Origin of the sequence: Pseudomonas sp. N-137, from assembly GCF_034555295.1 — a bacterium.
Classification (GTDB): domain Bacteria; phylum Pseudomonadota; class Gammaproteobacteria; order Pseudomonadales; family Pseudomonadaceae; genus Aquipseudomonas; species Aquipseudomonas rhizophila.
On record NZ_JAXUDQ010000019.1, the window covers coordinates 110731 to 152178 of the forward strand.

The following is a 41448-nucleotide window of genomic DNA, read 5'->3' on the forward strand; positions in this document are numbered from 1 at the left end:
GATGATCAGCTTGCGTTGAAAATCGTCCATGGCTTCACGCAAGTCCCCCGTGACCCCCTCCAGGGCAGGTGCGGGGCTGGCGGATGAAGGTGGCGGGTGTTCTTCCGGGCTGCGGGGCAAGTCCAGGTCCTGAGCGCTGAGGCTGAGGATCTTTGGCCGCACCGGACACCGGCCCAAGGCTTTTAAGGCGCTTCGGCCGATCAGGTGCTCCAGTTCACGTACGTTCCCCGGCCAGTCATACGCCAGCAATGCGGCCTGGGCGTCACTGGTCAGGCGCAGGCTGCCCAGGCCCATGCGCGAACGGTTCTGCTCCAGGAAAAACCCGCTGAGCAGCAGCACATCGCGCCCACGATCCCGTAGTGCCGGCACCAGCAACGGGTACACGCTCAGGCGATGATAGAAGTCGGCCCGATATCGCCCGTTGCGCACTTCTTCGGCCAGATCGCGATTGGTGGCCGCAATCAGGCGTACATCGACCCGATGTTCCTTGTCCGAGCCCAGCCGTTGCAACTGGCCGCTCTGCAACACTCGCAGTAGCTTGGCCTGCACGGTCAAGGACAACTCGCCCACTTCATCGAGGAACAACGTGCCGCCATCGGCCAGTTCGAATTTGCCGCGCCGGTCGTTCGTGGCCCCTGTGAAGGCGCCGCGTACGTGGCCGAAGAGTTCGCTTTCCACCAGGGTATCCGGCAGTGCGGCGCAATTTAGGCTGATAAGCGGCTGCTCGGCGCGCTTGGAGGCCGCGTGTATGGCTTGGGCGACCAGCTCCTTGCCAACCCCGGTTTCACCAGTGATCAGCACCGTCAGGTCGCTGCCCCCCACCAGGTTGATTTCTTCCACTAATCGCTTGTGGGCCTTGCTCTGGCCGACCATGTCGCGAGGTAGCTGGCCGCTGGCCTGGCGGTAGACCTCGGCGCGGCGATGTTCGTCTTCGGCTTTCAAGGCCAGCCGATCAATGCGTTCGGCTGCGCTGACGGTGGCGGCGGCCAGGCTGGCAAAGGCCTGCAAGGCGCTCAGGTCGATGGGCTCGAAGCGTTCGGGGTTCAGCGCGTCGAGGGTCAGCAGGCCCCACGGTTGCTCGTCGACGAACAGTGGGCAGCCCATGCAGTCGTGGACCTCCAAGTGCTCCTCCAGACCTTCGACCAATCCGTCGTACGGGTCGGGCAGGTCACTGTCGGCGGCAAAGCGAGTGGGCTGCGGGCTGGCCAGCAGTGCCTGGAAGCGGGGGTGTTCGCTAATCCGGAAGCGTCTGCCCAGGGTATCGGTACTCAAGCCATCCACCGCCAGCGGCACCAGACAGTCTCCGTCCAGGCGCAACAGCGCGGCGGCGTCGCAGGGCAACAGGGCTCGCAGCGCGCCAAGCAGGCGTCGGTAGCGCTCGCCTTCCGGCAACTCGCGGGAGAGGTCGGCCACCAGCGGAAGCAGTGAGGTCAGCAGGGAGGTTGCGGTCATAATGACTCCATATGGTCCTAATGACTATAAGATGCCATATGTCTTTATGACTACTTAATTCGTAAGCAATTGAAAATGTTCAATAAATTTTATGGCATGAAACCTGATAGGCATAGGTATCAGTTTTTCGTAATACGCCAGGAGTCACCTTATGCTCAGCCGAGAAGAACGCGCCATCATCCGCTCCACCGTGCCCTTGCTTGAAAGCGGTGGTGAAGCGCTCATTACTCACTTTTATCGCATGATGCTGTCCGAATACCCGCAAGTGCGCCCGTTGTTCAACCAGGCTCACCAGGCCAGCGGTGATCAGCCCCGTGCCCTGGCCAACGGCGTATTGATGTACGCCCGGCACATTGACCAGCTCGATCAGTTGGGCGACCTGGTGGCCAAAATCGTCAACAAGCACGTCGCCCTGCAAATCCTGCCGGAACATTACCCCATTGTGGGGGCCTGCCTGTTGCGGGCGATCGCCGAGGTGCTGGGTGAAGAGATCGCCACGCCGCAAGTGATTGCCGCGTGGGGCGCTGCCTATAACCAGTTGGCCGATATCCTGATCGGTGCCGAAACCGGCATGTACGAGCAGAAAGCCGCAGCGCCGGGCGGCTGGCGGGGCGAGCGTGAGTTCATCCTGGCAGCCAGGGTGCAGGAGAGCTCGGAAATCACTTCGTTCTACTTCGAACCGGCGGACAAAGGCGCGATCCTGGTGGCGGAACCAGGCCAGTACATCGGCATGAAGCTGGTGTTGGATGGCGAGGAGATGCGCCGCAATTATTCTCTGTCGGCCCTGGCGGACAACGGTCAGTATCGCATCAGCGTCAAGCGCGAGCCGGGCGGGCGCGTGTCCAACTATCTGCACCATCATTTCCCGATTGGCAGCAGCCTCCAGTTGTTTCCACCGTCAGGGGACTTCTTCCTGACCCAGAGCGATAAACCGCTGGTGTTGATCAGCGGCGGCGTCGGCATCACCCCGACCCTGGCGATGTTGCAGGCGGCGCTGCAAACCGAGCGGCCGGTGCATTTTATCCACTGCGCACGTAACGGCGGCGTGCATGCCTTCCGTGACTGGATCGATGACCTGGCCCAGCGGCATCCACAACTCAAGCGCTTCTATTGCTACGACGAAGATGACGGCTTGAGCCCGGCGGCTGACAAGGTCGGCTTGTTGAGCCAGGAACAACTGGCGCAATGGTTGCCGCAGCAGCGTGACCTGGATGCCTACTTCCTTGGGCCCAAGGGCTTCATGGCCGCCGTCAAGCGCCACCTCAAGGCACTGGGTGTGCCGGACGGGCAAAGCCGCTACGAATTCTTCGGCCCGGCGGCGGCGCTGGAGTAACGGCGGGGCGAGCCGGGGTGATCCGGTTCGTCTGCATCGCGAGCAGGCTCGCTCCCACAATGGATTTGCGGCGGGCACGATTGGGTGATCAACGCAAAGACAACTGTGGGAGCGAGCCTGCTCGCGATAGCGGCGCCATGTTCACCCCATCCCGCCTGACTTCTCCAAGCAAAATTAATCCGTACTTAACCTCCCTCCTGTTTATTCCCCTCAATGTGGGCGGCAGCCGCTCGTTCTCTGTCATGGTCAGCGTGTAGACTTTGGCCATCCGACAGTGCGCCGGGTTTCTCCAGGCTGCGCGTCGATCCAATGCATACAAAGGGAAACGCAATGAATGAGCAAATGCTGCGCTTAGGCCGTGAACGGCGCTATCTGGTGCTGTTGGGGCTGATCTGTCTGGCGCTGATCGGCGGTGCGCTGTACATGCAGGTGGCGCTCGGCGAGGCGCCGTGCCCGCTATGCATCCTGCAGCGGTATGCATTGTTGCTGATCGCTATTTTCGCCTTCATTGGCGCGGCCATGCGTACCCGTCGCAGCCTGACGGTTTTCGAAGGCCTGGTGGTGCTCAGTGCCCTGGCCGGTGCGGCGGTAGCGGGGCATCACGTGTACACCCAGTTCTTCCCGGCGGTCAGCTGTGGCGTCGACGTGCTGCAACCGATTGTCGATGACCTCCCGCTGGCGAAGATCTTCCCGTTGGGCTTCCAGGTCGACGGCTTTTGCTCCACCCCGTATCCGCCGATCCTGGGTTTGTCCCTGGCACAATGGGCACTGGTGGCGTTCGTCCTCACGGCGATCCTGGTGCCGTTGCTGGTGTCGCGCAATCGCAAACAACTGCCCTAAAGCGCCTCAATCAGACGCCCCGGTTTTCTGTAGGAAGCCGGGGCGTTTTGCGTTTCAGTCTTGCTGCGTGCCAGCCTTGATCCGAGACAATAATGAGCCGCGACAGCGTGCGACACGTTGTCACACATTTGCTGTCATCCGGCCACTTGCTGCGCGAATAAGCACCTCGTTCTGCAATGAAAAATCAGCCGTTGCAGGCTCCATCCGGCTAACTGCCTCCCCCCGTAGCAGGCATTTCTAACAATCGGGCGTCTTGCCGCTCAGCCCCCGAATGACGGGGGCTCTACGGGCGTAAAAACTCTCTTTAATCAGCGCAAGCTGTCTAAATCGGGCGTAGTAGACCTACGTTTTCTGGGGTTCTTGTTGAGAATGAATTTCGATAAGATGCCGGCTTGTTTCGAATTCTGCGAAAGATTGTTGCTCGATTTGATGAAAATTATTTCAGGATAAGACATGGTCTCCGGCGCCTCAGCTCACTACAATCGCCCGCACCGAATTTCCGACCCGGCTCAAGCTTGAGCCCGTGAGGTGGTCGAAGGGCTCAAGGCCCCATGCGACCCCAGGTGTCGGTGCCTTCCAACTACCCGCACCAAATGGAATTGGGCTGTAACAAGGCCTTTGACCTACGAATTCGAATAAGAACTCACTGCTGGCCCGGGATGTGTCGAACAGCGTCTGACGCTGCGACGGTCAGCCCTTATTCAATCCAAGAAAAATGCCAACCCTTGGCAGGGTGAAGTGTTGGCGATCAAAACCCAACTGCATTGCGCAAGCTGCTTTAGAGGTCGTGAGATGAGTAAAAACAGGTACCCCCGATTACTAGGCTTGTTGCCTTTGCTCGGCACGTTGTTGCTGGGAGGCTGCAACATGACCTTGCTCGATCCCAAGGGTCAGGTCGGCCTGGATGAACGTAATCTGATCATCACCGCTACGCTGTTGATGTTGCTGGTCGTCGTGCCGGTTATCGTCATGACCTTCCTGTTCGCCTGGAAATACCGCGCGTCCAACACCAGTGCCACGTACACGCCCAAGTGGTCGCACTCGACCAAAATCGAAGTGGCGGTGTGGACTATTCCGGTACTGATCATCATTGCTCTGGGTTACATCACCTACAAGTCCACCCATGCCCTTGACCCGTATCGTCCGCTGGACTCCGACGTCAAGCCGATCACCATTGAAGTGGTCTCCATGGACTGGAAGTGGCTGTTCATCTATCCGGAACAAGGCATCGCCACGGTCAACAAGATCGTGTTCCCGGCCCACACGCCGATCAATTTCAAAGTCACCTCCGACACCGTGATGAACTCGTTCTTCATCCCGGGCCTGGGCGGCCAGATCTACGCGATGGCGGGCATGCAGACCAAGTTGCACCTGATCGCCAACCAGAACGCCGAACTCGACGGTATCTCCGCCAACTACAGCGGCGCAGGTTTCACCGGCATGAAGTTCAAAGCAATCGCCACGACCCAGGAAGAATTCGACGCCTGGGTCAACGATGTGAAGAAGGCACCTAAACAGCTTGAAAAAGCTGAATACGAAGCCCTTTCCAAACCGAGCCAGAACAACCCAGTCGAGCTCTACTCTTCGGTCACGCCGAACCTGTTCCAGACCATCATCGACAAGTATGAAGGGATGAACCCGGGCAAGCCGATGCACCACGAGAAGAACGAAAAGGAAGTGGCCCACAACATGGAAGGGATGGACATGAGTTCGCATTCAGCTGCCGGGGCAGAGGAGTAAACGATGTTTGGTAAATTAAGTTGGGAAGCGATCCCGTTCCACGAGCCGATTGTCATGGTGACCCTCGCCATCATCGCGCTCGGTGGTCTGGCGTTGTTCGCGGGGATTACCTACTTCAAGAAGTGGACCTACCTGTGGACCGAGTGGCTGACGTCGGTCGACCACAAGAAAATCGGCGTGATGTACATCATCGTCGCCATGATCATGCTGCTGCGCGGTTTTGCCGACGCCATCATGATGCGTACCCAGTTGGCCATGGCCACCGAGGGTTCGCCTGGCTACCTTCCGCCTGAACACTATGACCAGATCTTCACCGCCCACGGCGTGATCATGATCATCTTCATGGCGATGCCATTCTTCACCGGCCTGATGAACCTTGCAGTGCCGCTGCAGATCGGCGCGCGTGACGTGGCCTATCCGTTCCTGAACTCCTTGAGCTTCTGGCTGCTGGTTTCCGGTGTGGTACTGATCAACCTGTCCCTGGGCGTTGGCGAGTTTGCCAAGACCGGTTGGGTTGCCTATCCACCGTTGTCGGGACTGCAATACAGTCCGGGCGTGGGGATGGATTACTACATCTGGGCGCTACAGCTATCGGGACTTGGGACAACGCTAACGGGGGTCAACTTCCTGGCCACCGTGCTGAAGATGCGTACCCCGGGCATGAAGCTGATGGACATGCCGATCTTCACCTGGACCTGCACCTGGGCCAACGTCCTGATCGTCGCTTCGTTCCCGATCCTGACCGCTACCCTCGCTTTGCTGACGCTTGACCGCTACATGGATTTCCACATTTTCACCAATGAACTGGGTGGAAATCCGATGATGTACGTCAACCTGTTCTGGGCCTGGGGTCACCCCGAGGTGTACATCCTGATTCTGCCGGCGTTCGGGATTTTCTCCGAAGTCATCTCGACGTTCTCCGGCAAGAAGCTGTTCGGCCACCACTCGATGATCTACGCCAGCGGCGCGATCTCGGTGCTGGGTTTCATGGTCTGGCTGCACCACTTCTTCACCATGGGTTCGGGTGCCAGCGTCAACGCCTTCTTCGGTCTGGCGACGATGCTGATTTCGATCCCGACGGGTGTGAAGCTGTTCAACTGGCTGTTCACCATCTACCAGGGCCGTCTGCGTTTCACCAGCCACGTGCTGTGGACCCTGGGCTTCATGGTGACCTTCGCCATCGGCGGCATGACCGGCGTACTGCTGGCCATCCCGGGTGCGGACTTCGTGCTGCACAACAGCCTGTTCGTGATCGCGCATTTCCATAACGTGATCATCGGCGGCGCTGTATTCGGCTACATCGCCGGCTTCGCCTTCTACTTCCCGAAAGCGTTCGGCTTCAAGCTGCACGAGGGCTGGGGCAAGGCTGCATTCTGGTTCTGGATCTCGGGCTTCTTCGTCGCGTTCATGCCGCTCTATGCACTGGGCTTCATGGGCATGACCCGTCGTCTGAACGCCACCACCAACCCTGAGTGGGTGCCGTACCTGTACGTCGCCATGTTCGGCGCGGTGATGATCGCCGTGGGTATCGCCTGCCAGCTGATCCAGTTGTACGTCAGCGTGCGTGACCGCAAGAAGCCAGAGAACATGTGCGAGCACGGTGACCCGTGGAATGCCCATACCCTGGAATGGTCGACCTCGTCGCCTCCACCGTTCTACAACTTTGCCGTGCTGCCAAAAGCCGACGTCATCGACCCGTTCACCGAAGCCAAGGAAAACGGTACCGCGTACCAGACTCCGGCCAAGTACGCGCCGATCCACATGCCCAACAACACCGCGACCGGTGTGGTCATGGGTGCGCTGTTGACCGTGTTCGGTTTCGCGATGATCTGGCACATCTGGTGGCTGGCCATCGCCAGTCTGGTCGGCACCGTGGTGTATTTCACCATTCATGCCGCCCGTGACGATCAGGGCTACATGGTGCCGGTGGATGTCATCGAGCGCATCGAAGCCGAGCAGCACAAACGTCTGGTCGCGGCAGGGAAAGTCCCAGCCACCGCCACCCGTGTTGAAACCTCGTTGGAACAGGCTTAAACCATGTCGAACTTAGTGACCAATGTTGGACACGCCCATGGTCATGACCATGGGCACGATGACCATCACCACGACTCGGGCGAGATGACCGTATTCGGTTTCTGGCTCTACCTGATGACCGACTGCATTTTGTTTGCGTCGATCTTCGCGGTGTACGCGGTGCTGGTTAACAACGTCGCCGGTGGCCCGTCGGGCCACGACATCTTCGAGCTGCCGTATGTGCTGGGCGAAACCGCACTGCTGTTGTTCAGCTCGATCACCTACGGCTTCGCCATGCTGGCGTTGTTCAAGGGCAAGAAAACCCAGGTACTGGGCTGGCTGGCGATGACCTTCCTGCTGGGCGCCGGCTTTATCGCCATGGAGATCAACGAGTTCCACATCCTGATCGCCGAAGGCTACGGCCCTAGCCGCAGCGGCTTCCTGTCCGGGTTCTTCACCCTGGTCGGCACCCACGGTCTGCACGTGACCAGCGGCCTGATCTGGATGGCGATCATGATGTACCAGGTCCACAAAAACGGCCTGACCGCCACCAACAAGACGCGCCTGAGCTGCCTGAGCCTGTTCTGGCACTTCCTGGACGTGGTGTGGATCTGCGTATTCACCGTTGTTTATCTGATGGGGACCCTGTAAATGGCTAACGCACATTCCCACGATGGCCACGACGCCGGCCACGGCAGCGTCAAGTCCTACGCCATCGGTTTCATTCTGTCGGTGATCCTGACGGTTATTCCGTTTGGCCTGGTGATGTACCCGACGCTGCCGAAAAGTCTGACCCTGTGGATCATCCTGATCTTCGCCGTGGTCCAGGTACTGGTGCACCTGGTGTACTTCCTGCACCTGGACCGCTCCGCTGCACAGCGTAACAACGTGGTCGCGTTTGTCTTTGCCGCGATCGTCATTGTCCTGCTGGTCGGCCTGTCGTTGTGGATCATGTTCAGCATCCACACCAACATGATGGCGCACTGAGGAAAGTCCGGATGTCCTTAAAGCACTTTATCCAAATCACCAAGCCGGGGATCATTTTCGGTAACGTGCTTTCTGTGGCAGGCGGGTTTTTCCTGGCCTCGAAAGGGCATGTCGATCTGGCCATCTTTCTGGCGGCGATGATCGGCACTTCCCTGGTGGTGGCGTCCGGTTGTGTATTCAACAACTGCATCGACCGCGACATCGACATCAAGATGGAGCGCACCAAGAACCGCGCCCTGGTCCAGGGCCTGATCCCGGTGCAACTGGCCCTGGCGTTCGCCACGGTGCTGGGTGTCGCCGGTGTGGCGCTGCTGTACTGGGTGGCCAACCCGTTGGCGGCGCTGTTCGCGGTGATCGGGTTTGTCATCTATGTCGGTTTCTACAGCCTGTACCTCAAGCGCAAGTCGGTCCACGGCACGCTGGTGGGCAGTCTGTCGGGGGCGATGCCGCCAGTGATCGGTTACGTGGCGGTGAGCAACAGCTTCGACATGGCGGCGCTGACGCTACTGGTGATGTTCAGCCTGTGGCAGATGCCGCATTCCTATGCCATTGCGATCTTCCGCTTCAACGATTACCTGGCCGCCTCGATTCCGGTGCTGCCGGTCAAGCGCGGCATCCAGGTGGCCAAGAAGCACATCCTGCTCTACATCCTGGCCTTCCTCGTGGCGACCTTGATGCTGACCTTCAGCGGCTACGCCGGCATGAGCTACCTCGCCGTCGCCGCCGCCATGGGCATGTACTGGTTGTACATGGCCTGGACCGGCTACAAGGCGGTGGATGACACGGTCTGGGCACGCAAGCTGTTCGTGTTCTCGATCTTCACCATCACCGCCCTGAGCGTCATGATGTCCCTGGACTTCAAAGTGCCGAGTGAGTTGTTGCTGACTTACGCGCCTTAAGCTTCAGACGCCACACAAAAAGCCCCGCCTTCGAGAGAAGCGCGGGGCTTTTTTTCTAAATGGGCCTGGATCGACTGTCATTCGTCGCAATAGATTATGGTTTGTTGAACTATGCGCAATTTGCCTATAGTTTCCACCATGCGTACCCTATTTTTTGAAACGACTACATTCACCGCCACGGTTGGCCATTACCTGACTGATGATGAGTATCGCCTGCTTCAGTCCTATATGCTGGAGCATCCAGAGGTCGGTGACGTCATGCCACGTACCGGCGGCTTTCGTAAGCTGCGCTGGTTTGATGGCCGTCGTGGCAAAGGGAAGCGCGGTGGGTTGCGAGTTATTTATTATTGGCTCATGAATGATCGTCAGTTTTGGATGTTCGCGATTTATGACAAGGACGAGTTGGTAAACCTGACCTCCGAGCAAGAGAAGACGCTCAAGCGCGCCATAGAAGCTGAGTTGAAAGTACGAGGTACCTTATGAAAAAGCGCGATCTGTTTGCCGAGATGATGCAAGGCGTGGAGGAGATGGCCGCTCACCGCGAGGGCAAGATTACCCTTCGCCACATATCGATCGAAGACAAACCGGTTCCCGAGGTGTCGGCCCAGGAAATCGTGGCTTTGCGCGACAAGCTCCACATGTCCCAAGCCGTTTTCGCCAAGAGCATCAGGACCAGTCCAGGTACCCTTAGAAATTGGGAGCAGGAAAAATCCAAGCCTAACGCCCAGGCGGCTTTGTTGATCAAACTGGTCGAGAAGTTTCCAGACATGGTTGAACGGCTTGGCGCTGTTTGAACAACGGACGCCCATGAAAAAGCCCCGCCTTCGAGAGAAGCGCGGGGCTTTTTCATGGGTGTTGCCTGGGCTGATGATGTCCAGTGGGAGCGGGCTTGCTCGCGAAAGCGGTGGGTCAGCTGAGGTGATGTTGACTGACAGGGCGCATTCGCGAGCAGGCTCGCTCCCACAGGTGCTATGGCGAGCACATAATCTGCGAACGCCGCTGATCCATTGTGGGAGCGAGCCTGCTCGCGATGACGCCGGCCCATTCAACATCGATGCAAGCTGACCCACCGCTTTCGCGAGCAAGCCCGCTCCCACAGGTTCTGGCGGCGGACTGACAACCGCCGAACAAGAAGGCTTATTGCTGGGCGATGCTGTAGCCGTCGAACGCTTTCTGCTGTTGCAGGGCGGTGACGATGCTTTTGCGGGTGACCGGTTGTTCGGTGCCGTCGTTGTCCAGGAAGATGTCATTTTCCAGCTCGGCCTGGTCGCCTTCGCCGACGAAACTGAAGCCCAGGAATTCAAAGGCCTCGCGGTCGACGTTCGGCTTGGAGCGTGGGGTGCGCAAGGGCAGGGTGACGCTGATGCCGTCCTTGCTGATGACAAACACTTCGGCCTCTTTCTTGGGCCGCGAAGCCTTGCCTTTGCTGCCGCTCGGATTGCTGATGGCCTGGTGGGTCTGGTTCAGCACTTTCAGGGCCAGGCCATAAACCAGTTCCTGGAAGGTCGGGTCGTCCTTGTAGCTGGACAGGATACGGCTGATGGGGAAGCGGCTGCTCAGGTCTTCCAGTGCCGCGAAATCGGCGGCTTCGGCGTCCTTGAGCTGCTTGAGCTGGCCCATCAGTTCGTAGGCCTTGTCATCGTCGAACGCGTCATGGGCCTGGCGGATGGCGTTGCGCAGCTCGCGAATCTGATCGCTTTCGCGGTTCGACTGGAACGCATCGAGAACCATCTCACTGATGCTTTTGGCCTGAGGCAGATGCTGTGAAAGATTGATGGAGTTTTCGTATTCCGCTTTGGACGACAGGGTGACTACGGATTCAGCGGTATTGGAATCGGACATTGAAATTTCACTACTTCTGTTAGCTGGATGAGGCGAGAAAGGCGTTGAGCTTTTTTCCGGTCGCCTAATCTATTGGACCCGGGCGGCGTTGTCACGGTTGAACCGGTGGCAGGTCGGCATTTGTTGTTCAGATACGCATCATTGGCAGATCACATTCTTGCCGGCCACCTTGGAGCGATACAGCGCCTGGTCCGCCCGGTCCAGCAGCATCGTGTGCTGCTCATCCCCACGCCGCTGCACCACGCCAAAACTCATGGTGACCTGGAAATCGCCCACCGGCAGCAGATCGGACAGGCTACGGCGAATGGTTTCAGCCATCAGGCAGGCGTCGGCCAGGGAGGTATTGGGCAAAATCATGATGAATTCATCACCCCCCCAACGTGCGAGCAAGTCGCCGTCGCGTTCGCAGCGTTTAACGGCTTGCACCACTTGTACCAGCGCTGCGTCGCCGAAAGCATGACCGTAACGATCATTGATGTCCTTGAAGTCATCGACGTCCATGGCGATCAGTGACAACGGCTCGCGAAAACGCTGGGCACGCTCGCAGGCCAGCGGCAGGGCCTGTTCGAGACGATAGCGGTTGGCAACCCGCGTCAGGGCGTCGGTTTCGGCAAGCCTGCGGTTTTCGTCGAGCTGGATCTGCAACTGATGGTTGACCCGGGACAGTTCCAGGGTGCGCTCCTGGATAACGGCTTCCAGCGATTTGTTGCGCCGTTCCAGTTGTTCGAACAGACGCTTCTTGTCGTCAATGCTGCGATGGGCGCCGATCATCCGCGCCACCGTGCCGTCGGGGTTACGGGCGATCACATAACCACGGTCCTCGATCCACATCCAGGAGCCGTCGCGCGTGCGACAGCGGTATTCGGCCTGGTAGTGATGGGAGCGTTGTTGCAGGTGGTCGTCGAACAAAGCCATCACCTGCGGGTAATCATCGGGATGGATCACGCTTTCCCATGTCAGCACGGTGTTATCGAGTGAGTGAGGCGGATACCCCAGCATCGTGTACCAGCCAGGGTTGCGGTAGACGAAACCGGTGTTGGCGTTCCAGTCCCAGATGCCATCGCTGACCAGCTCAAGGATGGTGTGCAGCACACCTTCGTCCAGACCGGACAGGTCGAGGCGCAGCATATCGATGTTCGAGGCGTCGCCCATCGTCGTTTCCTCAATCAGCCTTGATATCAAAATGCTCGTCCAAGGAAGAAGAGTAGCCGATGGGGCGGGGTGGCACTAGCGGGGTTACGCTCTGTTGGGGCGCTGACGAGGGCCGGGGATGGACGGTCTGTGTGGGACTCAAGCGCTGGGGGGAAGATCGCAGCCTCGTTGCACGCGTCAGCTCCTACTTTGTCATTCGGGTTGGGTTTGGGGTTTGCCCCATTGCTGCATCGCAAATTCGACAAAGCTGCGCAGTTTGGGCAGCCGATAGCGATCCTGGGCATACATCAGGCTCATTGGCCGGTGGGGAAGTTGATAGTCCTGCAGCAGCGCGACCAGATGGCCTTCCTCCAGGTCTTGCGCCACCAGTGCATCGGGCAGCATCACCACGCCCATGCCGGCCAGGGCCGCGCGATGCAGTCCTGAGGAGCTGTTGATCAGCATCGGCCCAGTCACCGGTATTTTGATTTCACCTTCCGGCCCGTTGATGGGCCAGTGATCCTGGGCGAAGCGCCACTCGTCGCCGGCGGAATAGGCGAAGGACAGGCAGTCGTGCTGCTCCAGGTCAGCGGGTTTTTGCGGTGTGCCGCGGCGCGCCAGGTAGGCCCTGGATGCGCAGATGGTCAGGGTGTAGTCCATCAACGGTCGGGCGATCAGCTTAGGGTCGGTGGGGCCGAGACGGATGGCGACGTCGAAACCATGATCCAGCAGGTCCAGGCGTTGGTTGGTCAGCACCACGTCGAGTTTAAGCTGGGGATGGAGCCGGCTGAATTCGGCCAGCGCCGGGGCAAGGCGCTCGGTGCCAAAGGTCAGTGGCGCGGTGATGCGCAAGGTGCCGGTGGGCTCGCCTTGCGTCTGCTCGGCCAGTCGTTCGGAGTCGGCCACCAGCCCGAGTACTTCCAGGCAGCGCTGGTAATAGGAAGAGCCGAATTCCGTCAGGCGCTGGCGCCGCGTCGTACGGTTGATCAGGCGCACGCCAAGACGTTCTTCCAGTGCGCGAAGGTGATTACCCACCATGGTGGTGGACATTTCGCACGCCTGGGCCGCCGCTGTCAGGCTCCCGGTTTCCACCACTTTGACGTAAACCGTCATTGCCTGAAAAAGATCCATTATCAAGCCTGGCTTTAAAATGATTGAAGGAATGTAGCGTTTATCCAGCAAGGGTGGCTAACCATACTGGAAAAAACCACCTGATGGAGCTTGAAGCCATGACCGCCGCCTGCCTGATGACCACCTACCAACCCCTGGCGCTGAATTTTACCCATGGGTTGGGTACGCGCCTGTGGGATCAGGACGGTCGCGAGTACCTGGATGCGGTGGCGGGCGTGGCTGTGACCAACGTCGGCCATTCCCACCCTCGACTGGTGGAGGCTATCAGCGAGCAGGCTGGCCTGCTGCTGCACACCTCCAACCTGTACGGCATCGACTGGCAGCAACGGTTGGCGAAAAAACTCACTCAGCTCTCAGCCATGGATCGGGTGTTTTTTAACAACTCTGGTGCCGAGGCCAACGAAACCGCACTGAAACTGGCGCGCCTTTATGGCTGGCACAAAGGTATCGAGCAGCCACTGGTGGTGGTCATGGAGAATGCGTTTCACGGACGCACATTGGGCACCTTGTCCGCCAGTGATGGCCCGGCGGTGCGCTTGGGCTTCAATCGGTTGCCGGGGGATTTCATCAAGGTGCCATTCGGTGATCTGGCGGCGCTGGAAAATATTCAGCAGGTTCATGGCGAGCGCATCGTTGCGGTACTGGTGGAACCGATCCAGGGCGAAAGCGGTGTGCAACTGGCGCCGCCCGGCTATCTCAAGGCCTTGCGTCAACTGTGCACCCGGCGCGCCTGGTTGCTGATGCTCGACGAGATCCAGACCGGTATCGGCCGCACCGGCCAATGGTTTGCCTTCCAGCACGAAGGCATCGTGCCGGACGTCATGACCCTGGCCAAGGGGTTGGGCAATGGCGTGCCCATCGGCGCCTGCGTGGCCCGGGGCAAAGCGGCCGAACTGTTTACCCCTGGCAGCCACGGCAGCACCTTCGGCGGTAATCCGCTGGCCTGCCGGGTGGGCTGCACGGTGCTGGACATCATCCAGGAGCAAGGTTTGCTGGACAACGCCAGGCATCAGGGTGAACAGTTGCTCAACCGGCTGACGGCCGAACTGGCGGACAACCCGAACGTGCTGGCGATTCGCGGCCAGGGCTTGATGATCGGCGTCGAACTCAAGCAACCGGTCCGCGACCTGAGCCTTTGTGCCGCACGTGACCACGCTCTGCTGATCAATGTCACTCGCGGCAAGACCATCCGCCTGCTGCCCCCGTTGACCATTGATGGGCGGGAAGTGGAGATGATCGTCAGGGGGGTGAGCCGGTGCCTGGCGCAGGATTAAGGCAAGTGCGACACGGCTGGACGGAATTTTTGCCAATTGCCGTGTTCCAACGCCAGCCAGAGTCGATACTGGCACTTCAGAATTAAAATACCAGGAGCACCTTCATGTTCACCTCGCGTCGCTTGATTGTTGTCGCAACCGCTGTGGCCCTGCTGTCCGGCTGCGCGTCGCCTAATCCTTATGACAACCAGGGGCAGGCCTCCACAGAGTCCTCCGGCATGAGCAAGACTGCCAAGTACGGCGGCCTCGGTGCCCTGGCCGGTGCGTTGGCCGGTGCGGCCATCGGTCACGATAACCGTGGCAAGGGTGCATTGATCGGCGCTGCGGTCGTGGGGGCTTCCGCGGCCGGCTACGGTTACTACGCCGACCAGCAGGAAAAGAAACTGCGTGCCAGCATGGCCAATACTGGCGTTGAAGTGCAGCGTCAGGGTGACCAGATCAAACTGATCATGCCGGGCAACATCACCTTCGCCACCGACTCGGCGAACATCGCGTCCAGTTTCTACCAGCCGCTGAACAACCTGGCCAACTCCCTCAAGGAGTTCAACCAGAACCAGATCGAAATCGTGGGTTATACCGACAGCACCGGCAGCCGCCAGCACAACATGGATCTGTCGCAACGTCGTGCACAGAGCGTGGCGACCTACCTGACGTCCCAAGGTGTCAGTGGCGCCAACCTGACGGCCCGCGGTGCCGGCCCGGACAATCCGGTGGCCAGCAACGCCGACGTCAATGGCCGCGCGCAAAACCGCCGTGTCGAAGTCAACCTCAAGGCCATTCCGGGCCAGCAATACCAGACAGCGCCGCAGCAGGGGCAGACTTACCAGCAGTACCCATAACTGCTGGGCGGTAAATGAAAGGGGGCCCCTGAAAACAGGGGCCCCCTTTTTTGCGGTTAGCGTTTGGACCTTTGTGGCGAGGGAGCAAGCTCCCTCGCCACAACAGTGTTCACTTTAGTAGATAGGTTCAGTTAGCCTCTTTCACCGCACTCAAGAACGCGCACGTGCGCTCCTGCTGCGGGTTTTCGAAGATCTGCGCCGGAGTGCCCTGTTCGTGGATCTGCCCTTTGTAGAAGAAGCACACCCGATCGGCGAATTCCCGGGCGAAGCCCATCTGGTGGGTCACCATCAGCATGGTCAGGTTGTGCTCGGCCCCCAGTTTGCGGATCACATTCAGCACTTCGCCACACAGTTCCGGATCGAGTGCCGAGGTCACTTCGTCAAACAGCATCACCTTGGGTCGCATCGCCAGCGCCCGGGCAATCGCCACCCGTTGTTGCTGGCCGCCGGACAACTGCGAAGGGTAATGGTCGAGCTTGCTGCCCAGTCCTACCAGCTCCAGTAAATCGGCGGCGCGCTCCCGGGCTTCCTTCGGATTCATGCCCAGCACCTGCACCGGCGCCTCGATCACGTTTTGCAGCGCGGTCATGTGGGGAAACAGATTGAAGCTCTGGAACACCATGCCGATCTTGCCGCGCACACGGCGGATGTGCCGGTCGTTGGCCGGCACCAGCACGCCGTTGCGGTTGGGCATGTGGGTCAGGGAGTCATCTTCGATGCGGATCTGGCCCTGGTCGATGCCTTCCAGGGTCATCAACACCCGCAACAATGTGGACTTGCCCGAGCCGCTGGGGCCGATGATCGCGACTTTTTCACCGGGCGCGACATCCAGGTTCAGATGGTCGAGCACCGTAAAGCTGCCATAGCTTTTGGTCACGTCCTGGAAACTCACGATCGGCCGGGACGGTGTCTGATCTTGCATGGCCGGGGCCTCCTGCTGCGACGCCAGCGTGCTGCGCCGGGACAAATCGGTGGGCGAGGACAGGGGTAAAGTCATTAGCGTAGCTCCATGCGCGTTTCAAGGCGCCGTACCAGATAGGCCAAGGCGAGGCTCAGGGCGAGGAAGAACAGGCCGACCATGGTGATCGGCTCCAGGTAACGGAAATGCTCGGAGCCGATGTTCTTGGCCTGCTGCATGATTTCCACCACGGTGATCGCCGACAGCACCGGCGTGTCCTTGAGCATCGCCACCAGGTAATTGCCCAGCGGCGGTATGATCGGCCGCAGCGCCTGGGGCAGGATGATGTTGCGGTAAGCGTTGTACGGAGCGATGTTCAGTGCCGTCACCGCTTCCCACTGCGCCCGCGGCACCGCGTCGAGGCCGCTGCGATAGACCTCGGCGATGTAGCAGGCGTAGTGCAGGCCGATACCCAGGATCCCCACTTGCATGGCCGTCAGGCTCAAGCCGTAATTAGGCAGCACGTAGTAGAGGAAATACACCTGGATCAGCAGCGGCGTACTGCGGATGAACTCGATCACGGCGGTGGCCGGCCATGACAGCCAGACTTTTCGGCTGCGCCGACCAATTGCCAGGAACAGCCCCAGGACAATCGCGATCAGAAAGCCGATCAGGGTGATGCCCACCGTATTGAGCGAGGCGCGCAGCAAGTCCGGCAGGATCTGTGCGGCGTAGGACCAGTCGAACAGGGTCATGACAGACCTCCACGCATCCGGCCCCGGCTCAGTCGTCGCTCGACATGGCGCATGCCCAGGTTGATGGCCTGGGCGAGGATGAAATACATCACCAGCGCCAGGCTGAAGATCTCCAGGGTCTGGAAGGTTGCCTGATCCAGCTGCCGCGCGCGGAAGCTCAGGTCGGACAACGTGATCAGCGACACCAGTGACGTGTTCTTGAGCAATTCGATCAGCAGGTTGGTGCCCGGTGGGATCGCCGCCAGCAGGGCCTGGGGCAGGATGATCCGCTTGAAGCGCTTGAAGCCGCTGAAATTCAGCGCCGTGCACGCTTCGTATTGCCCCTTGGCCACCGAGCTGATGGCGCCGCGCATGACTTCGGCACCATAAGCGCCGATGTGCAGGCCCAGGCCGACAATCGCCACAGCATAGGGGCTCAACTCAACGTTGAACGGCGGCAGTGGCAGCACGAAGAACAACCAGAACAACTGCACCAGCAGCGACGTGCCACGAAACACTTCGATGTAGGTGATGGAAAACCAGCGCAGCGCTCGCCACGGTGACAGTCGCCCCAAGGCCGCCAGGACCGCGGCGACGATCGCCAGCAGCGAGCCGAGAAAGGTCACCTGAAGCGTGACCCAGGCCCCTTGAATCAATAACGGAAGTAATTCGCCCATGGTTCAACCCGATATCCGATGAAGCAGGGAACAGGCATCACGCACTGCGCGTCATGCCCGTTTCGGCTATGGCTGAGCGCAGAGCTCGGCCGCGGTTTTGCTGGTCACGTTGGACTTGTCGAAACCGAACGGCGCAACGGCCTTGAGGTGTTCTTCAGAGCCTAGCCATTTCTTCAGCTCGGCATTGACGGCATCGCGCAGGTCTTTGTCTTCGGGGCGGAAGGCGAGGGCGCCGTAGCCGATGTGCGACGGGTCGTCCTTGAACTCGGTCATCGCCTCAACCTTGTCACCGCCCTTGCTGGCCAGGCCCTTCATGGTCAGTTGCGTGCCGACGGCAGCGTCCGCGCGACCGGCGCGCACCGCTTGCAACTGCGCGGTGGTGTCGGGGACCTGAAGGATCTGCTCATCCTTGACCCCGGAATCCCGGGCGTACGCCAGGTTCACCGTACCGGCCATGATTGCCAGCTTCACGTCCGGTTGTTTGGCGATGTCTTCATAGCTGTGCAGTTGCTTGGGATTGCCCTTGGCCACGAGCAGGGCATCGGGCAACTGGTATTGCGGATCGGTGAACAATACCTGCTTGCAGCGCGCCGGCGTGATGTACATCCCGGCGGCAATCACATCGAATCGGCCGGCGCGCAGGCCGGGAATCAGCGAGCCCCATTCGGTGAGCACGCCGTTGACCTGCTTGATGCCCATCTTGGCGAAGATGATCTTGGCGATTTCCGGTGATTCACCGGTAACGGTGCCGTCGGTTTCGGTAAAGGCGAACGGCGTTTCGTTGGCGTAGCCGATCCGGATGCTGCTGTTGCTTTTGACGGTATCGAGGGTGGCAGCGTGAACGCTGCCAGCCAGGCCAAGTACGGCACAAGTCATTAAGAGCCGACGCAGGGGCGCGCATGTGGCGGGAAGGAAATTGCTCATCGGTAAAATCTCCTGTTTCTTGTGGATCCGTCGTTTGACGGCTCTGTGGTAGGAGGCAGTGTTACAAGAGCAAAGCGTACAGCGGCTGATCCGGCCTTGGCCTGGAATCGGGAGCGGCGCCGGTACAGGTCGATCCGGCTTTTTTGTCGGGGTGGTGAACCCGCCTGGATGACAACCTTGGACCGAGCATACAAAAGCCCCGGCACCGATTGTATTGCACTAGGACAATTGCTTTGTCGCCGTTGCCGCGGGATGCTGTGCGCACCAGAACACACGCGGGTTGCAGCGTCATGGAAAAGTGGAAATCAGCCTTGGACGCGGCCCGTAGCGGTGAGTCCAAATACAAGATTCTGGTACAGGCCATTGCTGACGATATCGAGCAGGGCGCCCTGGCCAATGACCAACGCCTGCCGCCGCAACGGCAAGTGGCCGACGCCATGGGCATCAGCGTGCAGACCGTTACTAATGCCTACAAGGAGCTGGAGCGCCAGGGGCTGGTGCGCTGTGAAGTGGGGCGCGGCAGCTTCGTTTCGCGACGTATGAGTGATCGGGTCGCGACCTACATCCTCGACAGCCCCGAGCGAGCGCTGGTGGACTTTTCCATCACGCGAATCATGCACACCCGCGAGCACGACCAGTTCTGGCGCGACACCTGCCTTCAATTGAGCACCGAAGAAGATCAGCCGTGGATTCATGCTTTTCGTCCGATCGCAGGTTTTGAATCCCATCGCGAAGCGGCCGCCCAATGGATCGGCCGCCAGAGGTTGAAGGTTGATCGCAACGACATATTGATCACCAACGGCGCAGCCCATGGGATCTTCCTGGCCCTCGCTTCCCTGGCCGGCCCCGATGATGTGGTGCTCTGCGAAGGGGTGACCGACCACGGGGTGATCGGCAATTCCCAGGTGCTGGGTTTCACCCTCAAGGGCCTGGAGATGGATCGCTATGGCATCGACCCTGAACACTTCGAGGACATGTGCAGCAACGAGCGCATCACCGCGCTGGTGTGCACGCCGAACCTGAACAACCCCACCACCAGCCTGATGCCCGACACCCGCCGGCGGGAAATCGCCGAGATTGCCCGGCGCTTTGGTGTGCACATCATCGAAGATGACGTATACGGTCCGCTGCTGGACGAGCGCCGTGCGCCGCCCATCAGCCACTACCTGCCGGAGCTGTCGTTCTATTGCACCAGCATGACCAAGTCGGTGCTCACGGGGCTGCGCATCGGTTATCTGGTGGTGCCCAAGCGCCTGGCGCTACGCACCGAGAGCATCCTGCGGGTCAACAGCTGGATGGCCACGCCCATGGTCTCGGAGATCGCCGCCCGCTGGATTCGCGATGGCCGCGCCGAGTCGCTGGTGCAGCTGCAACGACGGCTGTTGGCCGGGCGCCAGGCGATGGTGACCGAGTACATGGGCGAGCATCTGCTGGGCCAGCATCCTCACGCCTTGAATGCCTGGATAGGCATCCCACCTCGGTGGGAGGTGGACAGCCTGGTGCGGGCGCTGCGGCACAAACACATCGCCGTGACCTCTCCCGACCCGTTCACCGTGCGCGGCACCCCCAAACCTCGTGCGGTGCGAGTATGCGTAGGCGCCGAATGCAGCGATGAGGAAATGCGCCATGCGCTGATCGGCATGCGCGAGATGTTTGACCAGTATCCGCAGGTGCATGATTTTTAACTGTGGGAGCGAGCCTGCTCGCGATAGCGGCGTAACAGCCAACAGAAACTGTGGCTGTACTGTCTCCATCGCGAGCAGGCTCGCTCCCACAGGGGATTTGTAGTGGTCGAGGATTTGGGGCCGGACAATCATTGATTAAATTGCCCTAGTACATTCATCACCACAATCCAGCCCTCTTAGACTGCGCCCAACACATTAGCTCGGGACGCGGTCATGGCAGTGTTGCAGCTACAGGATGTCTACCTCGCTCGCCAGCGCATCGAATCGCTGGTGCGGCGTACGCCCATGGAGCATTCCCCCAGCCTGTCACGGCTGATGGGGGTGGCGGTGTACCTCAAGCTTGAATCCCTGCAAATCACCGGCAGCTTCAAATTGCGTGGTGCGAGCAATGCCGTGGCCCAGCTCAGCCCCGAGCAAAAGGCCCTCGGCGTGGTCACCGCTTCGACCGGCAATCATGGTCGGGCGCTGGCCCATGCCGCTTCGCAACAAGGCGTCAAGGCGATTGTCTGCCTGTCGAACCTGGTGCCGGCCAACAAGGTCCAGGCGATCCGCGACCTCGGCGCGCAGGTGTGCATCGTCGGCCAGTCCCAGGACGATGCCCAGCGCGAAGCCGAACGCATCGCCAGAGAGCAGGGTGCGACCTTTCTGCCGCCCTTCGACCATCCAGCGATCATCGCCGGCCAGGGCACCCTCGGCCTGGAGATCCTCGAACAACAGCCGGATGTGGCCCAGGTGCTGGTGCCGTTGTCCGGTGGCGGCCTGTTCGCCGGCGTGGCGCTGGCGCTCAAAAGTGCGAATCCGGCGATTCAGGTGCATGGCATCAGCATGGCCCGAGGTGCCGCCATGGGCGCCAGCCTCGCCGCCGGGCATCCGGTGGAAGTCGAGGAGTTGCCCACTCTGGCGGACTCCCTCGGCGGCGGCATCGGCCTGGACAACCGCTACACCTTCGACATGACCCGGCAACTGAGCGATGACCTGCACCTGCTTTCAGAAGCTTCCATCGCCAATGCCTTGCGCCACGCCTATCACGAGGAACGCCTGGTGCTTGAGGGCGCTGCCGTGGTGGGTATTGCCGCTTTGCTCGACGGCCTGATCGAACCGCGTGGCCCCATTGTGCTGGTGATCAGCGGGCGCAACGTCGACACCGAACAACATACCCGCGTGATCGCCGGGGACCCTCAATAACCTTCAGCCGCAACGGAGCCAGCCATGAGTGAAGTCACCCTATTGAGCGAAGCGGATCTGCGCAGTTGCGTGGCCATCGACTTGCCCAGCATCGACGCCATCGAGCAGGCCTTTGTGCTGCTGGCAACGGCAGCCGTGGCGATGCCGCCGATCCTGCGGCTGGACATCCCCGAACATAACGGTGAGGTGGATGTGAAGACCGCTTATCTGCCGGGTCTGGAGCGGTTTGCGATCAAGGTCAGCCCAGGCTTTTTCGATAATCCGAAACTCGGCCTGCCCAGCCTCAACGGCATGATGATGCTGTTGTCGGCGCGCACCGGTTTGCTCGAGGCGCTGTTACTCGACAACGGCTACCTCACTGCCGTGCGCACGGCCGCGGCCGGGGCGGTGGCGGCGCGCTGCCTGTCCCGCCCGCAGAGCCGCAGTGTCGCGTTGATCGGCGCTGGCGAGCAGGCCGCGTTGCAGCTTCAGGCGCTGCGTCTGGTGCGGCCCATCGAGGAGGTGCGGGTCTGGGCTCGCGATGCACAAAAGGCCCAGGCCTTCAGTGCCGAACTGGCACGTGAGACGGGGCTTTCGGTGACACCGTGCGCAACGCTCGACGCCGCGCTGGAAGGTGTGGATATCGCCATTACCTGCACACCCAGTCGTGAGCCGCTGATCGAGTCCCGGCATCTGCATCCCGGCCTGCATATCACGGCGATGGGCTCGGACGCGGAGCACAAGAACGAGATTTGTCCGCAAGCCCTGGCGGCAGTCGACTGCTACGTCGCTGATCGCCTGAGCCAGACCCGCGTGCTCGGCGAATTGCATCACGCCCTGGCGGCCGGTGTCGTCGGCGATGAGTCGGCGTTGCTGGAGCTGGGCCAGGTACTGGCGGGGCAGCGGGCCGGACGGACCGATGAGGCGCAAGTCACCTTGTGCGACCTCACCGGCACCGGCGCCCAGGACACCGCCATCGCCAACCTGGCTTTCGAGCGGGCGCGGGCGGCAGGCAAGGGTTTCCCATTCGGTCGTTGACCGATCTTTTATTCGTGCGTCATTGATCAGAGGGCAGGTGGATGTCAGAGATAGTCGTCAATCTTCCGTTCCAGCGGGAGGAATACGCCCAGCGCCTGGCGAAGGTCCGTGTGGCCATGCAGGTTCAGGGCCTGGAGCTGTTGCTGGTCACCGATCCGTCGAACATGGCCTGGCTCACCGGCTACGACGGTTGGTCGTTCTACGTACACCAGTGCGTGCTGCTGGCTCTGGACGGCGAGCCCGTGTGGTTCGGTCGCGGCCAGGATGCCAACGGTGCCAAACGCACGGTGTTCATGCAGGCCGAGAATATCGTCGGCTACCCGGACATCTACGTGCAGTCGCGCGAACGCCATCCCATGGACTACCTGTCCCGGGAAGTGATCAGCGCTCGTGGCTGGGGCGCGCTGACCATCGGCGTGGAGATGGACAACTACTACTTCAGCGCCGCCGCATACCTGTCGCTGCAAAAACATTTGCCGCAGGCCAAACTGGTGGACGCGGTGGGCCTGGTGAACTGGCAGCGGGCGGTCAAGTCCCCCCAGGAAATCGCCTACATGCGCATCGCCGCGCGCATCGTCGAGAACATGCACGGTCGGATTCTGGAGCGGATCGAACCGGGTATGCGCAAGAACGAACTGGTGGCCGAGATCTACAGCAGCGGCATCCTTGGGGCCGATGGTCATGGCGGCGATTACCCGGCCATCGTGCCCTTGCTGCCCACTGGTGCCGACGCCAGCGCGCCGCACCTGACCTGGGACGACTCGCCGTTCGAGAAGGGCGCCGGGACTTTTTTCGAGATTGCCGGTTGCTACAAGCGTTACCACTGCCCGCTGTCACGCACCATCTACCTGGGCAAGCCGCCGCAGCATTTTCTCGACGGCGAAAAAGCCGTGGTCGAGGGCATCGCCGCCGGCCTGGACGCGGCCAAGCCGGGCAACACCACGGGCGACATCGCCGTGGCGTTTTTCAAAGTGCTGGAGAAGTTCGGCATCCACAAGGACAGCCGTTGCGGCTACCCGATCGGTATCAGTTACCCACCGGATTGGGGCGAGCGCACCATGAGCCTGCGCCCCGGCGACACCAGCGTGTTGCAGCCGGGCATGACGTTCCACTTCATGCCCGGATTGTGGATGGACGATTGGGGCCTGGAAATCACTGAAAGCATCCTGATCACCGAAACCGGCGTCGAGACGCTGTGCAACGTGCCTCGTCAATTGTTCGTGAAGGATTGAGCCATGACTGACTTGCCTGCCAATCCCATCAGCGCCACGGTCGATTTCACCCGCGAGGGCGTACAGCACGGTTTCCTCAAACTGCCGTACTCGCGAGACGATTCGGCCTGGGGCGCGGTGATGATTCCTATCACCGTGATCCAGCGCGGCAGCGGCCCGACGGCGTTGCTCAGTGGTGGCAACCACGGCGATGAGTACGAAGGCCCGGTAGCCCTGAGCAAGCTGGCACAACGGTTGACCGCGCAAGAGGTGAGCGGAAGGGTGATTATCGTGCCGTTCATGAACACCCCGGCGTTCCATGCCGCACGCCGGACTTCGCCCATCGACAAGGGCAATCTCAACCGCAGTTTTCCCGGCAAGCCGGACGGTACCGTCACCGAGAAAATCGCCGATTACTTCAACCGTACATTGCTGCCTTTGGCCGACATCGTCCTGGACATCCACTCCGGTGGCCGGACCCTGGACTTCCTGCCGTTCGCCGCCTGCCACGTGTTGCCGGACAAGCAGCAACAGGTCCGTTGCGAGGCGGGGATGCTGGCGTTCAATGCGCCGTATTGCATGCGCATGCTGGAACTGGACGCCGGGGCGATGTACGACACTGCCGCCGAATCCCAGGGCAAGGTGTTTGTCACCACCGAACTGGGCGGTGGCGGCTCATCGACGGCCCGCAGCGTGGCGATTGCCGAGCGCGGCGTACGCAATCTGCTGATCCACGCCGGCATCCTGCGCGGCGAAATCGAGCTACAGCCATCGATGATGCTCGACATGCCCGATGCCAGTTGCTTCATCGCCAGCGAACACGACGGCTTGCTGGAAATGTGCCGCGACCTGGGGGAACACGTGACTCAGGGTGAGGTGGTGGCGCGTATCTACGACGCCACCCGCAGCGGCGTTGCCCCCGTTGAATACCGCGCCGCCCGCAGCGGGCTGCTGGCGGCCCGACACTTTCCGGGGCTGGTGCAGTGTGGCGATACCTTGGCAGTGATTGCGGATGTGTTGGCGTGAGTCGGGTTGGGCACTGAACTTGTGGCGAGGGGATTTATCCCCGCTGGGTTGCGCAGCGACCCTACAACCTGACACTTCGGTATGGCAGACAGATTGAGTCAGTAACTTGGGGGCTGCTTCGCAGCCCAGCGGGGATAAATCCCCTCGCCACAATTGATGTATGCCTTGAGTTTTTAATCACCGGGAGCCCGGCCCATGCACAAGCTCGACCGCTATGACCTCAAGATCCTGCAGATCCTCGCCGAGGATGGACGGATCACCAAGTCGAGTCTGGCCGAGGCGATCAACCTTTCGGTGACGCCGGCCTGGGAGCGGGTGCGCAAGCTGGAAGTGGCAGGGTTGATCACCGGCTATCGGGCGCAGATCGACTGGGGCGCGGTGTTCAAGCGTCAACAGGTGCTAGTGGAAATCACCCTGGCCCGACACACCGCCCAGGACATGCGTCGCTTCGAGCAGCGCATGGCCACCGCCCCGCAAGTCGCGTTCTGTTACGCCACCGGCGGCGGGGTGGATTACCTGGCGATGATCCAGTCTCCGGATATCGATCACTACCAGCGCTTTGTCGATCAACTGCTACTCGAAGACCTCGGCATCGAGCGCTATTTCACCTACATCGTCACCAAAACCATCAAGACCGGCGGCGCCTTGCCGGCGGAGTTGGCACCGTCAACCTGAGCACCGCAGAAATCACTTTTACAGCCCCTTGTTTCAGAAAAAACCAAACAATGGCCCACGGCAAACACCCGATTATCCAAGTGCCGCTGCCCTAGCATGGTTTCACGCACACGGTCTGGAGTGAACGTCATGACTTATCAACATCCGCTGCTGTTCAAAGCGCTTTGCTACATCGACGGCCAGTGGGTCCACAGCGACAGCGGCCAGAGCATTGCCGTGCACAATCCCGCCACCCGCACGGTGATCGGCCATGTGCCGATGCTCGATCAGCCGCAGATTGTCGCGGCGGTGGACGCGGCCCAGCAAGCATTCCCCGCGTGGCGTGAACAGAGCCTGGATGCCCGGGGCGAGATTCTACGACGCTGGGCGGCGTTGATCGTCGAACACAGTGAAGACCTGGCGCGCATCCTCAGCCTGGAGCAGGGCAAATCCCTGGCCGAATCCCGCGGCGAAATCGCCTATGCCGCAAGCTTCATTCCCTGGTTCGCCGAAGAAGCCCGGCGCTTGTACGGGCAGAATATCCCCAGCCACATTCCCAACGCCCACCTGGGCACCCTCAAGGAACCGGTGGGCGTCTGCGCGCTGCTCACGCCGTGGAATTTTCCGTCGGCGATGATCACCCGCAAGGCCGCCGCTGCCCTGGCTGCCGGTTGCACCGTGGTCATCAAACCGGCCCACGAAACGCCGTACTCGGCTTTGGCCTTGGCGCAATTGGCCGAGGAGGCGGGTTTTCCTGCCGGGGTCTTCAACGTGGTGTTGGGTGAGCCGCAGATGACCATGGAAACCCTGGTCAAGGATCGCCGTGTCCGCTCAGTGAGTTTCACCGGCTCGACTCGGGTCGGCAAACTGGTGCTGCAAGCCGCCGCCCATGATGTGAAGAAAGTCGCCTTGGAGTTGGGCGGCAACGCGCCGTTCATTGTCTGCGCCGATGCTGACCTGGCGCTGGCGGTAAAAGTCGCCGTGGAGGCGAAGTTCCAGACCTCGGGCCAGGATTGCTGCGCGGCGAACCGGATCATGGTCCAGCGCCCGGTTTATCAGGCGTTCCTCAGCCGTTTCGCCGCGGCGGTTCGGGCGTTGCGGGTCGGCCCGGCCATGGTCGATCAGCAGGAGCAGGATGTGGATATTGGCCCGTTGATGCACCAGGCGGCATTCGACGTAACTGCCGACCGGGTCGCCGATGCGCTGGCCCTTGGCGCCCAGCGCCTGGTCGGTGGCGAAGCCCATGCCTTGGGCGGGTTGTTCTACCAGCCAACGGTGCTGGCCGATGTCACGCCGCAAATGCGTATCTACCGCGAAGAAAATTTCGCGCCCATCGCCGGGGTGATGCCGTTCGACACCCTGGATGAAGCCATCGAAATGGCCAACGACACCGAATACGGTCTGGCAGCCTATATTTGCTCCAACCGCCTGGACCTCATTTATCCACTGATTCGCCGTCTCGACCACGCCATGGTCGCGGTCAACGGCGTCAAGTTCACCGGCCATCCGATCCCCTTCGGTGGCATGAAAGCCTCGGGCCTTGGTCGCGAGGGTGGCAGCGAGGGCTTCGAGCCCTTCGTCGAAACCAAATACTTTTGCCTGCACCATCAAGGCCAGTTCCCAGGAGAATCCGCATGAGCCAGGAATTCAACACGCTGTTCGAACAAGACCGTGCGCATTTCATGCACCCCTCGACCCACGCCCACGACCACGCCAGCGGTGCGCTCAAGGGCCGGATCATCAAGAGCGCAGCGGGCATCCGCATTCGCGACCATGAAGGCCGTGACTTCATCGACGCCTTTGCCGGCCTCTACTGCGTGAACATCGGCTACGGCCGCACCGAAGTGGCCGATGCCATCTACAAGCAGGCCAAGGAACTGGCCTACTACCACACCTACGTCGGCCACTCGAGCGAGGCGATCATCGAACTGTCCAGTCGCATCATGGACTGGGCACCGGAAGGGATGAAAAAGGTCTACTACGGCCTGTCCGGTTCCGATGCCAACGAAACCCAGGTCAAACTGGTGCGTTACTACAACAACGTGCTGGGCCGGCCGCAGAAGAAGAAAATCATCTCTCGCGATCGTGGCTACCATGGTTCGGGCATCATGACCGGCAGCCTGACTGGGCTGGCGACCTTCCACCAGCATTTCGACCTGCCGGTGGAAGGGGTCAAGCACACCGTGTGCCCCCATTGGTATCGCAAGGCCCCGGCGGGCATGGACGAAGGCACGTTCGTACGCTACTGCGCCGATGAGCTGGAAAAAATGATCCTGGCTGAAGGGCCGGACACCGTGGCGGCGTTCATTGGTGAGCCTTTGATGGGCACGGGCGGGATCATTGTTCCGCCGGCCGGTTATTGGGACGCGATCCAGGCGGTGCTGAAAAAGTACGACGTGTTGTTGATTGCCGATGAAGTGGTCTGCGCCTTCGGTCGCCTGGGCTCGAAGATGGGCAGCCAGCGCTACGGTATGAAGCCGGACCTGATCACCACCGCCAAAGGCCTGACCAGCGCGTATGCACCGTTGTCGGCGGTGATCATCGGGGAAAAGGTCTGGAGTGTGATTGAAAAAGCCTCCCAGACCGAAGGCGCCATGGGGCATGGCTGGACCTATTCAGGGCATCCGATCTGCGCGGCGGCGGCACTGGCCAACCTCGACATTCTCGAGCGGGAAAACCTCACCGCCAACGCCGAGGATGTCGGCGGCTACCTGAACCGCCGGCTGCGTGAAAGCCTCGAAGGCCATCCGCTGGTGGGTGAAGTGCGCGGTGATGGCATGCTTGCGGCGGTGGAGTTCATGGCTGATCGCGAGCAGCGCAGCGCTTTTGATCCGGCGCTGAAAGTCGGCCCCAGGGTCTCGGCCGCTTGCCTGGAACGCGGCATGATCGCCCGCGCCATGCCCCACGGCGACATCCTGGGCTTCGCCCCGCCGCTGATCCTGACCCGCGAAGAGGCGGACCTGATCGTCGACATCACCAAAGGGGCTATCGATCAGGTGGCGGGTGAAGTGTTGGGGTGAGGGCAGGGTGGCGCAGAACCTGTGACACCAGCTCCCACAGGAGATGGGTGCGGGCACAGACTTTGTGAACACCCCAATCAAAACTGTGGGAGCGAGCCTGCTCGCGAAAGCGGTGTGTCTGAAACGGTGATGCTGGATGTGCCGCCGACATCGCGAGCAGGCTCGCTCCCACAAGGCGTCGGAGTCAAAAAAAGCCCGCCCGATCATGCGATCGGGCGGGCTTTTGGGTGTCGCTTGGAGATTACTTCTTCAAACCGTAATGCTCATCGAGCATGCCGGGTGAATTGGGGGCCTTGGGGGCGTAGTCCCGGGGCGGTTCCTGGACCTCTTTTGGCGGGGTCAGGCGTTCCCGAGGCGTCTGCGCCGCATCAGCGTGCAGGGCGGCCAGCAGGCGTTGGCGAGTCTGCTCGTCGAGGGCCAGGCGATTGGCACCCTCGGACAAATGATCCTGGACGTCCTGGTAGCTCTGAGTGAGTTTTTTCACCAGAGAAGCGGTGCTGTTGAAGTGAGTGACCACTTCATTCTGATAACTGTCGAAACGTTCCTGAATGTCGTCCAGCTGACGTTGCGTGCTGTTAGGCACCGCATTGGGCAGCAGTCGGGCAAGCAGGAATCCAATGGCGACACCGGCAACCAGGGCAAGAGTCGGCAACAGCCAAACTAAGAGCGAGTGTTCCACGAGTCCTTCCTCTATAAACGGCTTTGCTTTACGTTAACGGCTCGGACCTGCGCTGTATACCGCGAAGAACATCGCAATCATGCCAGGCACAGACTTTTAGCTAGACGAGTCGACCCTATTCGGGGTCACGGAGTTCTTTCCCTTGCTTATGCGCGAAACCCCTGTAGTCATTGATGGCCCCGTGGGCCAACTGGAAGCCTTGTACCTGGACAGCGAAGCGCCCCGTGGCCTGGCGCTGATCTGCCACCCCAACCCGGTGCAGGGCGGGACCATGCTCAACAAAGTCGTCTCGACCTTGCAACGCACTGCCCGTGATGCTGGCCTGGTTACGTTGCGTTTCAATTATCGCGGGGTCGGCGCCAGTGCCGGCAGCCATGACATGGGCACCGGCGAAGTCGACGACGCCCAGGCTGCAGCCGATTGGTTGCGGGAAAAATACCCGCAACTGCCGCTCACCCTGTTCGGTTTCTCGTTTGGCGGCTTCGTTGCCGCAAGCCTTGGCGGACGTCTGGAAGCCCAGGGCCAGCCACCCAAGCACCTGTTCATGGTGGCCCCGGCGGTGATGCGCCTGGACGCGCAATCGCCCTTGCCGATGAGCGGCGAGTTGACCGTGATCCAGCCGGAAACCGACGAAGTGGTCGACCCCCAGCTGGTTTACCAATGGTCGGACACGCTCCCGCGCCCCCATGAGCTGCTGAAAGTGGCAGAATGCGGGCACTTTTTCCATGGCAAGCTGACCGATCTCAAGGATCTGCTCCTGCCGCGCCTCTCGAATTGACAGCAGTCTGACAAGCGATAACCCATGACGACTCGTACCCGCATCCTGACCGGCATCACCACCACCGGCACCCCGCACCTGGGCAACTACGCCGGCGCTATCCGTCCGGCGATCCTCGCCAGCCGCGACAGCAACGCCGATTCGTTCTATTTCCTGGCCGACTACCACGCCTTGATCAAATGCGATGACCCGCTGCGCATCCAGCGCTCGCGCCTGGAAATCGCAGCGACCTGGCTTGCCGGTGGCCTGGATGTGGACCGCGTGACCTTCTATCGCCAGTCCGACATTCCCGAAATTCCGGAACTGACCTGGCTGCTGACCTGCGTCGCCGCCAAGGGGCTGCTCAATCGCGCCCACGCCTACAAGGCGTCGGTGGACAAAAACGTCGAGGCCGGCGAAGACCCGGACGCCGGCATCACCATGGGGCTGTACAGCTACCCGGTGCTGATGGCCGCGGACATCCTGATGTTCAACGCCCACAAGGTGCCGGTCGGTCGCGACCAGATCCAGCACGTGGAAATGGCCCGCGACATCGGCCAGCGCTTCAACCATCTGTTCGGCCAGGGCAAGGAGTTTTTCACCATGCCCGAGGCGCTGATCGAGGAGAGCGTCGCCACCCTGCCGGGCCTTGATGGCCGCAAGATGTCCAAGAGCTACGACAACACCATCCCGTTGTTCAGCAGCGCCAAGGACATGAAGGACGCGATCTCGCGGATCGTCACCGACTCCCGCGCACCGGGCGAAGCCAAGGATCCGGACAACTCCCACCTGTTCACCTTGTTCCAGGCCTTCGCCACGCCAGCGCAGTCCGACGAGTTCCGCAGCGAACTGCTGCAGGGCCTGGGTTGGGGCGAAGCCAAGAACCGCCTGTTCCAATTGCTCGACAGTGAACTGGGCGAGTCCCGCGAACGTTATCACCAGTTGATCGAACGCCCGGCGGACCTTGAAGACATCCTGCAACTGGGTGCGAAAAAAGCCCGGGCCGTGGCCACACCGTTCCTCAACGAACTGCGCGAAGCCGTCGGCCTGCGTTCGTTTGTCAGCCAGGTTCAGGTGGCGACCAGCACGAAAAAGAAAGTGGCCAAAGCCGCACGTTTTGTGAGCTTTCGCGAAGACGACGGCAGTTTCCGCTTCCGTCTGCTGGCCGCCGATGGCGAGCAATTGGTGTTGTCGCGCAATTTTGCCGATGGCAAGACCGCGGGCCAGGTCACCAAGCAACTGCAAGCCGGCCAGCCACTGGACGTGCGCAGCGACGAGCTGAGCTTCAGTGTCTGGCTTGACGGCGCCTGTGTGGCCGACAGTCCGGCCTTTGCGGACAGCGCCGCTCGGGATGCTGCCATCGAGGCTTTGCGCGTGGCCCTGACGCCAGTTCAGGACTGAACCGGGGCTATTCCGACCATCGGCTCGAATAAGGGCCGATTGCCATTCCCGCGGGCCGTCGCTACAGTGACGGCCCGTTTTTGTTGCCTTGCTAACGAATATGACGCCCCTAGAACGATATCAAGCTGATCTGAAACGCCCGGAGTTCTTCCACGACGCAGCCCAGGAAACGGCAGTGCGGCATTTGCAGCGCCTGTACGACGATCTGGTCGCCGCGTCGAACAACAAGCCGGGCTTGTTGGGCAAACTGTTCGGCAAGAAGGATCAGGTCCCGGTCAAGGGCCTGTATTTCTGGGGCGGTGTCGGCCGTGGTAAAACCTACCTGGTCGACACCTTCTTCGAGGCGTTGCCGTTCAAGGAGAAGACACGGACGCACTTCCACCGCTTCATGAAGCGTGTGCATGAAGAAATGAAGACGCTGGGCGGCGAGAAGAACCCGCTGACCATCATCGCCAAGCGGTTCTCCGACGAGACGCGGGTGATCTGCTTCGATGAGTTTTTCGTTTCCGACATCACCGACGCCATGATTCTCGGCACCTTGATGGAGGAGTTGTTCAAGAACGGCGTGACTTTGGTCGCCACCTCGAACATCGTGCCGGACGGCCTTTACAAGGACGGCCTGCAACGCGCGCGCTTCCTGCCGGCCATTGCGCTGATAAAGGAACACACCGACATCGTCAACGTCGACAGCGGGGTGGACTATCGCCTGCGTCACCTGGAGCAGGCGGAGCTGTTTCACTTCCCCCTGGACGCCGCGGCTGAAGAAAGCCTGCGCAAGAGCTTCCGGGCCCTGACGCCGGAATGCACCCAGGCGGTCGAAAATGATGTGTTGGTCATCGAGAATCGCCAGATCCGCGCCGTGCGGACCTGCGATGACGTGGCCTGGTTCGACTTTCGTGAACTGTGCGATGGCCCTCGTAGCCAGAACGACTACATCGAGCTGGGCAAGATCTTCCACGCGGTACTGCTCAGCAACGTGGAGCAAATGAGCGTCACCACCGACGACATTGCCCGCCGGTTCATCAACATGGTCGACGAGTTCTACGACCGTAACGTGAAGCTGATCATTTCGGCCGAAGTCGAACTCAAGGATCTCTACACCGGCGGTCGCCTGACCTTTGAGTTCCAGCGAACCTTGAGTCGTTTGCTGGAAATGCAATCACACGAATTCCTGGCGCGGGCGCATAAGCCGTAATCCGGTTCGGATAAAAAAAGGCCTGCAATTGCAGGCCTTTTTTGCGCGTGCGAGCTCAACGGCGCACCGCATAACCCTGTGGGAGCGAGCAGGCTCGCTCCCACATTGGACTGTATTCAACCCTTGATTCACGCCGCCTGCTGAAATTGCTGTCGATACTGGTTCGGCGATAACTCGGTATGTTGGCGGAACAGCCGTGCGAAGAAGCTCGCATCGTCGTAGCCGACTTCATAGCTGATGGTCTTGATGCTTTTGCGGCTGCCGGACAACAAGCCCTTGGCGGTTTCTATACGCAGCCGTTGCAGGTAATGCAGCGGTTTGTCCCCCGTGGCGGTCTGGAAGCGGCGCATGAAGTTGCGGATGCTCATACCGTGCTCCCGAGCGACGTCCTCAAAGCGGAACTTGTCGGCGAAGTGTTCTTCGAGCCAGTGCTGGATCTGCAGGATGATCACATCCTGATGCAGTTTCTGGCCCCCGAAACCGATTCTTCCCGGTGAGTAGCTGCGCTGCACTTCATAGAGAATGTCTCGTGCCACGGCCTGGGCCACGTTGGCGCCGCAGAACCGTTCGATGAGGTAGATATAGAGGTCGCAGGCCGAGGTCGTGCCGCCGGCGCAGAACAGGTTGTCGGCGTCGGTCAGGTGCTTGTCCTGGTTGAGGTGGACCTGGGGGAAGCGCTCCTTGAAGGCGTTGAAGAACCGCCAGTACGTGGTGGCTTCCTTGCCATCGAGCAGCCCGGCCTCGGCCAGCCAGAACACCCCGGTCGCCTCGCCGCAGAGCACTGCGCCACGGGCATGCTGTTCCCGCAGCCAGGGCAGGACCTGCGGGTAACGTTGGCAGAGGGTGGCGAAATCATCCCAAAAAGCCGGGAGGATGATCACATCGGTATTTTCCAGGCCGCCGTCCACCGGCATGATCACGTCGCTGAAGCTGTTCACCGGTTTGCCGTCGGGACTGACCAGCCGGGTTTCGAACGCCGGTGTCAGGCCGTGGCCCAGTTGTTTGCCGTAGCGCAGGCTGGCCAGGTGGAAAAAATCCTTGGCTTGCATGAGGGTGGAAGCGAAAACCCGGTCGATAGCCAGGATGCTGACGCGCCGCAAAGGCGTGGAGACGTGTTTGGACATAATTGATCTTTATTTTTATAGGGGAAAGTGGTCACCAGACGGCTGGATCGTCTTATTTTTTGTCGGATGTGTCCAGTGTCCTGTCATCCCCCGCAGGCTTAGGCTCTGTTGGATAACCCCATCGAACAATAATGCAAAGGTGCGCCATGATCCCCAGAACCCTGTTCAGTTCCGAGCACGAACTGTTTCGCGACAGCGTACGAACCTTCCTCGAAAAAGAAGCGGTGCCGTACCACAGTCAGTGGGAAAAACAGGGGCATGTGGATCGTCAGTTGTGGAACAAGGCGGGGGAGGCGGGGATGTTGTGCTCGCATCTGCCAGAGGCTTATGGCGGGCTGGATGCCGATTTTCTCTACAGCACCGTGGTGATTGAAGAAATTGGAAGGCTGGGGCTGACGGGCATCGGCTTCTCGCTGCACTCCGACATCGTTGCACCCTACATCCTGCACTACGGCAGCGAAGCGCTGAAACACAAGTACCTGCCCAAACTGGTGTCTGGTGAGATGGTCACGGCCATCGCTATGACCGAGCCGGGCGCCGGTTCCGACCTGCAAGGCGTGAAGACCACGGCGGTGCTGGAGGGTGATGAGTACATCATCAACGGCTCGAAGACCTTTATCACCAACGGCTTTCTGGCCGATCTGGTGATCGTGGTTGCCAAGACCGATCCGAAAGCAGGCGCCAAGGGCACCAGTCTGTTCCTGGTGGAAGCGGGCACACCTGGCTTCGAAAAAGGCAAGCGGCTGGAGAAGGTCGGGATGAAGGCTCAGGACACTTCGGAGCTGTTCTTCCAGGATGTTCGCGTACCCAAGGAAAACCTGCTGGGGCAGGCCGGGATGGGCTTTGCCTACCTGATGCAGGAACTGCCCCAGGAACGCCTGACGGTGGCTATTGGCGGCCTGGCGTCGGCCGAAGCGGCGCTGCAATGGACGCTGGACTACACCCGCGAGCGCAAGGCTTTTGGTAAATCCATCGCGGACTTCCAGAACACCCGGTTCAAACTGGCGGAAATGGCGACCGAGATCCAGATCGGTCGGGTCTTCGTCGACCGCTGCCTGGAACTGCATCTGCAAGGCAAGCTCGACGTGCCGACGGCGGCGATGGCCAAGTACTGGGGCACCGACCTGCAGTGCAAGGTGCTCGACGAATGCGTGCAGTTGCATGGCGGCTACGGGTTCATGTGGGAATACCCGGTCGCCCGGGCGTGGGCCGACGCGCGGGTGCAGCGCATCTATGCCGGGACCAATGAAATCATGAAGGAAATTATTGCGCGGTCGCTTTGATGTCGTAGTGACTGTTAGACCGCTATCGCGAGCAGGCTCGCTCCCACATGGGCTCTGTGTCGATCACAATGTTGTGGTCAGACATAAATCCAATGTGGGAGCGAGCCTGCTCGCGATGGGGGGCTATGAACTGATCAAGGCGCCGGGTTCGGCTGATCCTTGTGAATCGCCTCGATCCCCGCCAGCACTTCATCGGACAGCTTCAGGTCGAAGCTGGCGATGTTGCTGTCCAGTTGCTCCAGCGTGGTGGCGCCAATGATGTTGCTGGTCACGAATGGTTGTCGGGTAACGAAGGCCAGGGCCATCTGTGCCGGGTCCAGGCCGTGTTCCCGCGCCAGGGCCACATAACGACTGCATGCGGCTTCCGATTGTGGATTGAAATAGCGCATGAAGCGGCTGTAGAGCGTCAGGCGGCCCTTGGCTGGCCGTGCGCCGCCTTCATACTTGCCCGACAGGAAACCGAACGCTAATGGCGAGTAAGCCAGCAGGCCACACTGTTCGCGGATGGCGATTTCCGAAAGCCCGATCTCGAAACTGCGGTTGAGCAGGTTGTAGGGGTTCTGGATCGACACTGCCCGCGGCCAGCCACGGGCCTCGGCCAGGGCGAGGAACTTCATGGTGCCCCACGGCGTTTCGTTGGACAGGCCGATGTGGCGGATCTTGCCGGCCCGGACCTGCTCGTCCAGGGCCTCGAGGGTTTCCTCCAGCGGGGTGAAATCTTCGTCGGCCTTGTGCTGGTAGCCCAACTGGCCGAAGAAATTGGTGCTGCGTTCCGGCCAGTGCAGTTGGTAGAGATCGATCCAGTCGGTCTGCAGGCGCTTGAGGCTGGCGTCCACCGCTTCGACGATATGGCGGCGGTTGTGCTTGAGGTTTTTGTCGCGGATGTAGTCGATGGTGTTGCCGGGGCCCGCGATCTTGCTCGCCAGGATCCAGTCGGCACGGTCGCCGCGGCTCTTGAAATAATTGCCGATGTAGCGCTCGGTGGTGGCGTAGGTCTCGGCCTTGGGCGGTACCGGATACATCTCGGCGGTGTCGATGAAATTGATCCCGGCACCCTTGGCGCGTTCGATCTGGGCGAAGGCCTCGGCCTCGCTGTTCTGCTCACCCCAGGTCATGGTTCCGAGGCACAGGGCGCTCACGTTTAGATCGGTACGGCCTAGCTGGCGATAATCCATCGGGAACTCCTTGGGCAAAACAATCATAAAAGCAGGTTGAATTATTTTTCGCAATCTGCATAATTGCGCACCTCTTTCTGCAGTGGAAGTGATGCGCCGCCGCCGAAGAATCTTGCCGTTGAACGGACGCGCCGACCCGAGCCCCCGAAAGCGTCTGTATCCGGCTGCCTTTGACTTGTCAAAGTACGCACTATTCAGTAAGATCCGCCGTCTAATTTACAGGGCGGCCCCTGAGGCTATAAAGAATGAAAACTTTTACTGCTAAACCGGAAACAGTAAAGCGCGACTGGTTTGTCGTCGACGCTGCTGGTCAGACCCTGGGTCGTCTGGCCACCGAAATCGCGAGCCGTCTGCGTGGCAAGCACAAGCCTGAGTACACCCCTCACGTCGACACCGGTGACTACATCGTCGTCATCAACGCTGAGCAAGTACGTGTTACTGGCGCTAAAACCACTGACAAAATGTACTACTCCCACTCCGGTTTTCCTGGCGGCATCAAGTCGATCAACTTCGAAAAGCTGATCGCCAAAGCCCCTGAGCGCGTGATCGAGACCGCGGTTAAAGGCATGCTGCCTAAAAACCCACTGGGTCGCGACATGTATCGTAAGCTGAAGGTTTATGCGGGCGCTGCTCACCCTCATACTGCTCAGCAGCCCCAAGAACTGAAGTTTTAACGGAATAGTTCATTATGTCGGCGACTCAAAATTACGGCACTGGCCGTCGCAAGACTGCAACCGCACGCGTTTTCCTGCGTCCGGGCACTGGTAACATCTCCATCAACAACCGCTCCCTGGATAACTTCTTCGGCCGCGAAACTGCCCGCATGGTAGTTCGTCAGCCGCTGGAACTGACCGAGACCGTCGAAAAATTCGACATCTACGTCACTGTTATCGGTGGTGGTGTAAGTGGTCAAGCTGGCGCAATCCGCCACGGCATCACTCGCGCACTGATGGATTACGACGAAACTCTGCGCGGTGCACTGCGCAAAGCCGGCTTCGTAACTCGCGATGCTCGTGAAGTTGAACGTAAGAAAGTCGGTCTGCGTAAAGCGCGTAAGCGTCCGCAGTACTCGAAGCGTTAATTTCGCTTTCGCGTTCAAAAGGCGCCCAGTTCCTCACGGAGCTGGGCGTTTTTTTATGCGCGAAAGATTTATGCTGTGACAACTTGCCACATCCGTGAAGCCCCTATACTACAAGGCTTGGCGGTTGGGTCGCTTGGTAATTACCTTGTCAGAACTGGGGCTTTTCATTACCATTCGGCAAAATTTTTATAAGTTCAGATTTTTACTTAGTAGACGCCTGATTTAACAGGCCACAAAGCTGATGGGAGAGGACTGAATGAGCAATGACGGCGTGAATGCAGGCCGGCGTCGCTTCCTGGTAGCAGCCACATCCGTGGTGGGTGCTGCAGGAGCGGTGGGGGCTGCGGTCCCGTTCGTGGGGTCATGGTTTCCCAGTGCCAAGGCGAAAGCCGCAGGTGCACCGGTGAAAGTGGATGTCAGCAAGATCGAGCCAGGCCAGCAGATGATTGCTGAGTGGCGCGGTCAGCCGGTGTTCATCGTCCGCCGTACAGAGGAAATCCTGGGGAATCTGAAAAAGATCGAGGGCCAGTTGTCTGACCCTACCTCCAAGAACTCGACGCAACCGACCTATGTCGATCCGGAGACACGCTCGATCAAGCCGCAAGTCCTGCTGCTGATCGGGATTTGTACGCACCTGGGTTGCTCGCCAACGTTCCGTCCTGAGGTAGCCCCTGCCGACTTGGGCAAGGACTGGGTCGGTGGTTATTTCTGCCCTTGCCACGGCTCCCATTACGACCTGGCGGGTCGCGTCTACAAATCGCAGCCTGCACCTCTGAACCTGCCAGTTCCCCCGCATTCCTATGAGACCGACGACATCATTGTCGTTGGCGTCGATACGGAGACAGCGTGATGAGCAAATTCATGGATTGGGTTGATGCGCGCTTTCCCGCGACCAAAATGTGGGAAGACCATCTCAGCAAGTATTACGCTCCGAAAAACTTCAACTTCTTCTACTTCTTTGGCTCCCTGGCATTGCTCGTTCTGGTCAACCAGATCGTCACCGGTGTCTGGCTGACCATGAGTTACACCCCTTCGGCGGAAGAAGCGTTTGCCTCCGTCGAATACATCATGCGTGACGTCGAGTACGGCTCGATCCTGCGTCTGCTGCACTCCACCGGCGCTTCGGCGTTCTTCATCGTGGTTTACCTGCATATGTTCCGTGGTCTGCTCTACGGTTCGTATCAGAAGCCTCGTGAGCTGGTGTGGGTCTTCGGCATGCTGATCTACCTGGCGCTCATGGCGGAAGCCTTCATGGGCTATCTGCTGCCGTGGGGTCAGATGTCCTACTGGGGCGCCCAGGTGATCATCTCGCTGTTCGGTGCAATCCCGGTCATCGGTGATGACCTGACCCAGTGGATTCGTGGTGACTACCTGATCTCGGGCATTACCCTGAACCGCTTCTTCGCCTTGCATGTGGTGGCCTTGCCGATCGTGATCCTCGGTCTGGTGGTGCTGCACATCCTGGCGCTGCACGAAGTCGGCTCGAACAACCCCGATGGCGTGGACATCAAGAAGTACAAGGACGAAAACGGTGTACCGCTGGACGGCATCGCCTTCCACCCGTACTACACCGTCAAAGATATCGTCGGCGTGGTGGTGTTCCTGTTCATCTTCTGCTCCATCGTGTTCTTCTTCCCTGAGATGGGTGGTTACTTCCTCGAGAAGCCTAACTTCGAGCAGGCGAACGCCTTCAAGACCCCTGAGCACATTGCTCCGGTCTGGTACTTCACACCGTTCTACGCGATTTTGCGGGCGGTTCCGGACAAGCTGCTGGGCGTCATCGCCATGGGTGCAGCGATCGCCGTGCTGTTCGTCCTGCCGTGGCTGGACCGCAGTCCGGTCAAGTCGATGCGCTACAAAGGCTGGCTGAGCAAAATCTGGCTCTGGGTGTTCTGCATCTCGTTCGTGATCCTGGGTGTGCTGGGCGTACTCGCTCCAACGCCGGGCCGGACGCTGCTGTCGCAGGTCTGCACCTTCCTGTACTTCGCCTACTTCATTCTGATGCCGTTCTACACCAGGCTCGAGAAGACCAAACCGGTTCCGGAAAGGGTGACTGGCTGATGAAAAAGCTATTTTCTGTACTGATTCTTGCTGCTATGCCTGTACTGTCCTTTGCGTCCGCATCCGGTGGTCCTGAGCTGGAAAAAGTCGACATTGACGTTTCCGACAAAGCTGCCATGCAGGATGGCGCGCGTACGTTCGCCAACTACTGCATGGGCTGCCACAGCGCCAAGTTCCAGCGTTACGAGCGCGTAGCTGATGACCTGGGCATTCCCCATGAGTTGATGCTCGAGAAGCTGGTGTTCACTGGCGCCAAGCTGGGCGATCACATGAACATCGGCATGCAGCCGGCAGACGCCAAGACCTGGTTCGGGGCTGCACCGCCCGACTTGACCCTGGTGGCACGCGTGCGTGGCACCGACTGGCTCTACGGTTACCTGCGTTCGTTCTATGAAGATCCTGCGCGTCCTTGGGGCGTGAACAACAAGGTCTTCCCGAACGTCGGCATGCCAAACGTTCTGGTCGGCCTGCAGGGTCGCCAGGTGGTAGGCTGCAAACAGGTTCAAATCGTCGAGGACGGCAAGAAGCAATACGATCCGCTGACCGGCACCGCTTTGACTCACGAAGCCTGCGACCAGTTGACCGTGTTGCCGAACACCGGCAGCCTGACTGAAGAGCAGTTCGACGAGAAGGTCAAGAATCTGGTGACCTTCCTGGCCTACTCGGCCAACCCGGTGAAGCTGGAGCATCAGCGCATCGGTACTTATGTGTTGCTGTATTTGGCGTTCTTCTTCGTATTCGCTTACCTGCTCAAGCGCGAATACTGGAAAGACGTGCATTGATAAAGCTGTAAACCGTTGCTGTTAATCGTGCGCGCCCAAGGGCGTCTCTGGATGTAACGAACCTGGTCCGCCGGGTGTTACGGGAGGCGCCCTTTGGGCGCGCTCGTTTTTCCGTTTTTCGATAATTTCAACAAGCGAGGAGGATCGCCATGGGCGTGACCAATCGGTTGGCCTGTTACTCCGACCCCGCCGACCACTACTCCCACCGGGTACGCATCGTACTGGCAGAGAAGGGTGTCAGCGCCGAGATCATTTACGTCGAAGCGGGCCGTCAGCCGCCGAAGCTGATCGAAGTGAACCCTTACGGCAGCCTGCCCACACTGGTCGATCGTGACCTGGCATTGTGGGAGTCGACAGTGGTGATGGAATACCTGGATGAGCGTTATCCGCATCCGCCTTTACTGCCGGTATATCCTGTTGCGCGGGCCAACAGCCGTTTGCTGATCCATCGCATCCAGCGTGACTGGTGCGGGTTGGTGGACCTGATCCTGGATTCACGAACCAAAGAACCTGCGCGGGTCGTGGCGCGCAAAGAATTGCGTGAAAGCCTGACTGGCGTATCGCCGCTGTTCATCGACAAGCCATTCTTCCTCAGTGAGGAACAAAGCCTGGTGGATTGCTGCCTATTGCCAATACTCTGGCGTTTGCCGATTCTGGGTATTGAACTGCCGCGGCCTGCCAAGCCGTTGCTTGATTATATGGAGCGCCAATTTGCGCGTGAGGCATTCCAGGCGAGTCTGTCTGGTGTCGAACGTGACATGCGCTAAGGCTTAGGGAGCCGCTATGAACTCCAGTCGACCTTATCTGGTCCGCGCGCTCTATGAGTGGATTGTGGACAACGATTGCACCCCGCACATGCTGGTCAACGCCGAGTATCCATCGGTGCAGGTGCCGCAGGGTTTTGCCAACGATGGGCAAATTGTCTTGAACGTATCACCGGCCGCTGTGCGTCACCTGCACATGGACAATGACGCGGTCAGTTTCGAGGGACGCTTCGGGGGTGTGCCACACACCCTGTACGTGCCTATCGCCTCGATCCTGGGGATTTATGCCCGGGAGAATGGTCAGGGTATGGTGTTCGAGCTGGAATCGCCGTTGGATGGCGAAGAAGAGTTCGAGGCTGATGATGACCTGCCGCCACCGGATGACGAGCCGCCGCGTCCTAGCGGGCGGCCTAGTTTGAAAGTGGTGAAATAGCTGGCAGATATGTGCCACAAGGCCATGTAGCCACAGGTTGTGTGAAGGCCTGGCAAGTTGGTTTAGAGAATGCCTGTGTCGCGAGATGCGGGCATTAATGAGATGGTCACCCCCACACCCTGCGAGGGCTACGCTTTCGCAGGGTGTTTTGTTTTCGGAGGCCATCATTATGAGCGAGTCAGCGCTGATCGGGATCGATCT

41 protein-coding genes (1 of these 41 only partly in view) are annotated in these 41448 nt (G+C 60.0%); 30 read left to right on the forward strand and 11 right to left on the reverse strand.

Going from position 1 to position 41448, the window contains the following annotated elements:
- On the reverse strand, window positions 1-1452 hold the 5' portion of the coding sequence (gene norR / locus T3A99_RS16875) for a nitric oxide reductase transcriptional regulator NorR (RefSeq protein WP_160893378.1). 105 nt of this gene lie to the left of the window's left edge; the window shows 1452 of its 1557 coding nt (coding positions 1-1452); its start codon is at window positions 1450-1452; the stop codon falls past the left edge of the window.
- A 151-nt stretch (window positions 1453-1603) separates the two neighbouring features.
- Between norR and hmpA the strand changes: the two genes are divergently transcribed.
- The 9 genes from hmpA (at window position 1604) to T3A99_RS16925 (ending at window position 10058) form a co-directional block, all read left to right on the forward strand.
- Window positions 1604-2785 (forward strand): NO-inducible flavohemoprotein, encoded by a 1182-nt coding sequence (gene hmpA, locus T3A99_RS16880; RefSeq protein WP_274089994.1) that lies wholly within the window; start codon window positions 1604-1606, stop codon window positions 2783-2785.
- A gap of 330 nt (window positions 2786-3115) precedes the next feature.
- Window positions 3116-3625, forward strand: coding sequence for a disulfide bond formation protein B (locus T3A99_RS16885; RefSeq protein ID WP_047228601.1), 510 nt, complete (start codon window positions 3116-3118; stop codon window positions 3623-3625).
- A gap of 792 nt (window positions 3626-4417) precedes the next feature.
- Window positions 4418-5365: a ubiquinol oxidase subunit II gene (gene cyoA / locus T3A99_RS16895; RefSeq protein WP_047228600.1), complete on the forward strand. Its 948-nt coding sequence runs from the start codon at window positions 4418-4420 to the stop codon at window positions 5363-5365.
- 3 nt (window positions 5366-5368) lie between these two features.
- Complete coding sequence (cyoB, locus tag T3A99_RS16900) at window positions 5369-7399, forward strand: cytochrome o ubiquinol oxidase subunit I (RefSeq protein ID WP_047228599.1); 2031 nt, start codon at window positions 5369-5371, stop codon at window positions 7397-7399.
- 3 nt (window positions 7400-7402) lie between these two features.
- Complete coding sequence (locus T3A99_RS16905) at window positions 7403-8029, forward strand: cytochrome o ubiquinol oxidase subunit III (RefSeq protein WP_047228598.1); 627 nt, start codon at window positions 7403-7405, stop codon at window positions 8027-8029.
- Entirely contained in the window at window positions 8030-8365 is a 336-nt protein-coding gene (cyoD, locus tag T3A99_RS16910; RefSeq protein WP_025211927.1) for a cytochrome o ubiquinol oxidase subunit IV, read from the forward strand.
- An 11-nt stretch (window positions 8366-8376) separates the two neighbouring features.
- Window positions 8377-9264 (forward strand): heme o synthase, encoded by an 888-nt coding sequence (gene cyoE / locus T3A99_RS16915; protein ID WP_047228597.1) that lies wholly within the window; start codon window positions 8377-8379, stop codon window positions 9262-9264.
- 138 nt (window positions 9265-9402) lie between these two features.
- Window positions 9403-9747 carry a toxin gene (locus T3A99_RS16920; RefSeq protein WP_274089993.1) on the forward strand — a complete coding sequence of 115 codons (345 nt, stop codon included), beginning with the start codon at window positions 9403-9405 and terminating at the stop codon, window positions 9745-9747.
- Window positions 9744-10058 carry a helix-turn-helix domain-containing protein gene (locus tag T3A99_RS16925; protein WP_274089992.1) on the forward strand — a complete coding sequence of 105 codons (315 nt, stop codon included), beginning with the start codon at window positions 9744-9746 and terminating at the stop codon, window positions 10056-10058. Before T3A99_RS16920 ends, T3A99_RS16925 begins: the two co-directional genes overlap by 4 nt.
- Window positions 10059-10401: 343 nt before the next feature.
- On the opposite strand, the gene T3A99_RS16930 is transcribed toward T3A99_RS16925, so the two are convergent.
- The 3 genes from T3A99_RS16930 to T3A99_RS16940 all read right to left on the reverse strand — a co-directional run bounded on the left by T3A99_RS16930 (window position 10402) and on the right by T3A99_RS16940 (window position 13368).
- On the reverse strand, window positions 10402-11106 hold the full coding sequence (locus T3A99_RS16930; RefSeq protein ID WP_092456206.1) for a hypothetical protein: 705 nt from the start codon (window positions 11104-11106) through the stop codon (window positions 10402-10404).
- Window positions 11107-11244: 138 nt separating this feature from the next.
- Complete coding sequence (locus tag T3A99_RS16935) at window positions 11245-12258, reverse strand: sensor domain-containing diguanylate cyclase (RefSeq protein ID WP_047228595.1); 1014 nt, start codon at window positions 12256-12258, stop codon at window positions 11245-11247.
- A 192-nt stretch (window positions 12259-12450) separates the two neighbouring features.
- Window positions 12451-13368 carry a LysR family transcriptional regulator gene (locus tag T3A99_RS16940; protein WP_322834587.1) on the reverse strand — a complete coding sequence of 306 codons (918 nt, stop codon included), beginning with the start codon at window positions 13366-13368 and terminating at the stop codon, window positions 12451-12453.
- Between the two features lie 98 nt (window positions 13369-13466).
- On the opposite strand from T3A99_RS16940, the gene T3A99_RS16945 reads away from it, so the two are divergent.
- Both T3A99_RS16945 and T3A99_RS16950 read left to right on the forward strand, forming a co-directional pair.
- Window positions 13467-14642, forward strand: a complete 1176-nt coding sequence (locus tag T3A99_RS16945) for an aspartate aminotransferase family protein (protein ID WP_076386553.1) — start codon at window positions 13467-13469, stop codon at window positions 14640-14642.
- Between the two features lie 104 nt (window positions 14643-14746).
- Window positions 14747-15481 (forward strand): OmpA family protein, encoded by a 735-nt coding sequence (locus T3A99_RS16950; RefSeq protein ID WP_076383595.1) that lies wholly within the window; start codon window positions 14747-14749, stop codon window positions 15479-15481.
- A gap of 127 nt (window positions 15482-15608) precedes the next feature.
- On the opposite strand, the gene ehuA is transcribed toward T3A99_RS16950, so the two are convergent.
- The 4 genes from ehuA to ehuB all read right to left on the reverse strand — a co-directional run bounded on the left by ehuA (window position 15609) and on the right by ehuB (window position 18714).
- The gene (gene ehuA / locus T3A99_RS16955) at window positions 15609-16478 is read right to left on the reverse strand and encodes an ectoine/hydroxyectoine ABC transporter ATP-binding protein EhuA (RefSeq protein ID WP_370695169.1); all 870 of its coding nucleotides are present in this window, start codon (window positions 16476-16478) and stop codon (window positions 15609-15611) included.
- Window positions 16478-17134, reverse strand: a complete 657-nt coding sequence (gene ehuD, locus T3A99_RS16960; RefSeq protein ID WP_047228592.1) for an ectoine/hydroxyectoine ABC transporter permease subunit EhuD — start codon at window positions 17132-17134, stop codon at window positions 16478-16480. The genes ehuA and ehuD overlap by 1 nt, the downstream gene beginning before the upstream one ends.
- The gene (gene ehuC / locus T3A99_RS16965) at window positions 17131-17790 is read right to left on the reverse strand and encodes an ectoine/hydroxyectoine ABC transporter permease subunit EhuC (protein WP_047228591.1); all 660 of its coding nucleotides are present in this window, start codon (window positions 17788-17790) and stop codon (window positions 17131-17133) included. The genes ehuD and ehuC overlap by 4 nt, the downstream gene beginning before the upstream one ends.
- A gap of 66 nt (window positions 17791-17856) precedes the next feature.
- Entirely contained in the window at window positions 17857-18714 is an 858-nt protein-coding gene (gene ehuB / locus T3A99_RS16970; protein ID WP_047228590.1) for an ectoine/hydroxyectoine ABC transporter substrate-binding protein EhuB, read from the reverse strand.
- 290 nt (window positions 18715-19004) lie between these two features.
- Between ehuB and T3A99_RS16975 the strand changes: the two genes are divergently transcribed.
- The 8 genes from T3A99_RS16975 (at window position 19005) to T3A99_RS17010 (ending at window position 28512) form a co-directional block, all read left to right on the forward strand.
- Window positions 19005-20399 carry a PLP-dependent aminotransferase family protein gene (locus T3A99_RS16975; protein ID WP_047228589.1) on the forward strand — a complete coding sequence of 465 codons (1395 nt, stop codon included), beginning with the start codon at window positions 19005-19007 and terminating at the stop codon, window positions 20397-20399.
- Between the two features lie 213 nt (window positions 20400-20612).
- Window positions 20613-21584 carry a hydroxyectoine utilization dehydratase EutB gene (gene eutB, locus T3A99_RS16980; protein ID WP_322834588.1) on the forward strand — a complete coding sequence of 324 codons (972 nt, stop codon included), beginning with the start codon at window positions 20613-20615 and terminating at the stop codon, window positions 21582-21584.
- Window positions 21585-21608: 24 nt separating this feature from the next.
- Window positions 21609-22601, forward strand: a complete 993-nt coding sequence (locus T3A99_RS16985) for a cyclodeaminase (RefSeq protein ID WP_322834589.1) — start codon at window positions 21609-21611, stop codon at window positions 22599-22601.
- A gap of 41 nt (window positions 22602-22642) precedes the next feature.
- Window positions 22643-23833: an ectoine hydrolase DoeA gene (doeA, locus tag T3A99_RS16990; protein WP_047228586.1), complete on the forward strand. Its 1191-nt coding sequence runs from the start codon at window positions 22643-22645 to the stop codon at window positions 23831-23833.
- A 3-nt stretch (window positions 23834-23836) separates the two neighbouring features.
- Entirely contained in the window at window positions 23837-24838 is a 1002-nt protein-coding gene (gene doeB / locus T3A99_RS16995) for a N(2)-acetyl-L-2,4-diaminobutanoate deacetylase DoeB (protein WP_322834590.1), read from the forward strand.
- 195 nt (window positions 24839-25033) lie between these two features.
- The gene (locus T3A99_RS17000; protein ID WP_281459856.1) at window positions 25034-25513 is read left to right on the forward strand and encodes an Lrp/AsnC family transcriptional regulator; all 480 of its coding nucleotides are present in this window, start codon (window positions 25034-25036) and stop codon (window positions 25511-25513) included.
- A gap of 129 nt (window positions 25514-25642) precedes the next feature.
- On the forward strand, window positions 25643-27130 hold the full coding sequence (locus tag T3A99_RS17005) for an NAD-dependent succinate-semialdehyde dehydrogenase (RefSeq protein ID WP_076383600.1): 1488 nt from the start codon (window positions 25643-25645) through the stop codon (window positions 27128-27130).
- Complete coding sequence (locus tag T3A99_RS17010) at window positions 27127-28512, forward strand: aspartate aminotransferase family protein (RefSeq protein WP_107321904.1); 1386 nt, start codon at window positions 27127-27129, stop codon at window positions 28510-28512. The genes T3A99_RS17005 and T3A99_RS17010 overlap by 4 nt, the downstream gene beginning before the upstream one ends.
- A gap of 241 nt (window positions 28513-28753) precedes the next feature.
- Here the strand turns inward: T3A99_RS17010 and T3A99_RS17015 are convergent, their stop codons facing one another.
- Entirely contained in the window at window positions 28754-29191 is a 438-nt protein-coding gene (locus tag T3A99_RS17015) for a YhcB family protein (protein ID WP_047228581.1), read from the reverse strand.
- 148 nt (window positions 29192-29339) lie between these two features.
- Between T3A99_RS17015 and T3A99_RS17020 the strand changes: the two genes are divergently transcribed.
- The 3 genes from T3A99_RS17020 to zapE all read left to right on the forward strand — a co-directional run bounded on the left by T3A99_RS17020 (window position 29340) and on the right by zapE (window position 32544).
- Entirely contained in the window at window positions 29340-29969 is a 630-nt protein-coding gene (locus T3A99_RS17020) for an alpha/beta hydrolase (protein WP_274090092.1), read from the forward strand.
- 24 nt (window positions 29970-29993) lie between these two features.
- Window positions 29994-31349 (forward strand): tryptophan--tRNA ligase, encoded by a 1356-nt coding sequence (locus T3A99_RS17025; RefSeq protein WP_047228579.1) that lies wholly within the window; start codon window positions 29994-29996, stop codon window positions 31347-31349.
- A gap of 100 nt (window positions 31350-31449) precedes the next feature.
- A complete protein-coding gene (gene zapE / locus T3A99_RS17030) occupies window positions 31450-32544 on the forward strand; it encodes a cell division protein ZapE (RefSeq protein WP_047228578.1) in 1095 nt (364 codons plus the stop codon).
- A gap of 128 nt (window positions 32545-32672) precedes the next feature.
- Here the strand turns inward: zapE and T3A99_RS17035 are convergent, their stop codons facing one another.
- The gene (locus tag T3A99_RS17035) at window positions 32673-33569 is read right to left on the reverse strand and encodes a GlxA family transcriptional regulator (protein ID WP_188251021.1); all 897 of its coding nucleotides are present in this window, start codon (window positions 33567-33569) and stop codon (window positions 32673-32675) included.
- Between the two features lie 245 nt (window positions 33570-33814).
- On the opposite strand from T3A99_RS17035, the gene T3A99_RS17040 reads away from it, so the two are divergent.
- Window positions 33815-34951 (forward strand): acyl-CoA dehydrogenase family protein, encoded by a 1137-nt coding sequence (locus T3A99_RS17040; RefSeq protein ID WP_047228576.1) that lies wholly within the window; start codon window positions 33815-33817, stop codon window positions 34949-34951.
- 134 nt (window positions 34952-35085) lie between these two features.
- Here the strand turns inward: T3A99_RS17040 and T3A99_RS17045 are convergent, their stop codons facing one another.
- Window positions 35086-36126, reverse strand: a complete 1041-nt coding sequence (locus T3A99_RS17045; RefSeq protein WP_047228575.1) for an NADP(H)-dependent aldo-keto reductase — start codon at window positions 36124-36126, stop codon at window positions 35086-35088.
- 245 nt (window positions 36127-36371) lie between these two features.
- Between T3A99_RS17045 and rplM the strand changes: the two genes are divergently transcribed.
- From rplM to T3A99_RS17080, 7 genes are all read left to right on the forward strand, one after another.
- Entirely contained in the window at window positions 36372-36800 is a 429-nt protein-coding gene (rplM, locus tag T3A99_RS17050; protein WP_003205365.1) for a 50S ribosomal protein L13, read from the forward strand.
- A gap of 14 nt (window positions 36801-36814) precedes the next feature.
- Window positions 36815-37207, forward strand: coding sequence for a 30S ribosomal protein S9 (gene rpsI / locus T3A99_RS17055; RefSeq protein WP_003205364.1), 393 nt, complete (start codon window positions 36815-36817; stop codon window positions 37205-37207).
- Between the two features lie 256 nt (window positions 37208-37463).
- Entirely contained in the window at window positions 37464-38057 is a 594-nt protein-coding gene (gene petA, locus T3A99_RS17060) for a ubiquinol-cytochrome c reductase iron-sulfur subunit (protein WP_047228574.1), read from the forward strand.
- Window positions 38057-39268, forward strand: a complete 1212-nt coding sequence (locus T3A99_RS17065) for a cytochrome b (RefSeq protein ID WP_047228573.1) — start codon at window positions 38057-38059, stop codon at window positions 39266-39268. Before petA ends, T3A99_RS17065 begins: the two co-directional genes overlap by 1 nt.
- Window positions 39268-40050 (forward strand): cytochrome c1, encoded by a 783-nt coding sequence (locus T3A99_RS17070; RefSeq protein WP_047228572.1) that lies wholly within the window; start codon window positions 39268-39270, stop codon window positions 40048-40050. Before T3A99_RS17065 ends, T3A99_RS17070 begins: the two co-directional genes overlap by 1 nt.
- 149 nt (window positions 40051-40199) lie before the next feature.
- On the forward strand, window positions 40200-40817 hold the full coding sequence (locus T3A99_RS17075) for a glutathione S-transferase N-terminal domain-containing protein (protein ID WP_047228571.1): 618 nt from the start codon (window positions 40200-40202) through the stop codon (window positions 40815-40817).
- Window positions 40818-40833: 16 nt separating this feature from the next.
- The gene (locus tag T3A99_RS17080) at window positions 40834-41247 is read left to right on the forward strand and encodes a ClpXP protease specificity-enhancing factor (protein WP_047228570.1); all 414 of its coding nucleotides are present in this window, start codon (window positions 40834-40836) and stop codon (window positions 41245-41247) included.
- Window positions 41248-41448 lie beyond the last annotated feature (201 nt).

Excerpts from the sequence above, each read along its gene's own strand:
- hmpA (WP_274089994.1), top strand. The coding sequence starts at position 1,604 with ATGCTCAGCCGAGAAGAACGCGCCATCATCCGCTCCACCGTGCCCTTG.
- T3A99_RS16885 (WP_047228601.1), top strand. The coding sequence starts at position 3,116 with ATGAATGAGCAAATGCTGCGCTTAGGCCGTGAACGGCGCTATCTGGTG.
- cyoA (WP_047228600.1), top strand. The coding sequence starts at position 4,418 with ATGAGTAAAAACAGGTACCCCCGATTACTAGGCTTGTTGCCTTTGCTC.
- cyoB (WP_047228599.1), top strand. The coding sequence starts at position 5,369 with ATGTTTGGTAAATTAAGTTGGGAAGCGATCCCGTTCCACGAGCCGATT.
- T3A99_RS16905 (WP_047228598.1), top strand. The coding sequence starts at position 7,403 with ATGTCGAACTTAGTGACCAATGTTGGACACGCCCATGGTCATGACCAT.
- cyoD (WP_025211927.1), top strand. The coding sequence starts at position 8,030 with ATGGCTAACGCACATTCCCACGATGGCCACGACGCCGGCCACGGCAGC.
- cyoE (WP_047228597.1), top strand. The coding sequence starts at position 8,377 with ATGTCCTTAAAGCACTTTATCCAAATCACCAAGCCGGGGATCATTTTC.
- T3A99_RS16920 (WP_274089993.1), top strand. The coding sequence starts at position 9,403 with ATGCGTACCCTATTTTTTGAAACGACTACATTCACCGCCACGGTTGGC.
- T3A99_RS16925 (WP_274089992.1), top strand. The coding sequence starts at position 9,744 with ATGAAAAAGCGCGATCTGTTTGCCGAGATGATGCAAGGCGTGGAGGAG.
- T3A99_RS16930 (WP_092456206.1), bottom strand. The coding sequence starts at position 11,106 with ATGTCCGATTCCAATACCGCTGAATCCGTAGTCACCCTGTCGTCCAAA.
- T3A99_RS16935 (WP_047228595.1), bottom strand. The coding sequence starts at position 12,258 with ATGGGCGACGCCTCGAACATCGATATGCTGCGCCTCGACCTGTCCGGT.
- T3A99_RS16940 (WP_322834587.1), bottom strand. The coding sequence starts at position 13,368 with ATGGATCTTTTTCAGGCAATGACGGTTTACGTCAAAGTGGTGGAAACC.
- T3A99_RS16945 (WP_076386553.1), top strand. The coding sequence starts at position 13,467 with ATGACCGCCGCCTGCCTGATGACCACCTACCAACCCCTGGCGCTGAAT.
- T3A99_RS16950 (WP_076383595.1), top strand. The coding sequence starts at position 14,747 with ATGTTCACCTCGCGTCGCTTGATTGTTGTCGCAACCGCTGTGGCCCTG.
- ehuA (WP_370695169.1), bottom strand. The coding sequence starts at position 16,478 with ATGACTTTACCCCTGTCCTCGCCCACCGATTTGTCCCGGCGCAGCACG.
- ehuD (WP_047228592.1), bottom strand. The coding sequence starts at position 17,134 with ATGACCCTGTTCGACTGGTCCTACGCCGCACAGATCCTGCCGGACTTG.
- ehuC (WP_047228591.1), bottom strand. The coding sequence starts at position 17,790 with ATGGGCGAATTACTTCCGTTATTGATTCAAGGGGCCTGGGTCACGCTT.
- ehuB (WP_047228590.1), bottom strand. The coding sequence starts at position 18,714 with ATGAGCAATTTCCTTCCCGCCACATGCGCGCCCCTGCGTCGGCTCTTA.
- T3A99_RS16975 (WP_047228589.1), top strand. The coding sequence starts at position 19,005 with ATGGAAAAGTGGAAATCAGCCTTGGACGCGGCCCGTAGCGGTGAGTCC.
- eutB (WP_322834588.1), top strand. The coding sequence starts at position 20,613 with ATGGCAGTGTTGCAGCTACAGGATGTCTACCTCGCTCGCCAGCGCATC.
- T3A99_RS16985 (WP_322834589.1), top strand. The coding sequence starts at position 21,609 with ATGAGTGAAGTCACCCTATTGAGCGAAGCGGATCTGCGCAGTTGCGTG.
- doeA (WP_047228586.1), top strand. The coding sequence starts at position 22,643 with ATGTCAGAGATAGTCGTCAATCTTCCGTTCCAGCGGGAGGAATACGCC.
- doeB (WP_322834590.1), top strand. The coding sequence starts at position 23,837 with ATGACTGACTTGCCTGCCAATCCCATCAGCGCCACGGTCGATTTCACC.
- T3A99_RS17000 (WP_281459856.1), top strand. The coding sequence starts at position 25,034 with ATGCACAAGCTCGACCGCTATGACCTCAAGATCCTGCAGATCCTCGCC.
- T3A99_RS17005 (WP_076383600.1), top strand. The coding sequence starts at position 25,643 with ATGACTTATCAACATCCGCTGCTGTTCAAAGCGCTTTGCTACATCGAC.
- T3A99_RS17010 (WP_107321904.1), top strand. The coding sequence starts at position 27,127 with ATGAGCCAGGAATTCAACACGCTGTTCGAACAAGACCGTGCGCATTTC.
- T3A99_RS17020 (WP_274090092.1), top strand. The coding sequence starts at position 29,340 with ATGCGCGAAACCCCTGTAGTCATTGATGGCCCCGTGGGCCAACTGGAA.
- T3A99_RS17025 (WP_047228579.1), top strand. The coding sequence starts at position 29,994 with ATGACGACTCGTACCCGCATCCTGACCGGCATCACCACCACCGGCACC.
- zapE (WP_047228578.1), top strand. The coding sequence starts at position 31,450 with ATGACGCCCCTAGAACGATATCAAGCTGATCTGAAACGCCCGGAGTTC.
- T3A99_RS17040 (WP_047228576.1), top strand. The coding sequence starts at position 33,815 with ATGATCCCCAGAACCCTGTTCAGTTCCGAGCACGAACTGTTTCGCGAC.
- T3A99_RS17045 (WP_047228575.1), bottom strand. The coding sequence starts at position 36,126 with ATGGATTATCGCCAGCTAGGCCGTACCGATCTAAACGTGAGCGCCCTG.
- rplM (WP_003205365.1), top strand. The coding sequence starts at position 36,372 with ATGAAAACTTTTACTGCTAAACCGGAAACAGTAAAGCGCGACTGGTTT.
- rpsI (WP_003205364.1), top strand. The coding sequence starts at position 36,815 with ATGTCGGCGACTCAAAATTACGGCACTGGCCGTCGCAAGACTGCAACC.
- petA (WP_047228574.1), top strand. The coding sequence starts at position 37,464 with ATGAGCAATGACGGCGTGAATGCAGGCCGGCGTCGCTTCCTGGTAGCA.
- T3A99_RS17065 (WP_047228573.1), top strand. The coding sequence starts at position 38,057 with ATGAGCAAATTCATGGATTGGGTTGATGCGCGCTTTCCCGCGACCAAA.
- T3A99_RS17070 (WP_047228572.1), top strand. The coding sequence starts at position 39,268 with ATGAAAAAGCTATTTTCTGTACTGATTCTTGCTGCTATGCCTGTACTG.
- T3A99_RS17075 (WP_047228571.1), top strand. The coding sequence starts at position 40,200 with ATGGGCGTGACCAATCGGTTGGCCTGTTACTCCGACCCCGCCGACCAC.
- T3A99_RS17080 (WP_047228570.1), top strand. The coding sequence starts at position 40,834 with ATGAACTCCAGTCGACCTTATCTGGTCCGCGCGCTCTATGAGTGGATT.